Here is a 56,071-nt window from a genome sequence, read left to right on the forward strand (position 1 = left end):
AGATCTTGGTGATGTCGAGTTTGCCGCTCTCGGCGTACGGCTTCAGGTCGAGCGTGACGTTGCGCTCGGCGTACTCGGAGATGTAGTTGTCGTCGATCTGGAAGATGTCCGGGGCGTTGCCGCCCGCGGTGAGCGTGGCCAGCTTGTCGAAGTAGCCCTGGTTGGCCTGCCAGGTCTTCTTGAACGTCACGTTGGGGTGCTTGGACGTGTAGAGGTCGAGCGCCTTCTCGGTCAGTTCGGCGCGCTTCTCGGCGCCCCACCAGAAGAAGGACAGCTCGATCTTGTCATTGCCCGAGCCGCCACTGTCGTCGTCGCCACCGCAGGCCGCCGCTCCGAGGAGCAGAGGCAGGGTGAGAACGGCGGCGAGCAGTCGGCGTCGGGTACGTTGAGCGGGCGTGAGACCCCTCGTGATGGGCTCCATGACGCGTACTCCTTTTTAGGAGGCGACACCTCCGGGGGCGATCACGTCGCCCGGGTCCGCAGGGCTGTGCGGACCCGGGCCCGGCCCCGTCGAGTCGCGGATGACCAGTTCGGTCTGCAGATGGACGTGAGCAGTGGTGCGGCGGTCGTCGCCATGCGCGAGCAGCATGTCGACGGCGCTCCGACCGGCGGCGGCGGTGGGAGTCGCCACCGTGGTCAGCTTCGGGCGGGTCAGCCGGCTGAGCATGATGTCGTCTATCCCGACGACGCTGACGTCGCCGGGCACGTGGGCCCCGGCGGCCAGCAGACCCTCGATGAGACCGATCGCCATGAGGTCGTTGTAGGCCAGCACCGCGGTGGCGCCGGCCCGGAGCACGTCCTCGGCCACGGTCAGGCCGCCGACCTCGGTCGGCGGGTTCGGTCCGATGATGGTGAGCTCGGCGCTCGCGGCACGCGCGGTGGAGGCCGCCGAGCGGCGGATCTCGCGGCTGGTCCACGAACCGCGCGGGCCGCTGACCAGGGCGATGTGCCGGTGACCGAGCCCGGCCAGGTGTTCGACGGCGCGGCGGGCGCCGCCGGCCACGTCCATGGCGACGGCCGGGATGCCGGTGATCTGCCGGTTGACGACGACCAGCGGCACCTCGCGGCTGAGCTGCTCGATGAGCGTGTTGCTCATCCGCGGGCTGCACAGCAGGACGCCGTCGACCTGCTTGGCCAGGGCGCGCACGACCTCTTCCTCGAGCGCCGGGTCCTCGTTGGTGTCGGCGACGAAGATGTGGTGGTCGTGCTTGCGGGCCTGGCTCTCGGCCGCCTTGATCAGCGGCGGGAAGAACGGGTTGGCGATGTCGGCCACGATCAGGCCGATGTTGTAGGTCCGGCCGGTGATCAGCGCCCGGGCCGCCCGGTTGGGGCGGTAGCCGAGCTGCTCGGCGCAGGCCAGCACCCGGCTGCGCGTGTTCGGGTTGACCAGATGCGGCGCCGAGAAGGTGCGCGACACCGTCGAGATGTGCACGCCCGACGCCTTCGCGACGTCGCGGATGGTCACCGCCATGCTCACCCCTCCAATGTGGTCGCCGTCACTGGTTGACGAACATTAATGCAAGCGGTTGCACCGCTGTCAATGCCGTTCTGTTGCAGGCAGGTGACGAACGGATACCGTGAAGGCGCTCTTAACCGGATAAAAGCCATCGGATCGTTGACTCATCCGGATCGATCTGTCTAACTTCCCTGCAAACCTTTGCTGCCGGGAGGACTCCCGAATGAGACGCTTCGCCGTCGTCGGCGCCGGCTCGCGCGCCGAGATGTTCATCAAGGCGATCACCGCGGAACCGGATGCCGAGCTCGTCGCGCTGGCCGACGTCAACCAGTCGCGCATGGACGCGCACAACGGCTGGCTCGACAAACCCGTACCCACCTATCAGGCCGCCGACCTGGCCGCGATGCTCGCCAAGGAACGCGTCGACGAGCTGATCGTGACCAGCGTCGACAGCACCCACGCCGGGCACATCGTCACCGCCCTCGAGGCCGGCTGCGACGTCATCACCGAGAAGCCGATGACCGTCGACGGGGAAAGCTGCCGCGAGATCCTCGGCGCGGTGGAACGAACCGGCCGGAAAGTCCAGGTCGCCTTCAACTACCGCTTCAACCCGGTGCACGAGATGGTCCGCACGCTGCTGGCCCGCGGCGAGATCGGCGAGATCGGCTCGGTGCACTTCGAGTGGCTGCTCGACGTGCGGCACGGCGCCGACTACTTCCGCCGCTGGCACCGCGACAAGGCCAACTCCGGCGGCCTTCTCGTGCACAAGTCGGGCCACCACTTCGACCTGGTCAACTGGTGGCTGGGCGCCTCGCCGCAGGAGGTCTACGCCCAGGGCCGGCTCTTCTTCTACGGCGCGGACGGCCGCCGCCACGGCTACGCCCGCGACTACGAGCGGTCGACCGGTGACCCCGGCGCGGCCGGCGACCCGTTCGCGCTCGATCTGGGCGGCAACGACAAGCTCAAGGCGCTCTACCTGGACGCCGAGGGCGACGACGGCTATCTGCGCGACCGCAACGTCTTCGACCCCGGCATCACGATCGAGGACGACCTGGCCGTGCTGGTCCGCTACGACACCGGCGCCACCATGACCTACCACCTCACGGCGTACGCGCCCTGGGAGGGCTACCGCGTGATGGTCAACGGCAGCAAGGGCCGGCTCGAGCTCGAGGTGGTCGAGAGCGACCACGTCAGCCCGGCCGCGGCCGGCGAGGTCAAGCAGGGCGCGTCCCCCGAGGAGGGCTCGGTGACGCTGACCATCCGGCCGTTCTGGGCGCCGCCGTACGCGGTCGAGCTGCAACCGCACAGCCGCGAGGGGCACGGCGGGGCCGACGCCCGGATGACCGGGGTGCTCCTGGGCGGCCGCACCGACCCCATGGACCGCTCGGCGACCGCCCGGGACGGCGCGCTGGCGCTGCTCACCGGACTGGCCGCCAACCGCAGCCTGACGCAGTCGGCCCCGGTGAAGGTGGCCGGCCTGCTCGGAGAGGGAGTTACCGCGTGACCGACCCCGTTTTCGCCACCGACCCGGCGCAGGCCGGCATCGCCCGCGACCTGTACGCCGTCGCGCGCGACCTGCCGCTGCTCAGCCCGCACGGGCACGTCGATCCGGGCCTGCTCGCCGACGACGAGCCGTTCGGCGACCCGGCCCGGCTGCTGATCGTGCCCGACCACTACGTCACGCGCATGCTGCTCAGCCAGGGCATCCCGCCCGACCGGCTGGGCGTGCCGCGCCGCGACGGCGGTCCGGTCGAGACCGACGGCCGGGTGATCTGGCGCCTGCTCGCCGAGAACTGGCATCTTTTCCGGGGTACGCCGTCACGGCTCTGGCTGGAGCAGACGTTCAGCACCGTCTTCGGCGTGTCGGCCCGGCTGAGCGCCGAGACCGCCGACGACGTGTACGACGAGATCGCCGCGCGCCTGGCCGAGCCGGAGTTCCGGCCGCGGGCCCTGTTCGAGCGCTTCGGCATCGAGGTGCTGGCCACCACCGAGTTCCCCACCGACGACCTGAGCCGGCACGCCAAGCTGGCCGCCGACGGCTGGGGCGGGCCGGGCGGCCGGGTGATCAGCACGTTCCGGCCGGACAACGTGGTCGACCTCGACCGCGACGACTGGGCCGAGGCGGTGGCCCGGATGGGCGAGCTGGCCGGCGAGGACACCGGCACGTACGCCGGTTATCTGGAGGCCCTGCGCCGCCGCCGGGAGGCGTTCATCGAGGTCGGCACGACCTCGTCCGACCACGGGCACCCGACCGCGCGGACGGTGGCGCTCTCCCCGGCCGACGCGGCGGCGATCTACGACCGGGCGCTGCACGGCGAGGCGACCGCGGAGGACGCGGAGGCCTTCCGCGGGCACATGCTGCTGGAGTTCGCGCGGATGTCGCTCGACGACGGCCTGGTCATGCAGCTGCATCCGGGCGCCGTGCGCAACCACAACCGCCGGCTGTTCGCGGCGCACGGTGCCGATGTGGGCGGGGACATCCCGCAAGCGACGTCCTATGTGGAGGCGCTTCGGCCGCTGCTGGACGCGTACGGCATGAATCCGCGTTTGACGTTGGTCCTCTACACCCTGGATGAAACTTCTTTCAGCCGGGAGCTGGCGCCGCTGGCCGGCGGCTACCCGGCGCTGTTTCTGGGCGCGCCCTGGTGGTTCCTGGACACACCGGACGCGATGCGGCGTTTCCGGGAGGCCGTGACCGATTCGGCGGGTTTCTACAACACGGCCGGCTTCGTCGACGACACGCGCGCGTTCTGCTCGATCCCGATCCGGCACGACATCGCCCGGCGGGTCGACGCCGCCTATCTCGCCTCGCTGGTCGTGCAGGACCGGCTCCCCCTCGACGAGGCCGCGGCGACGATGGCCGACCTCGCCTACCACCTCCCCAAGCGCATCTTCAAGATCGGCAGGACCGCATGATCACTGACGTACGGGTCCACGACGTCCGCTTCCCCACGGCGGCCGCCGGTGACGGCTCCGACTCGATCAACAAGGGCGACTACTCCGCCACCTATGTCGAGATTTTTTCCGACGACACGGACATCGTCGGCACCGGCTTCACCTTCACCAACGGCCGGGGCAATGAGATAACCGCGGCTTGCGTACGGGCCCTGGCGCCCGCGGTGATCGGCCGCCCTCTCGATGATCAACTTGCCTTTCTGCGGTCGCTCACGGCCGACGTGCAATTGCGCTGGATCGGGCCCGAGAAGGGCGCCCTGCACATGGCGACCGGCGCGATCGTCAACGCCGTGTGGGACCTGCGGGCCAAGCGCGAGGGCAAGCCGATGTGGCAGTTGCTGGCCGAGATGCCGACCGCCGACCTGGTCGCCTGCATAGACTTCCGGCACATCGACGACGCCCTCACACCGGGCGAGGCGGCCGCGATCCTCGACAAGGGCCGCGACGGCATGGCCGACCGGCTGGCCTTGCTGAGATCGGAGGGCTTCCCGTCGTACACCACCAGCGTCGGCTGGCTCGGCTATCCCGACGACAAGGTCCGGGCCCTGACCCGCGCCGCGTACGCCGAGGGCTGGCGGGCCATGAAGATGAAGGTGGGCGGCCCGATCGAGGACGACGTGCGCCGGGCCCGGATCATCCGCGACGAGATCGGCCCGGACGCGCTGCTCATGATGGACGCCAACCAGATCTGGGGCGTCGACGAGGCGATCACGAACATGGCCCGGCTGGCCGAGTTCGACCCGTACTGGATCGAGGAGCCGACCCACCCGGACGACGTGCTCGGCCACGCCCGGATCCAGCGGGCGGTCGCGCCGGTCCGGGTCGCCACCGGCGAGGTCGCGGCCAACCGGGTCATCTTCAAGCAGCTGCTGCAGGCCGAGGCGATCGGCGTCATGCAGATCGACGCGTGCCGGGTCGCCGGCATCCCCGAGGTGCTGGCCGAGCTGCTGCTGGCCGCGAAGTTCGGGGTGCCGGTCTGCCCGCACGCGGGCGGGGTCGGCCTCTGCGAGCTGGTCCAGCACCTGGCGATCTTCGACTACCTGCGCGTGGGCACGTCGCTGGAGGGCCGCATGGTCGAATACGTGGACCATCTCCACGAGCACTTCACCGACCCCGTCCGCACGCGCGACGGCCGCTATCTGGTGCCGGAGCAGCCCGGGTACAGCTCCGACCTGAAGCCCGCGTCGATCGCCGAGTTCTCCTTCCCGGACGGCCCGGCATGGAACTGACCCGAGCGTCGCTGCCCGCGCCCGGCGTCGTCCACCTCGGACTGGGCGCCTTCTTCCGGGCCCACCAGGCCGTCTACACCGAGGACGCGATGGCCGCGGCGGGCGGTGACTGGGGCATCGTCGGCGTCGCGCCGCGCTCGCGGGCCGTCGTCGACGCCCTGCGCGCCCAGGACTACCTCTACAGCGTCACCACGCTGGGCCCGGAGGGCACCAGCACGCGGGTGATCAGCGCGCTGGCCGGCGCGGTGGCGGCCTCGGCCGACCCGGCCGCGGTGGTGGCGCTGCTGGCCGACCCGGCGATCAAGGTGGTCACGCTGACCGTCACCGAGAAGGGCTACAAGCTCGACCCGGCCACCGGGCGCCTGCTGCTCGACGACGACCTGCGGGCCGACCTCGAGACCGGCCGCGCGCCGCGGACCGTGCCCGGCCTGCTGATCAGCGGCCTGGCCGCCCGGCGCCGGGCCGACGCCGGGCCGATCGCGCTGATGAGCTGCGACAACCTGCCGTCCAACGGCCACCGGCTGCGCGGCCTCGTGCACCATCTGGCGGCGGCGACCGGGATCGCCGAATGGGTCGGCGCCAACGTGACCTTCCCGGGCACCATGGTCGACCGGATCGTCCCGGCCAGCACGGCCGAGACCTATGCGATCGCGGAGCGGGCCCTGGGCGTACGGGACGCGGCCGCGGTCAGCGGCGAGCCGTACCTCCAATGGGTCATCGAGGACGATTTCCCGGCCGGGCGCCCCGCCTGGGAGCAGGCCGGAGCCGTACTCACCGACGACGCCCAGCCCTGGGAACGCCTGAAGATCCGCACGCTCAACGGCGTGCACTCGGCGATCGCCTATCTGGGCGCGCTCGCGGGCCGGGAGACCATCGCGGCCGCGCTCCTGATGCCCGGCATGCTTCCCGCGATGCGGCACCTCATCGCCGACGACATCACGCCGTGTCTGTCGCCGCCGCCCGGGGTCGACACATCGGCGTACGGGGAAGAGGTCTTGACCCGGTTTGCCAATCCGGCCATCGCCTATCGCACCCTCCAGGTGGCCGGGGACGGCTCGCAGAAGCTCCCGCAGCGGGTGCTGCACACCATCCAGGACTGCCGGAAGGCGAGCGCGATGCCGCGCTGGGCCGCCCTGGTGGTCGCGGCGTGGATGCGCTTCGTCCAGGGCGCCGCCGACGACGGCCGCGCACTGCCCCTGGACGACCCGCTGGCCGACCGGATCCGGGCCCGGCTGGCGGCCGCGCCCGCCACCCCCGAGGGTGTGGTGGACGCGCTGCTCGGCCTGGACACCATCTTCGCGGCCGACCTGGCCGAGGACACCGAGCTGCGCGCCGAGATCGTCACCTGGCTGACCGCGATCACGAAGCACGGCGTCGAGGACACCCTGGCCGGTATGCGATGAAGGTCGCGCTGATCGGCGCCAACGGCCACGGTTCGTGGCACCGGCGGAACATTTCTGGCAATTCGCGGGTGGATTTCGTGGGGATGGCCGATCTCCAGCCGGTGGCCGAGCCCGAGGCGCCGGTCTTCACCGACCACCGCACGCTGCTGTCCTCGACCCGCCCGGACGTGGTGGTGATCTGCACGCCACCGCACACGCACCTGCCGATCGCCTTGGACGCCCTGGCGTACGGCTGCGACCTGCTCCTGGAGAAACCGCCGGTGCTGTCGCGGGCCGAGCATGACACGCTCACCGCGGCCCTGACGGCGGCCGGGCGCGTCTGTCAGGTGGGCTTCCAGGCTCTGGGCTCGGCCGCGTGGTCCCGTTTCCGCGACGCTCTGCCCACCCCGCTGACGGGGATCGGCGCGGTGGCGTCGTGGAGACGCGACGACACCTACTACGCCCGCGCCTCGTGGGCGGGCCGCCGGGGCGTCGATGGGGCGCTGGTCAACCCGCTGGCCCACGCCGTCATGCAGGCCCTGGCCACCGGCACCGCGGCCGGCGCCGGCCGCCCCCGCGAGCTGGCCGTCGAGCGCTACCGCACCCGTGACATCGAGGTCGACGACACCGCTTTCGCCCGGATCACCTTCGACAGCGGCCTGCAGCTCCTGGTGGCCGTGACGCTCGCCGGCGAAGACTTCATCGCCGGCGAGATCGAGGCCCGAGGGCGCGGCGGCCGGGCCCTGCTGGAGTACCCGACCGACCGCCTGGCTCTGCCCGGTGCGGTTTCACTGACCGAGACGCCGGGGCGGGTCGATCTGCTCCTCAACCTGCTGGACCACCGGGCCGACGGCACGCCGCTGCTGGTCCCCTTGTCGGCCACCGCCGACTTCACCACCGTGCTGGAGGCCCTGGCCGGTGCCCCTCTCCCCCAGCTGCTCGACGGCGACACGGTGGCCGTCGACGGCCCGCACCGCACGATCCCCGGGATCAACGAGGTGCTGGTGAAGGCCGCCGCGACCCTGTCCCTGCCCTCAGAGCTCGGCCTCGGCTGGGCCGTCCGCCCCTACCGCCGCCGGCTCCTCCTCCTCGATCACCGGTGAGGCGGTGAGGAGCTCGACCTCCCAGTGCTCGACCAGGCCCTCGGTCTCCTCGTCGGCCTCGAGGTAGCTGCGGACGCGGACGCCCAGGCCGAGCTGGTTGGCCGCGCGCAGGTGCTCGGTCACCTCGTCGACGCTGGTCAGGTAGTGCGTGGCGATGAGGTCGGGCTGGATGGCTGTCTCGTCAAGGTCGGTCACGGCACCCAGGTTAATCGCCCAGGGTCTGCCGCAATCTCAGGCCCGGGGTCTTGCGGACGAAGGTGCGCAGGGCGACCAGCTCACCCCGGTCGAAGCCGAGGACGCGGACCTCCCGGCCGCCCGTGGCGCCCGGGATCTCCAGGGGGCCCTCGTCGCCGCCCAGGTCGGTCGTGCAGCGGGGGCGGCCGTCGACGACCACGTCAGCCCGGTCGACGCCGGAGACCGAGAAGGACGCTGTCAGGCGGCCGTCCACCTCGTCCAGCACCACGTCGAAGCGGCGCCGGGGCAGCTCGTCGAGCAGCTTGACCGCCTCGGCGAACAGGTCGGCGTCGTCCTCCAGCAGGTCGCGGCGGGTGGGCCGGTGCAGCTTGCGGGGCACCACCCCGTAGTCCTCGAGCGGGGTGCCGGCGTTCGGGCCGACCCGCAGCACCCGGCGGATCACCAGGGACAGGTTCGCGCCGTGCGGGAGGGGTCGATACGGCGAGTCGGGCGCGTTCGGCAGCCGGGCCAGCAGGTCGCCGAGCTGCCAGATGTTGCCGCCGCCGGCGCCCGTGTTGTTGTCGACGCCCAGGACCAGGCCGATCCCGTTGTCCTGGAAGCCGGCCGCGAAGATGTCGGCCGCCGAGTAGCAGCGGGCGTCGGTGAGCAGAACGATCGGGCCGAAGTACGACTGCGGGACCACCTCCAGCATGTCGCGGCCGGTGAGCGGGATGCCGGCCGAATAGAGGGCGCCCGACTCGATCGCCTGATCGAGTGACTTGCGCCAGTCCTTCAACTGGTCGTTCTGCCGGGCGATCCGCAGGTTGAGCGGGGTGGCCGAGAACTGGGCCGGCTCCGGCTCGACCGGGCGGGCCACCAGCGCCTGCAGGCACATCTCGGAGGCGAGGACGGCGCCGCCGCCGTTGCCCCGGATGTCGAGCACCAGGCCGTCGCGGGGCAGCAGGCCGAGCAGGCGGATGAACTCGCGGACGAAGCCGAGCACGCCGCTGCCGGTCGGCAGGAAGGTGCGGATCCGCAGATGCCCGACGACGCGGTCACCGACCGGCACCCGGCGCGCCTCGAAAAGAGTCGGCGTCTCGGAGACGATCCCCGGACTGGTGGGCTCGCCGGCCAGGGCTTCCGGCGCGAACAGGGCGGCACGCAGCCAGGCCAGCTGGGCCCCTTCGGCGTCGACGCCCAGCGGCGTGTCGAGCGAGGCGGCCGGCCCTTCGGTGGTGGTGGCGATCGGCACCACGGTCCACACCTGACGTGTCTCGCGCACCTGCCCGTCCCGGCCGACGTACCGGATGATGATCCAGTCCTCGTCGGGCGGCGGCCCGAACGCGAGCGAGCGCACGGTGAACATGCTGACCGCGCGGGCATGCCGCGCTTCCGGGTTGGCGCCCGGCAGACACTGGGCGAACCGTTCGACAGCGCGATGGACCGGCACGCCGTTCCAGTGGGTCACCTCGGCCCCGAAGCCGAACGAGTCGTCGCCGAGATCGGCCGTCACCCGCCCGACCAGGTAACGATGCCGGCCGTCCTCCACGAACTCCTTCAACAGGAACGGGAGGTACGCCCCGGCGCCGTTGAACGGCTCGGGCAGCGTGTACCGGGTGTGCAGGTCACGCAGCGAGTTGAAGATCTCGATGAGCTCCTCGTGCAGCCGCCACTCGCGGCCCGGGTCGTCCTCCTGCCGGGCCAGGCGCTGGTCGAGGAGCCGCAGCCGCTGCAACGGGTTGATGCCGTAGCGGGCCACCTTGAACGCGAGCAGGGCATAGTTGTGCTCGAGCAGGAGCAGCGCCTGCCGCACGATGAGCCGCCGCTCGTCGAGCGTGAGCCGCCCGACCTCACTGCTCGCGAGGAAGTCCGGAAGCGAGACGGTCGCCGCCAGCGCGCTGTCCACCTGCGTCATCGCCCCAGCGTAGGGCCGGTGCGGCCGCTAAGATCCTGTCCGATCAACGACCGTGGGGAGCCGGGCGTGCCGCAGCAGTGGGAGTGGGTGCGCGAGCCCTGGCGTGAGTGGCTGCGCCGGTCATCCACGGGCGTCGACGTCTTCCTGCGCCTGAACGACCCGGACTCGTACAGGCTGTTGCTCGGCGACGAGGTCGCCCGGGCGCAACTGGCCGAGCTGATGGGGCGGGCCGAGCGCCGCGACTGCGCCGCCGCCGGCCTGGGCTGCACCCGCCGCCTGGACCGCGACTGCCGCGATCCCGAGGTCTGTTCCCAGGATCCGGCCGGTTCCGGCGGCCGTGAGGGCCCGGTGCCGGGCGGCTGCGACTCCTTCACCTCCGTCAGCCAGGGCCTCTCGGTCCGCTTCAGCGCCGACAATCGTCATCGGGCCGTCTTCTCCGGCGGGCGCCTGCGGATCGACGGCCGGCCGGTGGGCGAGGAACAGACCATGGAGTCGTACGGGCAGTGGCTCGCCAACCGTTTCTACGTCGTGCAGGCTGAGGGCCCCGACGACCACCCGGCCCAGGAATACACGATGGGTTCCCTGGTCACCACGATCAATTCGCTGGTCGTCTACGACGCGGACCACGCGATCGAACACGTCCTCGATCCGGCTCCCGACGAGCGGTGGACCGACCCCCGCGTCGAGCTGGCCGACGGCGCTCTGCACGTACGCCCTCGCCCGGCCGCGCCGCCCGACCGCGTCATCCCGGTTGCGCGCCCCTGAGAGCATTCGTGCGGTGCGGGGCTACTTGATCATCGCGATGTCCGTGCTGCTGGCCGGCCTGCTGGGCCTGCACCGCTGGGTGCCCGGCTTCGGCCTGCGGCTGGGCAGCCTGCTGGAGACCTTCCTGCCGTGGCTGGGCCTGGCCGTCCCCGTCCTGGCCGCCCTGGCGTGGTGGCGCCGCCCCCGGATCGCGCTCCCGGCCGTGCTGCTGCCGCTGATCGCCTGGTTCGCCGTGTTCGGCGGCTACGTGCTGCCCTCCGGCGACAGCCGCGCCGGCCTGATCGCCGTGCAGCACAACGCCAGCGACGAGAACGTCGACCCGGCCGGCACCGCTCGTGCCCTCATGGAGGCGGAGCCGGACATCATCGCCCTGGAGGAGGTGACCTACCCCGCGGTCACCGAGTACGAGACCACGCTGGCCGCCGCCTATCCCCACCACAGCGTCCAGGGCACGGTCGCCCTGTGGTCCCGCTATCCCCTGACCGAGGCGGCCCCGATCGACATCCGCCCGGCCGGTTTCGGCCCCGACTGGAACCGGGGCCTGCGAGCCGTGGCACAGACCCCGCGGGGCCCCATCGCCGTCTACGTGGCCCACCTGCCCTCGGTCCGCATGGGCGTCTCCGGCTTCGACACCGTCCCGCGCGACGAGAGCGCGACCAAGCTGGGCGCCCTGCTGGCCGCCGAGCCCCACACCCGGGTGATCCTCCTGGGCGACCTGAACAGCACGGTCCAGGACCGCGGCCTCTCCCCCGTGCTGGCCCACGTGCAGACGTCCCGCGATTTCGCCTTCAGCTGGCCCGCCCGCCTCCCGGTGGCCCGCATCGACCAGATCCTCACCCGAGGCCTGAGGGTGACCGACGTGCGCACCCTCCCGAAAACCGGCAGCGACCACTTGCCGATCGCCGCCCGGGTGAAGGTGTGAAGCCGTGCCCGTCGCCCGGCTGATCTGCCTGTCCGCCCTGGCACTCAGAGCATCCGTCTCCTTCTTCGCCGGGCCCTGTCCGGTTCAGAGCCGCTCGAACGGTTCGGCGTACTGAAAGGGGCCGGTCTGACCGTCGTACTGGCTGAGGGTCCGGACCTGGAAGTTGTCACCCCATTCGGCGACGGGCGCGGTTATCCCGGCCGGCTGCGCGGGAACGAAGCCGAACCGGCGATAGTAGGAAGGGTCGCCGAGCAGCCCGACCAGAGGCTCGCCGAGCGCGTCGGCCGCGCCGAGCACGGCATGCATGAGAGCGCTGCCCACGCCGGCCCGCTGGCGGCTCGGGAGGACACTCAGCGGCCCCAGGCCCACGACCGGCCGCTCCCCGACATGGGCCCGCGTCGCGAGAACGTGGCCGACGACCTGCTCGTCCTCGATCGCGACCAATGACAGTTCCGGGATCCAGCCGGCATCGTCGCGCAGCCACGCGACGAGCGTCGCCTCGCCGGGATCGCCACCCGGTTCCACCGGCGGCGCGCTGTACGCCGCGCCGCGGAACGCGTCCGCCGTGACCGCGTGGATCGCGCTTGCGTCGCCGGAGCGTTCACGTCGGACAATCATCACAGGACTCCCCACGGTTGACGGATCTGGTATTCCCAGCCCTCGCGCCAATGGAAGTCGGCGGTCGCCAACTCCTCCAAGGGGACGCCGTCGATCAGGTGGTCCAGGGCCCAGCGGGTGGCCACGTGGCCGATGACGAGGATACGGGTGCCGGACCAGCGGGTGGGGATGTCGGTCAGGAAGCGGCCGGCCCGGTGCACCGCCTGGCGCCAGCTCTCGCCTTCGGGGAACGGGACGTCGATGTGGGCCCGCTTGTTCAAGGTGGCGGCCGGGGCGCCGTTCAGCGTGCCGTAGTCGCATTCGCGGAGGCGCCAGTCGTGCAGGATCGGGATCGTGGTGCCGGCGAAGGCGATCTCGGCCGTCTCGGCGGCACGCCGCAGGTCGGAGGTGAAGACCGCGGCGATGCCGTCGTCGTGGCGGCGGGCGCCCAGCTCGGCGGCGAGCTCCCGGCCCTTCGGGGACAGGCGGCCGGGGAACCAGCCGGTGGCGATGCCGCGGTCGTTGTCCTCGCTCCAGGAATGCGTCTCGAAGACGATCTCAGTCGACATCCTCTATCAATACACGGATGTCGCGGCGGAGGGTTTCGCCGGGCGGGATGACCAGCGGGTCGGTGTACGCCAGGGCGGCGCACACGCCGATGTAGTCGTCGGTGCGCAGGAACCAGCGGTCGGCGTCGCGCAGGCCGCTGAAGGTCAGGCGGTACGCGGAATCGACCGTCAGGGTGAGGGACGGGTCGGCGCTGCCGTTCTCGGCCGAGGCCACCGCTTTTCCGGGCGGGCAGCGCCAGAAGAAGCCGCCGTATCCGGCGCCTCCCGTGCGGCCGTTCGTGGCGGGGCTGCCCAACGTCACCTTTTCGGAGGCCGTCAAGGCGTACGAGAAGGAAAGCTCCCAGCCGCTGGAAGCGGGAGTCGCGGCAATCAGCCGGCGCTCGGTCAAGAGCGTGCGGCCCTCGCCGTCCTCCCAGACCAGGTCCTCGGGTGACGTGTGGCGGATGCGGCCGTGGTCCTCGCGCCAGACGTAGCCCTCGCCGCGGACGAAAGTGCGGCCGCCCCACAGGTTCCAGCCGTTGACGTCGGCGACGGTGAGGGAGGCGCCGAGGTGCCACGGATGGTCGAACGGCATGGTGTCGGTGACGACCGTGCCCGCGAGGGTGCGGACCGGATGCAGATAGGGGCGGGGGCCGAGCCGGATGTCGAGGTCCGGCTCGGTCACGTAGTCGTACAACTTCATGAGACGGCCGCCCGATATCCCTCGTACGCCTCGGCCAGCACCTCGGCGCCCGGACGCGCCCACACGTCCTCGTGGAAAACCTCGACCTCGACCCAGCCGTCGTAGCCCGCCTCGGCCACCGCGCGGTGGAAGCGGCGCATGTCGACCGATCCGGTGCCGGGCAGGCCGCGGCCGAGCAGCACGCCCTCGGGCAGCGGGGTGATCCAGTCGGCGAGCTGGAAGGCGGCGATCCGCGGGCCGGCGTCGGCGATCCCCTGCCACACCTTGTCGTCCCACCAGAGGTGGTACGTGTCGATGACGACGCCGACCGCCTCGACCGGGTAGGGCGCGGCCAGTTGCAGCGCCTGGTCCAAGGTGGAGACGACGCAGCGGTCGGAGCAGAACATCGGATGCAGCGCCTCGATGGCCAGCCGCACCCCGGCGCTCCGGGCGTCCGGCACGAGCGCGCCGATCGCGTCGCCGACGTGCCGCCGGGCGCCGTCGAGGTCGCGGCTGCTGCCGGGCAGGCCGCCGCTGACGAGCACGAGCGTGTCGGTGCCGAGCGCGGCCGCCTCGTCGATCGCGCGCCGGTTCTCGTCGTACCAGCCGGCCTCGTGGAAGAAACCGCTGCGGCACAACGACGACACGGTCAGACCCGCGTCCCGCACCAGCTTGGCCGTCTTCTCCAGGCCGTACGCGGTCACGTCCTCCCGCCACAGGCCGACCGCGGCGACATCGGCGGCGACGCAGCCGGCGACCAGATCCTCCAGCGGCCAGTGCTTGGTGGTGGCCTGGTTGAGCGAGAAGCCCTTCATCGGCTCATCCCCACGGTCGTGAGCCACGCCGCGGCGCGATGCGTGGCGAGGTCGGCGTCGGGCAGGATGCCGGCCTCGTCGGCCAGCCGCATCAGGGCGAGCAGGTGCCGGGGCGAGCGGCCGGACTGGGCGCCGCCGACCATCGTGAAGTGATCCTGGTGCCCGGCCAGCCAGTTGAGGAAGACGATCCCGGTCTTGTAGTGATAGGTCGGCGCCGCGAAGAGATGCCGGGCCAAAGGCAGAGTCGGACCCATGATTTGCTCGTACGTCGTCACGTCGCCCCCGTCGAGAGCCCGGAACGCCGCGGCGGCGGGTGGGGCGATCACGGCCAGAACGCCGAGCAGGGCTTCGGAGTGGCCCTGGTCGTCGCCGAGGATCAGGGACGGGTAGTTGAAGTCGTCGCCGGTGTACATGCGGACGCCCTCGGGAAGACGGCGGCGGAGCTCGACCTCGTAATCGGCGTCCAGCAACGAGATTTTGATGCCCTCGACCTTCGGTGCGTGCTCGCGGATGATGTCGAGAACCGTGTCGTTGCCGCCCCAATAGCCGGCGAGCAGAGGATCGAAGGCCTCGCCGAGCCAGTGCAGCAGCACCGGACTGTCCGATTGGGACAAAAGCTCGCCGTAGACGCGCCGGTAGTCGTCGGCGTCCTTCGCGGCCGCCGCGAGATGCCGGGAGCACATGATGACCGGGGTGGCGCCGGCTTCGCGGACGTCGCTGAGCTGTTCCAGGTACGCCTTCGTGATGTCGTCGATCGTGGCCGGGCCGGCCGGGAGCTGATCGGTGCCCACGCCGGCGACGATCGGGCCGGTGGCCTCCCCCGCACTTCGTCTGATCAACTCACGGGTCGCCGGATAGTCGAGGCCGGCGCCGCGCTGCGCCGTGTCCATCGCTTCCGCGACGCCGAACCCGTGATCCCACAGGTGATGCCGGAAGCGGAGCGTGGCGTCCCAGTCGAGCCGGGCGGGGGCACCCGGGATGTTCTCCGCCGTCGGATCGGCGGTGACGGGCGCCGCCGCGTACGCGATCCTGGATCGGAAATTTTTCTTTTGCCGGAACTCTCCACCTCGGCCGCTGAAGATCACTGGGAAAGCTCCGGGATCTCGAGGCGGCGGCCCTCACGGGAGGACTGGAGGCCCAACTCGGCCACCTGCACTCCGCGCGCTCCGGCCCACAGATCTCCGGTGTAGGGAGCGTCCTCGGCGACGTACAGCAGGAACTGCTCCCATTGCGCCCGGAAGCCGTTGGCGAAGACCTCGTTGTCGGGCACCTGCTGCCACTGGTCGCGGAAACGTTGCGCCGTCGGCACATCCGGGTCCCAGACCGGCTTCGGTGTCGCCGCGCGCGGCTGCACGCGGCAGTGGTGCAGCCCCGCCACCGCACTGCCGTGCGTGCCGTCGACCTGGAACTCGACGAGCTCGTCCCGGTTGACCCGCACCGCCCACGAGCTGTTGATCTGGGCCATGATGCCGCCGTCGAGCTCGAACAGGCCGTACACCGCGTCGTCGGCCGTCGCGTCGTACGGCGAACCGCTCTCGTCCCACCGCCGGTCGATGTGCGTCACCGAGCGGGCGGTCACGGCGCGCACCGGCCCGAAGATCTGCTCCAGCACGTAGTGCCAGTGCGGGAACATGTCGAGCGTGATGCCGCCGCCGTCGGCCGCCCGGTAGTTCCAGGACGGGCGCTGCGCCGACTGCCAGTCGCCCTCGAAGACCCAATAGCCGAATTCCCCGCGTACGGAGAGGATGCGCCCGAAGAATCCACCCTCCACCAGCCGAGCGAGTTTGCGCAGGCCGGGCAGGAACAGCTTGTCCTGAACCACGCCGTGCTTGACGCCGGCCGCGTCGGCGAACCGGGCCAGCTCGACCGCCTCGCCGAGGCTTTCGGCCACCGGCTTCTCGGTGTAGATGTGTTTGCCGGCCTCGATGGCCTGGCGCAGCGCCTTGACCCGGGCGCTGGTGACCTGGGCGTCGAAGTAGATGTGGACGTCGGGCCGGGCGAGCGCGCCGGGCACGTCGGTGGTCCACTGAGTGAGACCGTGCCGGTCGGCGAGCGCGCGGAGCTTGGCCTCGCTGCGCCCGGCGAGGATCGGCTCGGGCCAGAGCACGGTGCCGTCACGCAGCGGCAGACCCCCGTCCTCGCGGATCGCGAGGATCGAGCGGATCAGGTGCTGCCGCAGGCCCATCCGGCCGGTGACGCCGTTCATGACGATGCCGATGGTGGTTCGATCCATGCTGGTTGCCTCCGGGGCCTTGAAAAGTCCTGAGGTAAGCGCTTTCCTGAGACCGTACTCGGCGTGCTGCCGAGCGGGCAAGAGCGCGGGCGGTATCCTCCGGGCAACTGTCGGTGTCATCTCGTCGTGCCGTCGTCCTGAGGAGGCTCATGGCAACCCTGGCCGATGTTGCACGCCACGCCGGGGTGTCGACCGCGACCGCGTCCCGCATCATCAACGGCAGCCCGAAACCGGTCACCGAGGAACTGCGGGCCCGCGTCCTGGCCGCGGTGGCCGAGCTGCGCTACGTGCCCAACGCGCACGCCCAGATGCTGGCCCGCTCGAACCGCAACGCGGTCGGCGTGATCGTCCACGACGTCTCCGACCCGTACTTCGCCGAGATCACCCGGGGCCTGCAGCGCGTGGCCACGGCCAACGGCCGCCTGGTCATCATCTGCAACAGCTTCCGCGACCCCGGCCGCGAGATGGAATACATCGACCTGCTCCACGCCCACCAGGTGGCGGCCATCGTGATCGCCGGCTCGGGATATCTGGACAGCACCGCCGCGTCCGAGCTGGACGACCGCATGCGCGCCTTCGAGGCCACGGGCGGCCGGATCGCGGTGATCGGCCGCCACCAGCATCCGGGCGACGCCGTGCTGCCCGACAACGAGGAGGGCGGCTACCTGGCCGGCCGCCATCTCTTCGAGCTGGGCCACACCGCGATCGCGGCCATCGCCGGCCCATCATCGCTGACCACGACGGTGGACCGCCTGGCCGGCCTGCACCGGGCCGCGGCCGAACACGGGGCCACCATCCACGTGACCCACTCCGACTTCACCCGCGACGGCGGCGAGGCCATCACGGCCGGCCTGCTGGCCGGCGACCGGTCGGTGACCGCGATCGCCGCCCTGAACGACTCGATGGCCGTGGGCGCCCTGGCCGCCATGCGAGCGGCCGGCCGCCGCTTGAGCGTCGTCGGCTTCGACGACATGCCCATCGCCCGCGACGTGACCCCGGCCCTGACGTCGGTCCGCCTCCCGTTGACCGAGCTGGGCGAGCGGGCCATGACCCTGGCCCTGAACCCGGCCGCCGACGACGCCCCGCGCGTCGAACACGTCCCGGCCGAGCTGATCCTGCGCGAGAGCACTTGGCCCCTCTAGTTGCAGATCATGGGCCTCATCTGCGGCTTCCTCCGTACCCTTCCCGGATCGTTTGCAGGATCGACGTAATTCATTGACGTCTGCCGATGTAATTGCCTAACGTGCGCCAGGAAAGCCCTTACCTAAGGCACTTCTGGAAGGTGCGGCATGCGCAGACGTACGTTTCTCCGACTCTCGGCCGGCGCGATCACGGCCGGTTCCGCCGGCGCGGTCGCCGCGGTCGCCGCACCGCCTTCGAGCGCCCAGGCGGGGGCGTCACCCGGCGACCAGGCGGCTGCGTTACCCGGCGGCCGGCTCGGGGCGTCGCTGTCCTCACCGGACCTCATCGTGGCGGCCGACGGCTCGGGCGACTTCGCGTCGATCCAGGCGGCGATCGACGCGGCGCCGGCCGGGAACGTGGTCATCGGCGTGCGGCCCGGCGTCTACCACGGCCAGGTGGTGATCTCACGCGACAAGCCGGGCATTTCGCTGTACGGCCTGGGCCGTCGCCCGCGGGACGTGGTGATCGCCGACAATCGGGCGAACGGCACGCCACGCCCGGACGGCGGCACCTGGGGCACGACGGGCAGCGCCTCGGTGACTATCGACGGCGCCGATTTCCGGGCCCGGAACCTGACCTTCGCCAACCTGTTCGACGAGGCGGCCCATCCCGAGATCACCAACCGGCAGGCGGTAGCGGTGCTCACCCGGGCCGACCGGTCCGAGTTCCGAGACGTACGGTTCCTCGGCAACCAGGACACGCTCTACGTGAACAGCGCCGACGCGGCGACGATCGCCCGCGCGTACTTCCGCGACTGCTACGTGGAGGGCGACGTCGACTTCATCTTCGGCCGGGCCACGGCGGTCTTCGACCGGTGCCGGATCCATTCGCTCGACCGGGCCACCACCCCGGCCGGCTACGTGACCGCACCGAGCACCTCGATCACCAACCCGCACGGCTTGCTCTTCACACGATCCCGATTCACGTCCGACGCACCCGCAGGCTCGGTCTTCCTGGGCCGCCCTTGGCACCCGAGCAACGACCCGGCCGCGATAGGCCAGACCATGATCCGCGACTCCTATCTGGGCCCCCACATCGGAACACCCGCATGGAGCGACTTCGGCACATGGCCGTGGCGCGACGCCCGTTTCGCCGAATACCGCAACTACGGCCCAGGCGCCGTCACCCCGGGCACCACCACCGACCCGGACCGCCCGCAGCTGACCCGCGACGAAGCCGCCGCGAACACGCCCACCACCTTCCTGCGTGGCGCCGACGGCTGGGCCCCCGATCTCTGCAAATAACCTGCGTTGCTCCTTCCATTGACGACCATCACCACGGGTGGCAACGTCGCGGGCAAGCGCTTTCCTGCACGTCAACGCGGTTCCACCGACCGCCTCCCAGGAGTTGCCATGCCCAAAATCGCCGCCGTCGCCGGCCTCGCCTTGCTCGTCACTCTCACCGCAGCACCCCCGGCCTCCGCGCACATAAAGACGACCGCTATTGACGGACCGAGCACAAACGCACATGCCGATGTGCGTGGGCGGGCCGTTCCCGGCTCGGTGCTGCGACTGGCCCGGCAGACGCTGGGGGCCGATGACGGCTGGGGTGCTGCCGGTGCGGGGACCACCGGCGGGGCGGCGGCCGACGACGCGCACATCGCGGTTGTTCGCAATCGGGCCGAGCTCATCGCGGCGCTGGGCGGGGACGCCGCCACGAACGGGCAGAACGCCACGCCGAAGATTGTGATCGTCAGTGGCCGGATCGATCTGCGCGAGGGCAAGAGCTGCGACGACTTCGCCGATCCGGCCTACGACCTCGACGCTTTCCTCGCCGCATACGACCCGGCCGTGTGGGGGCGGGCCACGAAGCCTTCCGGGCCGCTTGAGGACGCCCGGGTGCGGTCCGCCCGCGTACAAGGGGAACAGATAAAGATCAACGTTGGCGGCAACACGACCATCGTCGGTGTCAACGGGGCCCGCCTCGACCATGGCAGCCTGGTGCTCACCAACGCCGGCAACGTGATCGTCCGGAACCTCGAGGTCACCGACGCTGCCGACTGCTTCCCCGCCTGGGATCCCACCGATGGGGCGGCCGGCAACTGGAACTCGCTCTACGACCTGGTCTCGCTCAGCGGCGCCACCAACGTGTGGATCGACCACAACACGTTCAGCGACGGCAACAACCACGACGCCGACCAGCCCCTGTACTTCGGGCGGCCCTATCAGGTGCACGACGGCGCCACCGACTTCATCCGGGGCTCCGACCTGATCACCGTCTCGTGGAACGACTACTACGACCACGACAAGACCATGCTGATCGGCTCCACCGACACCCCGGGTGTCGACGTCGGCAAGCTTCGCGTCACCGTGCACCACAACCGGTTCGGCAACGTCATCCAGCGGGCCCCGCGGGTGCGTTTCGGGCAGGTCGACGTCTACGACAACCTTTACGTGGCCACCGACGAGGAGTACATCTACTCGCTCGGGGTGGGCGTCGAGTCGAGCATCTACGCCGAGAACAACTACTTCCGGCTCAGCGCCGACATCACGCCGGCTGATGTCATCGCCTACTGGAAGGGCACCCGCATCACCACGCGGGGAAACCTGGTGCAGATCTCCGGCCGTACGCCCAAGCCGGTCGACCTGGTGGGTGCCTACAACGAGACGTACGACCCGGATCTGAGCCCCGACGCCGGCTGGACCCCCACGCTGCGCCCTCGCCTCGACCCGGCCTGGGCCGTCCCGGCCATCGTGGCCGCGGGAGTGGGCATCCGGCGGCTGTACTGAAAATGCCGGTTCTCCACTCGTCCGAGGTCGCGGCGAGGCACCCTGAGTGCATGCACATCGGCGTCATCGGGGCAGGTCAGCTCGGCGCAACGCTCGCCGAGTGGTGCGCGGAGAGCGGCCACGACGTAGCGGTCACGTCACGGCATCCGGAGCGGCTGGGCGACGTGGTCGACCATCTCGGCGGCCACGGCGCCGCCATGGGAGTCGCGGAGGCGGTGTCGTTCGCCGACGTCGTCCTCTTCGCCCCTCCGTGGGAGACCGCGCATGAGGCGATCGATCTTGCCGGTGACTCGCTCACCGGCAAGATCGTCATCGACGTGACGAACCCGGTCGGGCCCGTCCTGGACGGCGCGCCGAGCGGCTTCGAGCAGCTGATCTCGTGGGCGCCCGAGGCGCACTGGGCCAAGGCCCTCAACACGCTCCCCGCCTCGGTGCTCAGCCACCGCCGGGGTCACGATCCGCTGCTGGCCGAGTTCGTCTGCACCGACCACACGGACGCCCGCAAGGCCACCACCCTGCTCATCCGGGACATGGGCTTCGCGCCGTTCTACGCGGGCGGCGCGGGCACCGCCCGGCTCACCGAGCCGGGCGGCCCGCTCCAGCACAACCAGGTCGACATCTTCGACGCGACCGACGCTCTCGCGGAAGCGATGACCGTCCTGCGCTAACGAGGGCTCAGTCCGGCGAAGACCATGTGCAGCACCTGGTCGATGTAGTCGTGGGTCAGTGGCTGCTGCGTGATCAGCAGCCGGAAGTACAGGGCGCCGGACAGGACGTCGAAGGCGAGGTCCAGGTCGGCCCCGGGCGCCAGTTCTCCCTGTTCCTGGGCGGTCCGAAGGCGAGCGACAGTGTTCGCCGCCTGCGGCTCGATGAACCGCTGGCGGAGTGCCGCGGCGACCTTCGGATCATGCTGGGCCTCGCCGATGAGGTCCTGATAGAGCGGGCCCCAGGGAGCCCGGCCGAGCAGGTCGGCGGCCCGGGTCATGATCTCGCGCAGGTCGGCCTTGATGTCGCCGGTGTCCCGGTGGTCCAGTCCCCCGGTGTCGAGGCTGAGGACCGCGTCCAGGAAGAGCAGGCCGCGCGAAGGCCAGCGGCGGTAGACGGTGTGCTTGCCGACGCCGGCGCGAGCCGCCACCGCCTCGATGCTCAGCTTCGCGTAGCCGGCCTCCCGGGCCAGCTCCAGCGCGGTCCTTCGAATCGTCTCGGTACGAGCGTCGGTCACGAGCGCCAATCCTAGCGGCACGGCACGTGCCGTATTGACACGGCACCTCTCTTCCGCGCATGCTGACGAAACGGCACGGACCGTGCCGTGCCGTGCCGCTAGTGATAGGAGTTCACATGACGACAGTGCTGATCACCGGCGCTAACAAAGGGCTCGGACTGGAAACCGCTCGACGGCTCGGGGAACAGGGCTGGAAGGTCTTTCTCGGTTCACGGGACGCGGGTCGCGGAACGGAGGCCGCCGCTCGGCTGGCCGCAGGTGGTGCCGACGTGGTCCCGATAACGCTGGACGTGACCTCGGACGAGTCGGTGGCGGACGCGGTGCGGCTCGTCGGGAAGCACACCGATCGGATGGACGTGCTCGTCAACAACGCGGGCACGCCGGGAAACGCGGTCGCGCCCGCCGAGGCGACGGTCGAGGAGGTCCACTCTGTCTATGAGACCAATGTGTACGGGCCGATCCGGGTCACGCGGGCGTTCCTGCCCCTGCTGAACGCGGCGGACCATCCCCGGGTGGTGATGGTGGGCAGCGGCGGCGGCAGCTTCGCGGTGGTGACGGACCCGGAGCAGCCCGTCTCCAAGATGCACGAGCTCGCCTACAGCTCGTCGAAAGCGGCGTTGCACATGATCACCGTTCGCTACGCGCAGGCGCTGCCGGCCATCAAGTTCAACGTCGTCACGCCGGGAGAGGTCGCCAACCGCAAGTTCGCGGCCACCGACATGAACCGGCACACCGGCCAGCTGACGGTCACCGAGGGCACCGACGCGATCATTCGGCTGGCGACGATCGGGGCCGAGGGGCCGACAGGTTCCTTCGTCGACCGTCTCGGCCCGGTCTCCTGGTAGCCGGGATTCAGACCGGCACGGTCACGAACTGCTTCCCGGTGGTGTTCACCACCCGTACGGAAGCGACGTCGGCCGGGTCGATCAGGGCGCTCCCGCTCAGTGTCGTCCCGTCGGCCTCGCCGGCGGGCGACACCAGCCAGCTGCCCGCGACCGCGGGCGTGCCGTCCTTGCCGACCACCTCGAGCACGCACTTCTCGCCGGCCGGGATGCCGCCGACCGTGGCGCTCACCCGCACCCAGCCCGCCGCCGGGAGCACCGTCGTCTGCATCGTCGCGCCGGTCGTCGCGTCTGTCGCCGAGCCCGTTCGGGCTCCGGCCGGCGCCGAGGTCGTAGCCTGCGCGATCGGATCGGCTGTGGGCGCGGTCTGCCGGCCCACCACCAGGCCGCCGGCCACCGCGATGGCCACGGCGACGGCCGCGATGGACGTCACCGAGGCCCACCGCCTCTTGCGCCTGCCGGCGCTCTCCGTCCGTACCTGCCGAAGCGTCCTTTGCAGCAGCAGGTCGGCATCGTCGGGCGGGCCGTCGAGCAGCATCGGCTCGGGCACCTCGGCCAACTGGGCCGACCACTCGCGCAGCGACTCGATCTCCTCGCGGCACTCGGCGCACGCGGCCAGGTGCTCGTCGGCCGCCGCCTTCTGATCCGGCGTGAGCATCTCCATCAGATATCCGGCCAGGTCGACGTGGTCGTTGGTCGGGGGGTTCGCGCTCTCCGGCGCCGTCATGATGCCAACCGTTCCGTGCCGGCCTCGCGCAGGGCCCGCAACGCGTAGAAGGAGCGAGATTTGACCGTGCCCGGCGGGATGCCGAGCGCCTCGGCGGCCTCGGCCACCGTGTTGCCGCGGAGATAGACCTGTTCCAGCACTTCACGGTGCTCGTTGGACAGCTTGCTCAGCGCGTCCACCACGACCATCGACGTGACGACCTGGTCGGCGTGGTCACCCTCGACGGCGGCGTCCGGTGGGCTTTCGCCCACCTCGGGGGGACGCCGGTTCCGGGCCCGGATCTGGTCCAGCACGATGTTGCGTACGACCGTGAGCAGCCAGCCGCGCACGGAGCCCTTCCCGTTGTTCAGGCTGTCCGGGTGCCGCCAGGCGCGCACGAGCGCCTCCTGGACCACGTCCTCGGCGGCGGCGCGGTCTCTGGTCAGCTGCGTGGCGTACGCGAGCATGGCCCGGCCGTGTTCCTGGAATAAAGATCTGACCAGTGCTTCATCGGCCACCTCCCGGTGTGGTCTGGTTCTGCTGGACGGCATCCGTCTCTCTCCCCGCGGCACCTTCACGCGCCGCTTCGTACGGGTCTGAAGTCGAAGACGACATCGATGAAAGTACTGTGCCGCGGCTACCGGGAGTACGCGGCGGGTGGCTCCCCGGATCAAGATTTTCCGGAAAGTGGCACAACCCGGTGAACCGCTCCCCATCGGAGTGACGTGTGGAGGGCATTCGTCGGTTCACTACACGGGAGACAGCCATGATGAAGCGGAGCAGGACGATCTACGTCGCCGCCATGATCGCCGGGCTGGCGAGCGTGGCGGCCTGTGGCAACCAGGCCGGCAACTCCGCGGCCCCGGCGGCCGGCACGGTGCCGGTGGCGGTGACGGGTTCCGAGGCGCCGCTCAACCCGCAGGGACCGGATCCGCAGCAGGAGGACCTCGCCGGCGCCGGCCTCGAGCAGGCCGAGGAGCCCGAGGCCACCGAGCCCACGGCGTCCGCCGCAGCCACCGAGGACGCCGCCGCTGACGAGGCGGCCGACCCGGAAGAGACTGAGCAGCCCGCCCCCGCACCCTCCCCCACCGTGGCCAAGACGCAGAAGTGGGTCAAGATCTTCAGCGGACCGTCCCAGCAGGACATCACCCCGCCGAAGTCCCGCACCGCCGGCAGCAAGGTCGTCGAGCTCAACGTGACTGAGGCCGAGGGCATCGGCGAATACGTGACCGACGGCGCCGGCCGCACGCTCTACCGCTTCGACAACGACACCAACAAGCCGCCGAAGTCCAACTGCAACGGCGACTGCGCGACCGCCTGGCCGCCCCTGCTCATCAAGTCGCCCGGCAAGATCTTCCCGGACGGCGTCGACCCGCAGATCGTCGGCTACGTCGAGCGCGCCGACGGCACGTGCCAGGTGACCATCAACGGCTGGCCGGTCTACTACTTCGTCGCCGACGCCAAGGCGGGCGACCTCAACGGGCAGGGCCTGAACGGCAAGTGGTTCGCCATCAAGCCGGACGGCGGCAAGACCTCCAACACGCCGGCCAAGCCGAGCAGCACCACCAAATAGCTTTTCACCCATCGGGGGTACGCCCGGTGATGGCACCCGCCATCACCGGGCGTGTCATGTGCGGACCGAGTACCGCAGGAACACCACGCCGTTTAGGAAGATCAGCTTGCCCATGGCGATTCGCTCCGCCCATGGAACCGCTTGCAAAGTGCAATCAGTTTGCCAGAGAGTCCGCTCGCGTGCGCGCCCGCGCCGTCACCACCGCGGTGCCGACCAGCCAGACGACCGCCTCGGCCAGCAGGAGGCGCTCCAGGATCGCGCCCAGCGTGCCGCGCCCGGCAAGGAGCATGGTCAGCCCGAGGGCGGCCCCGAGCGGCACGGTCAGCGCGACACCGACGGCGGCGAGGCGTTCGAGGGTGGGCTCCGAGGCGTACCACCAGATCGAGGCCATCGCCGCGGCAAGCGTGAGCATGCCGAGAATCGTGGCGCCCGCGTGGACGACGTCAGCCGGCGTGGTCGGATCGTAGGGCGGAAGGGGGCACCGGTTGGTGCAGGGCACGACCCCGGAGACAGCGGCCAGCCCGGCAGCGGCGAAAAGGGCGGGCGAGGCAAACGGAAGCCGGACCGCCGCGCCCAGGAGGGCGACGCCGACGGCAAGGGTGACGAGGCCGAGGCGGTACGGGATGGCGTAGGGCACGCCCGCGGTGCCGGCCTCACTGACATAGCCGACCAGCCACGACCCGGGCGCGGCGACCAGAGCGACCAGCATGGTGACGGCCCCGCCGATCACGGCGAGAGCGGAGGCAGCGGCGAGAAGGCGGGTACGGATCATCCCCACCATCATGATCAGGCCGGGGTTGCCCCGTGGCGGGTGGCCGGTCAGAGTGTGGCCGTGCTGACGCTCGACGAGATCCTCGCGCACGATGACCCGTACCCCCACGTGCTGGAGTTGGCCGCCAGCGGCGACCGTTCGCTGATCGTCCCGGTGCGCGCCGCCCTTCAGCCTCTCGCCGAGGCGGAGGACTGGTACCGCGCCGGCCTGATGGCCCGCATTCTGGTCGGCGTCGAGGGTGCGGCGGCCGTTCCCTGGCTGCTGGGCCTCCTCGGGCCGGCCTTGGAGGGTTTCGAGGATCCGGAGCCGTTTCAGCTGAGCGTGGGCCGCGCCCTCCACGAGGATCCCGAGGGGTGCCGGCCCGCGGTGCTCGCCGCCGTCGCCAGCCCCGGCCCGCACCTGCGCCGGGCCGGCCTGTGGGCGCTCGGCAGCATCGTCGGCCCGGACGACCTCGGCCTGATGCGCGAGGCCATGTCCGACCCCGACCCGTCGATGCGCCGCGAGGCGTTCTCCGGTTTGACCAGCGACGTGGCCCTGCGCGAGATCGTGGTCGAGGCCCTGCATGACCCCGACGAGTGGATCCGCCGCGAGGCCGTCATCCGCCTGGGCTGGTCCGGCTCCCCCGACGCTTTCGATCTCCTGATCCCGCTGGTGGCCGACCCGTCGAGGGTCGTCCGCGGGGTGCTGGGTGAGGCGATCGGCCGCCTCGCCGGTCAAACGATCGACCCGCTGACCCACGAACGGGCGGCCGAGGCGGTTCGGCGCGTCCTGGCCGACACCGTTCCGATCGCCCGTGTCCGGCTCGCGCGGAATCTGGGCCTGCTCCGGCGATCGGGGTCGCTGCTGGCTGCCCTGTCGGAAGATCCCGACCCGGAGATCCGGGACATCGCCCGGCAAGCCCTGGAGGAGCGCTAATCGCTGCGCCACTCGTGGGTCAGCACGGCGTAGAGGTCTGAGTCTCGCCAGCCGTCTCGGAGGAGGAGGGTCTCGCGGAGGCGGCCCTCGTGGGTCATGCCCAGCTTGGTGAGGACTCGGGCTGAGGCCTGGTTTCGGGGGTCGCACGTGGCGTAGACGCGGTGGCGGCCGAATGTGTGGAAGGCCAAATTGAGCAAGCGGGTGGCGGCGGCTGTGGCCAAGCCCTGGCCCTGGTGGGCGGGGTGGATCAGGTACGCGATCTCGGCCTCGTGGGGGCCTCGCAGCTTGAGCTCGGCGGTTCCTACGATGTCGCCGCCGGTCGTCACGGCGTACGGGAAACGGGTTTGTGGGGTCTGGGCCCACGCCCGCGCGGCGGTGAGGGTGAAAGCCTGTGACTCGGCGAGGGTGTTGGGGCCCCACGTCTGGAAGCGGCAGACCTCCGGCAGCTGGGCCCAGCTGTGCACGGCCGGGAAGTCGGAGGCGGTCAGCGGGCGCAGGGCTACCAACGGTTTTTCGCCTCCTCGGCCCAGCCGGTCAGGCCGTCGAGGTCGACGCGGTCGCCGTTGTCGTCCATGGCCCAGCCCGTGAAGCGGCCGAAGCACTGGTGGGTCTCCGAGGCCAGGACGGCCAGGTTGGTGCGGGCCACCCGCTCGTGGAACGGCTCGAAATGGACGTCGGCGCGGGTGCCGTGGACGCGCCACGGGCGCAGCCAGTCGGTGCGGTCGTACTCCCACGTGAGGTCTTCGCTGATTTTGTGGAGGCGGCCGTCGAGGAACAGCGCGTTCTCGGTGGAGCCGGTGCCGTCGGTCCAGCGGCCGCCGAGCTGGATCGCTCGGCCGTCGCCCGCGCCGGCGGCCCAATTCCAGGTGACCGCGTACGGCCAGCGGCCCCGGCCATGGTCCAGCACGGCGAAAGAGCGTTCCGGGGGTACGGGGTATTCGGTGCCCGACAACCGCAATGTGCCGCTGACCGGGCGGCCGACGTCCTTCACCGTGTACTGGAACAGGCGGTCGCTGAACGGGACCACCACGCCCAGGGACTCGCCGCCCGGGCCCACCACCAGGTCTATTTCCATGCCGGGGGCGGACGCCTTGATGTGGTCCTGGTCGATCGTGATGTGCAGGTCGCCGGCCGTCGCCGAGACCTGGCCGCCGCTGCGGTCGGGCAGGACGGTGTTGCGGTCGAACAGGATCGTGGCGTCGGCGCGGGTCTCGCGGCCGCTGACCCGGTCGAGGACGTAGAGGCCGTGGACACCCGCGTAGTCGAGGGATGAGACGACCACACCCACGATGTGGCTGGGGGTGACGATTCCCCAGTATTCCCAGCGTTTTCCGCGGCCCCAGCCCCGAAGGTTGGCGCGGTGCAGCGGCCGGCGGGTCCAGCCGACGGCCTCGGGGTTGAGGCGGCCGTCGGGGCGGCAGAGGTCGACCTCGGCGGTGAGCTCGCGTTCCTCGATCACCGCCGCAGGCTATCCCGGCCGGGCCGCCGACATTAGCCTGTGGCGATGGCGGGTTTCCTGTACGGGGCTTCGACGGCGTCCTACCAGATCGAGGGCGCGGTGCACGAGGACGGGCGCGTCCCGTCGATCTGGGACACGTTCGCGCACACTCCTGGCCGTGTGAGGAACGGCGACACCGGTGATGTGGCGTGCGACCACTACCACCGCTGGGCCGAGGATGTGGCGCTGCTGGCCGGCCTGGGCGTGGGGGCGTACCGGTTCTCGATCGCCTGGCCCCGGGCGCGGGATCTCGGCTTCTACGACCGGCTCGTGGACGCGCTGCTCGAGCGGGGCATCGAGCCGGTACCGACGCTGTTCCACTGGGATCTGCCGCAGGCCCTGGAGGACGAGGGCGGCTGGCTCAACCGGGACACGGCGTTCCGCTTCGCCGAATACGCTGAACTGGTCGCGGCCCGGCTCGGCGACCGCGTGGCCCGGTTCATCACGCTGAACGAGCCGGTCGTGCACATGGCGCAGGGCTACGCGTGGGGCACGCACGCGCCGGGGCGGGCGCTCGGGCTGGGCGCGCTGCCGGTCGCCCACCACCAGCTGCTCGGGCACGGGCTGGCGGTGCGGGCGCTCAAGGCGGCGGGCGCGCGCGAAGTGTGGCTCACCAACAACTGCACGCCGGTGTGGTCGGCCGAACAGGACCGGGAGGCGGCCGCGGTGTACGACGGCTTCCACAACCGGCTGTTCAACGATCCGGTGCTGCTGGGCTCGTACCCGGAATTCCTGCTCCCGGGGTTGGAGCCACACATCAAGGGCGACGACCTCGACATCATCCGTACGCCGATAGACGCGCTCGGCGTGAACTATTACAACCCGACGCTGGTCGGGACGGCGACCGGCGAGGGTGACCTGCCGTTCGAGATCCGGCCCATCGAGGGCTATCCGGCCACGGCCTTCGGGTGGCCCGTGGTGCCGGCCGGGCTCACCGAGCTCCTCACGGGGCTGCGGGAGACGTACGGCGGCGCCCTGCCTCCGATCTACATCACCGAGAACGGCTGTTCGGCGGAGGAGGGCGTCGCCGACGCCTTCCGGGTCGGCTATCTGGAGTCACACCTGGCGGCGGTCCGCGCGGCGATCGAGGCCGGTGTCGACGTGCGCGGCTATTTCGTGTGGTCGCTGCTGGACAACTTCGAGTGGGCCGAGGGCTATTCGCAGCGGTTCGGCCTCGTGCACGTCGACTTCGGCACCCAGGAGCGCACGCCACGCGACTCCTACCGCTGGCTGCGCGATCAGTGCGCGAAGACCTCCAGTTCGTAGAGCGAGATGCCGTACGAGGTCGCCCGGGTCTGCCCCACCACCCGCAGATAGCGGGCGTTCGTGGTGGGGAAGCCGGCCACGTCGGTGCCCCCGTTGCCGCCGGTCACGGTGGCGGCGGTGGTCCAGCTGCTGCCGTCGGCCGAGGTCTCGATCCGATAGGCCGAGGCGTACGCGCTCTCCCAGTGCAGGACGGCCCGGGCCACCGGGCGCGACGAGCCGAGGTCGACGCGCAGCCACTGGTTGTCCGACCACGAACTGGCCCAGCGGCTGCTCCGGTTGCCGTCGACGGCGTTGGCGGCGGGATATCCGGACTGGGTGCTGGACGCGGTGACGGCGCGGCCCGAGGCCAGGTTCGAGACGTCGTCGCCGCGGGCGGCCGGGAACGAGACGACCTGCTGATAGGTGGGCCGGTTCTGCCATGAGACGAGGTCGTGCTCGATGCCGCCGAGCGGGCTGTGCAAAATCGCGTCAGCACACCACTGGGCGCCGGCGGCGCAGTGCTCGTCGCCGGGATAGGTGGTGGCCGCCGGCTCGGCCAGCGCGGCGCTGAGGCTGCTCAGCAGGGCCGTGCGGCAGGCGCCGACGGCGCCGCCGCCGCAGTACTTCGCCGGCCAGTTGGGCACGGCGTCGCCGAGGGTGGCCCGCAGGTCCTTGGAGACCCAGCCCCACCAGCCGTACTGGAAGGCCGAGCCCTTGTGGGCCTGGGACTCGTTCGCCGAGCTCGGCAGGCCGGAGACGGGCCCGGTCTGCCCGCCGGAGGGCGATTCGTTGATCTGCAGGGCGTCGACGAGCGAGTCGAACAGGCCGTCGCCGAGCCCGGTGGAGAACTGCGCGACGACCAGCTTCGGCCACCACGCGTCCATGATGCGGATGGCGTCGGCGTCCTTGTAGACCTCGCTGTCGGCCGCCGTCTCCTCCCGATGTGAGCCGGCGTTGCGCCAGGCGCGGAGCTTGGCGATGGCGGCCGCCTGGGCGGCGTCGGCCACCGGCGCGGTGTCGATGACGCGCAGCACGTCGTCGAGGACCTCGGCGCCGCGCAGATCGGTGGTGGCGGCCGACTCGACCACCTTGAGCAGGCCGGCCCGGTCGTACTTCTGCCCGGCCGCCACGGCCGCCTTGACCGGGCGGTCGAGCAGGTCGGCCCGGTGCACGGCGCTGAAGCTGAAGTTGCCGTCGGCCGCCGAATATCCGGCCGCCTGCTTGTTGTTCCAGCTGACGAAGTAGTCCTGGTTCACGGCCTGCGGACGGACCGCGAGCGGGCGGTAGGTCGCCGTGTTGGCCACGGGATTCCAGCCGGCCCACTCGTAGGCCGGTTCCGCCTTCGTCGGCAGGTTCGGGTCGGCGCCGGCCGGGCGGACCGGTTCGGCGCCCGAGGTGACGTACGCGATGTCCTTGCTGTTGATGTAGAACCAGTTGAAGGCGAACACGATCTGGGACGCGGAGGCGGTGAACGCGGCCGGGGTGCCCATCTGGGCCGGCTCGTTGAACATCTGGAAGCCGACGGCGGAGTCGGCCTCGTGCCGATAGGTCGAGCGCAGGGCGGTGAACGCGGTGGGCACGCCGCCGACGAGGCCGCGCCACTGGACCAGGCCGTAGTTGGTGCGCAGCGAGGTGAGCCGGTAGGAGCCGGCCGGGGTGGCGTCGGCGGTCGTCGGGGTCCACGCGTTCTGCTGGGTGAGAGGCTCCATGGCCAGGCACTGGCCGTGGTAGAGGTAGCCGGTCGACGCGACGGTAGGGGTGCCGCCGCCCACGTTGCACAGGGTCACGGCGTACGTGTCGGTGATGTCCTGGATGCTCGAGGTGGCGCTCCAGGCGTAGTCGGGGCCGCGGCCGATGAGGGTGTAGAGGTTCAGGCCGGCGAAGGCGATGCCGCGGCTGGAGATGCCCGGGCCCTGCAGCTCCTGGAGCATGAGCAGCTGCGGCGCGAAATAGCCGGTCTGCGGGCCGAAAACGGCGATCGGGTGGCCGGTGGCCGAGTTGGCGGCGCCGACGACAGCGGCGTTCGACATCCCGCGCTGGTTCGGCGTCACCGCCAGAGCGACCGAGCTCTTCCCCGACACACCGGTGGCGGCGGAGCCGGTCCGGTCGTACACGATGGGCTCGGGTGTCGCCGTTCCGGCGTCGGGCATGGCGACACCGGACGCGTTCGGATTGCCCGCGCCGTACGGGAATGTTTGTCCGTTGTGGAGGGTGAGAACGGCCTCGGGGTCGTTCTGCGAGCGGAACTGTTGCCACACCTGGTCGCCGGCAGCGGTGCCGTACTTGGCGCGGGCGGCGATGCGGACGAGCGCGGACCGCATCTCGTTGCCGCCGCCACCGCCGAACAAGCCGCCGATGACCCCGGCGACCGCCACCAGATCGGTGAGCACGAACTGCTCCGGGCCGCCGGCGTTGGTGATGGCGTCGAGGTGGCCGGTCAGGACGTACTCGCCCGGGCAGTCGCGGGCGGCCATGCAGTCGGCGATGTACTTGTTGATGCCGGCGATGTACGACTGGACGTCGGTGTAGAGCTGCTGGCCGCGCGCGCCCGAGGTGCGCAGCGTGTCGATCTGGGTCTGCAGATCGGCTTCGGTGTACGGCGAGTTGCGCCAGACGCTCTGCTCCAGCGCACGGTTCCCGGCGGCGCCGCCCGCGAACGGGGTCAGCTTGCCCCGGGCGACATGGCGGAGCAGGTCCATCAGGAAGAGGCGGTCCTGCGCGCCGGCGTAACCGGCGCCGTACATGGTTCCGGCCCGGGTGGTGCCGGTGATGTGCGGGATGCCGAGCTTCTTGTCGCGCACGATGGTGACGTCCGCGCGCGGGGAGATCGTCGTGGCGACGTCGGCGGCCTGGACGCCGTACGAGCTGTCGTTGAAGAAGGTGTTGATCTGCTGGCCGGTGACGCCGGTGTAGCTGTGGACGAGCGCGTCGTAGGGCCCGAGCTGATCGTCGGAGTGCGGCGGCTTGGTGCCGAAGGCCTGCGAGGCGAGGATCTGCAGCAGGTCGGCGTCGCCGTTCTGGCCCGGCGGCAGGATGTCGGAGCATTCGCCGAGGCAGTAGTCGGTGTTCTCGACAGGGGCGGCCTGGGCCGGGCTGTCGGTCTGCACGAGGAGGGTGGCCAGCAGGACGGAGGCCGCGAGGGCGGAAAGACGTCGGCGCATGAGGTGTCCCTTCGGGGAACGCTCGAACGCGAAAAGATTTCATAGATATTAAGACGTCGATGTCTTCCGGGGCTAGAGCAGGAAAAGGGGCGGCAGGTGGGGCTCCACTCCCCACCTGCCGCCCGCGGTTCCCCCTCGGTGAAGTCCTTGCTCAGCCCTGCCGGCGGCGGCGGGACAGGGTCACGGCGGCGATGCCCAGGATCAGCAGGACGGCGCCGCCGGTCACCACGGCGAAGACGTTGTTGCCGGTGCGGGCCAGGGCGCCGGCCCCGGCCGCCTCCGCGGTCACCTCCGCCGCGACCGTCTCCGCGGGCTGGGGCGTCTCGGTGGCCTTCGAGGGCTTCGCCGCGGCCTGGGGCTCTTTCTCCGGCGCCTCGGTGGCCTCGGCGGGCTCGGCGGGCTCGGTGGGCTTGGCGGGCTTTGTTGGCTTTGTGACGGCCGGTGCGGCGCCGGCCACCTTCGCCGGGGCAGTGGACGCCTGTGCGTAGAGATAACCGAGGGCGACGTCGAGAAGATGCGCCTTGCCGAGGAGGACCTCCACGCGGAGGGCGGCGGCCTCGGCGCGGACCTCGCGATCGCCGATCATCTGGCGCGGGCCGCCGAGCGAGATGCGTGTCGAGAGCAGGGACGGCGCGGCCTCGGTGGCCAGGCCGCCGAAGAGGTCGACGCCCACGCTGGTGTCCGCGGTGTCGAGATGGGCGATCGGCTTGCCGGCGGCGGTGACCTTGAGAACAGCCGGGCGATAGGTGACGGATGAACGATTGCGGTCACCGGCCGCGACCACGGTCAGGGTCGGCTGGGTCACCACCTTGATCGACACCTCCTGCGGGGTACCGCCGAAGAGGGTCAGATCGGAGAGGGCGACACCGGCGGCGGCGCTGACGCCGCGGCGGCCGTCGCCGAGGCGTACGACATCGGTGGCGCTCTGGGTCGATCCCGTCGGGCCGAGCCGGAGAAGGCTGGTCCTGCGGGCGGTGTCGTCCGGGTGGCGCAGCGCCTGGAGGGCCGGGGTGCGGCCGCCGCCGCTGAGCAGTTCCACGCCGGCGAGCATGGTCGCGGTGCGGGTGAGCGGTCCGGTCGCGCCGCAGTTGTACGTCTCGAGCCAGCGGGCCTCGGCCGTCGAGCGCCCGAGTTTGACCGTGGCGAGGCCGGCCGCCTGAAGCCCGGCGAGCTCGGCCGTGGCCGCCTGCCGGTTGGGCGGGGCTTGCCGCTCGGCCGCGCTGCCGGGCGGCGGAAGACCGGGAAGCTGCATGCCGAGCAGCTTGGCGTCGGCGTAGCGCCCGGTCGCGGTCGTCTTGGCCCGGCGCGCGGCGCTGTCGGCGCTGCCGTGCGCGGCGGCCAGCCGCACGTCGACCAGCGAGGGAAGGTCGGGCCGGAGCACGCCGGCGTCGAGCACCGAGATCCTCACAAGATCAGCCTGAGCGGCAGCGGTGAAGCGGGGGTAATCTTTTTCGGTCACGCTGCGGTCGTCGGCGCGTTCGGCCGAGCGGGAGTCGCTTCGTTCGGCCGAGCGGGAGTCGCTCTGTTCAGCCGAGACGGGCTTCAAGGCGGCGCACTTCCCGGTGGCGCCCCGGCTCTCCCGCGCGGCGGCCGGCGTCAAGGGTGCGGCGACCACGGCGAGCGCGGCCACCGCGGCGGCGGCGCTGGAGAATGCAGGATGCGTCCGCGGTGAGCGGGAAGGGCGCATGATCGGCATGAAGGTCCTCGCAAAAACCGGTCGACGACGGTGTCGGGTTGACCATCGAGAAGACGTTCTTGAAGGTACGGACTCAGGAGCCGAAATCCGCCATCAGCATGTTCCGGCAAATCCGGCATGTCTGACACAGGCCCGTAGCTTTAACGACGGATCACGCATCACGACACCGTGACGGGAGAAGGGCGGGGGCGAAAGATCCACTTTGTCATTGCGGGCCGTACCTGGGCGGTAGCGGCGCGATAGATTGCGGGTGAGACGCGCACCACTACCTGGAGGGACGGATCATGGCTCGACGTGGTGGACGCCGGTGATGACACCGACGCAACTGCGCGCCTACTCCGCTGTGGTCCGGCTCGGGTCGGTCAAACTGGCGGCCGCCCAGCTGTCCGTGTCCGAGTCCGCCGTGTCCCTGCACATCGGGCAGTTGCGCCGTGAGCTCGGTGATCAGCTCTTCTCCCGTACGTCATCGGGCCTGGCCTTCACGCCCGGCGGCCTCCGGCTGGCCAGCCGGGCCCAGGAGATGCTGGGCCTTCAGGACATCACCGTGCTCGAGGTGAGCGCGGCCGGGCGTGGACGCCGGCTGTTGCGGGTCGGTGCCTCCAGCCTGTTCGCCGAGCACGCCGCACCGGGGCTGATCGAGCTGTTCGCCGGGCGGGCGGCCGATCTCGACGTGGAGCTGAGCGTGCGCGATCCGGCGTCGTTCGCGGCCACCCTGATCAGCCGCACGGTCGACATCGTGATCGGTCCACCGCCGGCGGTCCTCGCCCCGCAACTGACCACGCGCCCGGTCATGAACTACCGCATCGAGGTGGTCGTCGGCCCCGAACACCCGCTCGCGGTCGTCCGCCCCTCCCCCGGCCAGCTCCGCGACCAGACGTGGCTGCTCGGCCCGTCGGCCGCCACGGGAATCGGCGCGGTGCCCGACCTGCTGCGCCGGCTCGGCATCCCCGAGGAGAAGCAGCAGATCTACCAGAGCAACGCGGCCGCCGTCGAGGAGGCCAAACGCGGCAAGGGCCTGGCCCCGGCGCTGTCGTTCGCCGTGGCCCCGGACGTTCGCAAGGGCCATCTCGTACGGGTGGCCGGCCCGCACGCCGTGCTGGAAGCCGGCTGGCACGCCCTCATGCTCGACGAGCGCAACGCTCCGCAGGCGGCGCGGGAACTGGCCCGCTTCGCCTCGACGCCCCGCGCCATCCAGGCCATGATGCGCGGCACCGGCGTCAACGTCGGCCATTTCCGCCCCTCGGTCCACGTAACTTTGTGGAGCTGAGAAAGATCCGCACGGCCGCTGACAGGTCGGCGAAGGTGGCCGCCGACAGCAGGTGATCGCAGAACGGGAGGGCGGCGGCCATTCCGGCCACCTTCGGAGCGAAGCCGGGAACGCCCGCGCGCGGATTCAGCCACAGGATCTGGTGGGCGCGGCGGCGCAGCCGGGCCATGGCGGCGGTCATGCGGTCGGGCGGGTCGCTGTCCCAGCCGTCGGAGGCGACGATGACCAGGGCGCCGCGCAGCGTGTTGCCGTGGTGGGAGTCGAGCAGGGCGGTCAGGTTGGTGGCTATGCGGGTACCGCCGAAACGGTCGCCCACCGCGTCGGTGGCGTGGGCCATGGCCTCCGCCGCCGAAGCGCGGCGCAGGGCCGGGGTCAGCCGGGTCAGGGTCGTGGCGAAGGCGAACACCTCGGCCTCGGCGACCATGGTGAAGGCGCGCATCATGTGCAGATAGGCGGCCGCCTGCGCGCGCATCGACTCGCTGACGTCGCAGATCAGCACGGCCCGGCGGGGGCGGCGGACCGGGCGCTGCCGGACCACCGTGACCGGCTCCCAGGCCGTGCGGCGGGCGCGGGCGATGGTGGGGCGCAACGCGATCCGGCGCCCGGCCGGGTCGACGGCGTGGCGGCGGGTCCGGCGGGTCGGCCAGCGGGACAGGCTCGCCCGCAACGCATCACCCAGCAGCGACAGCGAAAGCGGGTCCAGCTCCTCGAACGGAAGCTCGGCCAGGGCGGCGAGGGCACTGGGCCGGCGCTCGGGCGTGTGCAGCGGCGACTCACTGGGCTCGGCCGCGGCCACGACCGGCGGCAGCGTCGCCCACGGCAGCCCGCCCCCGGACGCCGGCTCGTCAACCCCGTGGGGCACGGCCAGGTGCACATCGTCACGCTTGCTCGGTGGTACGGCGGCACGGGTCAACGGCAGCGGCGGCGCCTCGTCGAAGACGGCCCGGAAGACCCGGTCAAAGGCTTCCAGATCCCCATGACGCCGTACGATGGCAACCCGCACCGTCCAATAGAGAGCCTCCACGGACACGGGCGGGCTGACCTCCAGCGCGTGCACGAGGTCACCCGTCTCGGTGAGCCCGGCCCCGATTCCCGCACGGCGCAGCCGCTCCACGAACGCCACGGCGAAGGCGGCCCGGTCGATCCCCCGCAGGATCACGGGGCGCGCGCCGGGCGCCGGGCGGGGATCAGCGGCGGGCAATGACCCAGGCGATGACGGCGCCGACGACCACCGCGCCGACCGCCACCGGGATGAGCCGCTTGTAGATGGACCCACCGGCCAGCTCGAGCAGATCGAGCGGCTCGGCCTCGGCAGCGGCGGCCGAGGCAGGGGCGGACGAGGCAGGCGCGGACGAGGCAGGCGCGGGCGAAGCGGGCGTGGGCGAAGCGGGCGTGGGCGAAGCGGCGACGGCGGCCGGCGTGGCCACGGCCGCCGCGGCCGAGGTCGGGGCCCGGCCGTTCAGGGCGTGACCGGCCGGGTCCTCGATGGCCGACGGGTTCGGGGGGAGGTCGACGGCGGCCGGCGAGATGCTGGTCTCGGGGGCGGTCTCGACCGCCGCCGCCGAGGCGATGGTGGTGGCCGGCTCGGCCGGCGATGCGGCGGTCTCGGCGGTGGCGGCGGTGGTTTCAGTGGAGGCGGCGGTGGTTTCAGCGGAGGCGGCGGTGGTTTCAGCGGAGGCGGCGGTGGTTTCAGCGGATGAGGCGGTGCCGGCGGATGAGGCTGCCGTGTCGGCGGCCAGCTTGGCTTCCAGGTTGGTGACGAACTGGGTCAGGAGTTTGCTCGACACCTCCTTGATCATGCCGCTGCCGAACTGGGCCAGCTTTCCGCTGATCTTCAGGTCGGTGTCGACGCTGACCAGTGTGCTGTCGTCGCCGGACGGGGAGAGGACCGCGGTGACCAGGGCGGCCGCGTTGCCGGCGGAGCGGGCGTCGCGGCCCTTGGCGTCGATGACGGCGCGGTAGGCCGTGTCGTCCTTCTCGGTGAACTGGGCCGTGCCGGCGAACTCGGAGATGACCGGGCCGACCTTCACCTTCACCTTGCCCTTGTAGACGTCGCCCTCGACGCCGGTCAGCTGGGCGCCGGGCATGCAGGGGGCGATGCCCTCGAGGTCCGTCAGCGCCTGCCAGGCGCGGTCGATCGGGGTGTGGACCGTGAACTCGTTGGTGATCTTCATGAGGGCTCCTCAGTGGCAAGGCGGGCGACGGCGATCCGGTCGTCGGGCGTCTTGGCGATCGTGCCGATCGTGCCGACGACGTCGGAGGGGACCAGGTCGGTGACGCCCATGGCGGTCAGGGCCGACACCCAGTCGATGGTCTCGGCCAGGCCGGGCGCCTTGTCGAGCTCGAGGCGGCGGGCCCGGCCGATGAACTCGGTGGCGCTGCGGATCAGCGGCGCCGACGCGCCGGGCACCGTGCGGCGGACGATCTCGGCCGCGAACGACGGCGGTGGGAACTCGATCCAGTGGTAGAGGCAGCGGCGGCGCAGGGCGTCGTGCAGCTCGCGGCTGCGGTTGGAGGTGAGCACGACGATCGGAGGCCGTACGGCGGTGAAGGTCCCCAGCTCGGGGACGGTGATCGCGGCCTCGCCCAGGAACTCGAAGAGCAGCGCCTCGAACTCGTCGTCGGCCCGGTCGATCTCGTCGATCAACAGGACCGGCGGGACGCGGCCGTCATGACGTACGGCGCGAAGGATCGGTCTTTCCTGGAGGAACTCGGCGGTGAACAGGTCGGCGTCGCCGATCTTCTCCTGCCGGGCCTCGGCCAGGCGGATGGCCAGGAGCTGACGCTGATAGTTCCACTCGTAGAGGGCCTCGCCGGCGGTGAGCCCCTCGTAGCACTGCAAGCGGATGAAGTCGGTGGCCAGCGCGGCGGCCAGGGCCTTGGCCGCGGCCGTCTTGCCCACACCCGGCTCGCCTTCGAGCAGGAGCGGCTTTCCCAGGCGCAGGGCCAGAAACACGGCCATGGCCAGGCCGTCGTCGACGAGGTAGTCCACCGCGTCGAGCCGCTGCCGCACGTCCTCGGGCGAGTTCACGGTGACTCCAGAAGGCGTTGATAGTCGGCCGCCGTGTCGACGTCGATCGGCACCGGCCCGGCCACCGGCACCTCGGTGACCGGGTGACGGCCCGAGTGCAGCAGCTTCCACACCGCTTTGTCGCCGTGCAGGTCGAGCAGCTCCGGGAAAACGGCGCGGCGGAAGAGGAACGGGTGCCCGAGCCCGTCGTCGTACCGGCAGACGGCGAGCGGCGTCGGCGCGGCGAGCAAGCCGTCCACTGAGGATGGCTGGACGCCCGGCTGGTCGCCCAGCAGCAGGACGAGGGCGTCGGTCGTCACGGCTGCGGCTCCGGAGCGGATTGAGGAGCCGCAGCCGGACGAGAACGCGGCGTTGTCGATCACCGTGCATCCGGTGAGGTCAACGCGGGAGCGCACCTCGGCGGCGGATCCGCCGAGGGTCACCAGCAGCTCGTCGAAGCCGCAGGCGCGCGCCATGTCGAGGGTGGCGTCGAGCAGGGTCCGCCCGCGGTACGGCAGCAGCTGCTTGGCTTCACCGAGCCGCAGCGAACCACCGGCCGCGAGGACCAGGCCCGTGACGCTCAAGCCGTGTACCTGTCCCGGCATCCCGGGCAGCAGAACCAGTGGTCCTGCCCGTCGACGACCGCGTGCGGGGTGTTCTCACCGATCAGGACCGACATCCCACAGACCGGATCGACGGCCTGGCGCGGGGCTTCGGCCTGCAGGATCGGCAGGGATACCCCGCTGAGCGGCGCGGCGACGATGCCGCCTTTGCGGACGCCCCGCACGACCTCGGCCAGGATCGACAGGGCGATCTCCTTGGGCGTACGGGCGCCGATGTCGATCCCGGCGTGGGCGTGGACCCGCTCCCGCTCGGCCGGGGTCAGCCGCATCGCGTCGAGGACGGCCGCGCCGCGCTTGTGGCTCGAGACCAGGCCGATGTACGGAACCTGGGCGTCGAGGGCCGCGTGGATCTGCTGCTCCTCGTCGCGCCCGAGGCCCGCGACCACGACCGCCGAGGCGCCCGCGTACGAGCCCGCGGGAGCGACCTCGAAGTCGAGGAAGGCGGCCAGCTCGCGGATGGCCGTCCCGATGGGCGTGTTGCCGGAGATCCCGACCAGCGGCTTGGGCAGCATCGGCCGCAGGAAGATCTCGAGCGCCCCGCCCGAGTGGCACGGGTTGACCACCACGAGCGCCCCCGGCGTCTCCGGGAACGGCGCCGACTCCTCCGGCAGCACCCGCAGCAGGACCGTGTTGCCGTCGCGCAGCGAGTCGAGGGCGGCCGCCCGCACCGAGCCCTCCGCGCACACCCCGCCGACGAACCCCTCGATGGAGCCGTCGGCGAGGATGACCGCGTCGTCACCGGGCCGCGCCGAGGTGGGTTCCTGGGCGCGGACGACGGTGGCGTGCACGAACGGGCGGCGCTCGTTCGTCAGTTCTCTCGCGCGTTCCGCGATCAGCACAGCGTGTTCCTTAAATCGGGGGTGTTGCTTGTCCCCGCATGGCGTCCCAGACGCGCGACGGAGTCAGCGGCATGTCGGCGTGGCGTACACCGAAGGGTTTGAGAGCGTCGACCACCGCGTTCACGATGGCCGGCGGCGAGCCGACCGTGGCCGACTCCCCCACGCCCTTGGCGCCGATCGGGTGGTGCGGCGACGGCGTGACCGTATATCCGGTCTCCCAGTCGGGCACCTCGAGCGACGTCGGGATCAGATAGTCCATGAGCGAGGCGCCGAGGCAGTTGCCGTCCTCGTCGAACGCGATCATCTCCATCAGCGCCATGCCGACGCCGTCGGTGAGGCCGCCGTGCACCTGACCCTCGATGATCATCGGGTTGATGCGGGTGCCGCAGTCGTCCACCGCGATGAAGCGCCGCACCTTGACCTGCGCGGTTCCCGGGTCGATGTCGACGACGCAGATGTACGCCCCGTGCGGGTACGTGAGGTTCGACGGGTTGTAGCAGATCTGCGCCTCGAGACCGCCCTCGATGCCGTCGGGCAGGTCACCGGCCCCGTGGGCGCGCATGGCGATCTGCTGGATGGTGACCGACTTGCCGGGGTCGCCCTTGACCTGGAACGAGCCCTTCTCCCATTCGAGGTCGGCCACCGTCACCTCGAGCATCGCCGAGGCGATGATCTGGGCCTTGTCGCGGACCTTGCGGGCCACCAGGGCGGCCGCGGCGCCGGAGACCGGCGTCGAGCGGCTGCCGTACGTGCCCAGGCCGAACGGGGTCTGGTCGGTGTCGCCGTGCACGACCTCGATGTCGGCCGGCGGGATGCCGATCTCCTCGGCCACGATCTGCGCGAACGTGGTCTCGTGGCCCTGGCCCTGCGTCTTCACCGACAGGCGTACGACCGCCTTGCCGGTCGGATGCACGCGCAGCTCGCAGCCGTCGGCCATGCCGAGGCCGAGGATGTCCATGTTCTTGCGCGGGCCGGCGCCGACCGCCTCGGTGAAGAAGCCGATGCCGATGCCCATGAGCTCGCCCCGGGCCCGCTTCTCCTCCTGCTCCTTGCGCAGCTCGGCGTACCCGGCGATGTCCATGGCCAGGCGCATCGTCGGCTCGTAGTTCCCCGAGTCGTACACCCAGCCGGTCTTGGTCTCGTACGGGAACTGCTCGGGCTGGATGAAGTTCTTCAGCCGCAGCTCGGCCGGGTCCATGCCGAGCTCGTAGGCGAGCGTGTCCACGATGCGCTCGACCAGGTAGACGGCTTCGGTGATGCGGAAACTACAGGCGTACGCCACGCCGCCCGGCGCCTTGTTCGTGTAGACCGCGGTCATCTTGCAGTACGCGGCCTCGATGTCGTAGCTGCCGGTGAAGACGCCGAAGAAGCCGGCCGGATATTTCACCGGCGCCGCGGTGCCGTTGAAGGCGCCGTGGTCGGCCAGCACGTTCGTCCGGATGGCCAGGATCTTGCCGTCGCGGGTGGCCGCGATCTCGCCGCGCATGATGTAGTCGCGCGCGAACCCCGTGCTGATCAGGTTTTCCGAGCGATCCTCCATCCACTTCACCGGCTTGCCGGTGACGATGGAGGCGACGATCGCGCAGACGTAACCGGGGTAGATCGGCACCTTGTTACCGAAGCCGCCACCGATGTCGGGGGCGATCACCTGGATCTTGTGCTCGGGTAGGCCGGCCACGATCGCGTAGAGCGTGCGGTGGGCGTGCGGGGCCTGGGTGGTCGACCACAGGCGCAGCTTGCCCTCGATCGGGTCGAAGTCGGCGACCGCGCCGCAGGTCTCCATGGGCGCCGGGTGCACGCGCGGGTAGACCACATCGGTCTCGACGACGACGTCGGCCTTGGCGAAGACGGCCGCGGTGGCGTCCTCGTCGCCGGTCTCCCAGTCGAAGCAGTGGTTGTCGGCCTTGCCCTCGAGGTCGTCGCGGATCAGCGGGGCGCCCGGGGCGAGCGCCTTGCGGACGTCGATGACCGGGTCGAGCACGTCGTACTCGACGTCGATGAGCTCGAGCGCGTCGCGGGCCTGGTAGCGGTCGTCGGCCACGACGAACGCGACCTCCTGGCCCTGGAAGCGCACCTTGTCGGTGGCGAGCACGGCCTGCACGTCGTTGGAGAGCGTCGGCATCCAGGCCAGGCCCTGCTCGGCCAGGGCGGCGCCGGTGACGACGGCCCGCACGCCCGGCGCGGCCTCGGCGGCGCTGGTGTCGATGCTGACGATCTTCGCGTGGGCGAACGGCGAGCGCAGGATGGCCAGGTGCAGCATGCCCGGCAGCTGCACGTCGTCGGTGAAGCGGCCCCGGCCGCGCAGCAGCCGCGGGTCCTCCTTGCGCAGCATCCGGCCGTAGCCGACCGGCTTCTGGTCGTTGTCGTCGAAGGTGGTGAGCTTCGGTTCCTGTACGGCGGTCACGCTGAGCCCTCCTTGGCATGCCCTCCTGGCCCTACGACCGCTTCGCTCACTCCGGTGCAGTCGGTCATGCCGACGCCACCTCCTCCTGCTTCTCCGCGGCGGCGGCCTCGTGAACGGACGCCCAGCGGACCGAGCGGATGATGGTCGAGTAGCCCGTACACCGGCAGATCTGGCCGGAGATGGCCTCGCGGATCTCGGCGTCGGTCGGGTCGGGATTTTTGTCGAGCAGGGCCCGGCAGGTCATCATCATGCCCGGCGTGCAGAAACCGCACTGCAGGCCGTGACACTGCCGGAAGCCCTCCTGGATGGGGTCGAGCTCGGCGCCGTTGGCCAGGCCTTCGACGGTACGCACCTCGTGGCCCCCGGCCATCGCGGCGAGCACGGTGCACGACTTGACGGGCTCGCCGTCGAGCCAGACCACGCAGGTGCCGCAGTTGCTGGTGTCGCAGCCCCAGTGGGTGCCGGTCAGGCCGAGGGTGTCGCGCAGGAAGTGCACGAGCAGCAGGCGCCCCTCGATCTCCCGGGTGACCTCGACGTCGTTGACGGTCATCGTGACCTGCATGTCAGCTCCTCGCCCGCTCGACGGCCCTGCGCAGCGTCCGCCTGGTCAGCTCGTTGGCGAGGTGCCGCTTGTATTCGGCGCTGCCCCGCTGGTCGGTGGCCGGATCGCAGCTGCGCGCCGCGATCGCGCCGGCCCGCTCGTACAGCTCCTCGGCGGGCGCGTGCCCGGTGAGCGCGGCCGAGATCTCCGGGATGCCGGTCGTGTTCGGGCCGACCGCGGCCAGGCCCACCCGGGCGTCGGCGATGGTGCCGTCCGGGGCCAGCCACACGGCGGCACCGGCGCTCACCACGGCCCAGTCGCCGGCGCGGCGCTCGACCTTCTCGTACGCGCTGCCGCCACCCGGGCGCAGCGGGATCCGGATCTCGGTGAGCATCTCGTCGTCGCCGACGGCCGTCTCGTACGGCCCGACGTGGAAGTCCTCCATGCCCACGACCCGCTCGGCGCCGCCGGGGCCGCGGATGACGCAGCTGGCGTCGAGCGTGGTGCACACGGCGGAGAGATCCTCGGACGGGTCGGCCTGGCAGAGCGAGCCGCCGAGCGTGCCCCGGTTGCGCACGACCGGGTCGGCGATCACCCGCTCGGCGTCCCGGAAGATCGGGAACGCGGCGGCCAGCTCATCGGACTCGAGCAGCTCACGATGCCGGGTGAGGGCGCCGATGCGTACGTCGTCGGGCGTTGTCCTTATATAACCCAGCTCCTCGTGGAGCGGATTGATGTCGATCAGATACTCGAAGTTGGCCAACCGCAGCTTCATCATCGGCAGGAGGCTGTGCCCACCCGCCACGAGCCGCGCTGAGCTGCCCAAACGTTCCAACAGCCCGATGGCATGGTCCACAGTGGTGGCACGTTCGTATTCGAACGGAGCCGGCACCTGCACGATGCACCTCCCGCAATCGCGGGTGAGACTTCCTCGCGTCCGTTCCAATGTCAACAGCTACCTAAGGGATCTCTTAACTCTCACAGCGTGACCACAGCGGCCCCGTTCGCGCAGGATTCACGTCCCGACCTGCGGAAGTTCGCCCCGAGGCCGGGCCCGCCCCCAGCGATCTTGGCGGACTGTGCCTGTTTCCCCTCGTCGCTGGAGGCTCGCTGACGTACGGCCTGCTGCGCGGCCGTGCCACGACCCCGCTGGCCGTGCCGCCGGGGGCCGAGGTGCTGCCCGAGACGCGGCTGCCCTATCTGAGCGCGGCCCAGCGCCGTGAGGTGCTGCGGACGACCGGCCTCGGCGCGGGACACCCGTTGCTCGACGGGCCGGAGCACTGGGGCCGGCTCGACCTGTGGGCGGCGGCCGACGGCCACGGCTCGTTCGCCCGGGACGTCGCGGTGTCGCTCGACGGCGCCGGCACGTGGCGCAACGACATCGACGGCTGGGGCGGCCTGGTCAAGTCGGGCGCCGGCGCGCTGACCCTGACCGGCGCGAGCAGCTACCGGGGCGGCACCCGGCTGACCGCGGGCACGCGGCGTCGCCGTGCGCCCTGAAGAAACGGCGACCTGACGGTCACGGCGGCACGCTGCGGGCGACGTCGGCGCTGCGCCCGCGCGGAGCGTGGAGGCAGAGCGCCGGCACCCTGGCCGTGTCGACCGGCGCCCCGGTGGAGATTTCCGGCGACCTGACGATCGGCCGCGACACGACCCTGTCGGTGTCGGCCGCCCGCGGGCGGACCGCGATCATCGCGGCCCGCCGGGTGAACGGCCGCTTCGCCCGCGTCGTGGCGGCGCCCGGGCACCGCGCCGAGGTGACCTACTCCCGGACCACCGTGGCGGTGACCATCCGCCCCGCCTGACGGTGGTCGCCGCGGTGACCGTCGCGACCATCGGCGGTCACCGCGGCCCAGCGCTTCCGCCCGGCCCAGCGCTTCCGCCCGGCCCAGCGCTTCCGTCCGGCCCAGCGCTTCCGCCCGCGGCCCTCGTTGCGCCCAGCTCGGCCAGGCGTGCGTCGTCCGGCTCGACGTGTCCGCCGAGGACCAGCTCTATCGCGTAGGCGACCAGCGCGGGCTGGTCGTCCGGGATCTTGTGGCCGGAACGCTCGGCCACGATCAGCGGGGCGTGCCACTGCTCGGCGAGCAGGCGCTGGCTGATGTGCCAGAGGTCGTCGATGGCCGGATGGGGCGGCCGGCCGGTCGACCACCAGCCGCGGCGGCGGACGAGGACCACGGCGGGAACCTCGGGCACCACGGCCGTGAGCATCTCGACCTGGCCGGTGATCAGGTCGAGCTCGGTGCCGCCGTCGAGGACCGGCTCCCCGTCGGGTTGCAACTGCAACTGTGGCAGCGAGCCGTCCACGCAGACGAAACCGGCGACCCGCTCGGGACGGCGACTCGCGAACGCCCGCGCGATGAGCGCGCCGAACGAATGCCCGACGAGGACGACCTCCCCGTCGGGGACCCGCGCGGCCAGCTCGTCGGCGAAAGCGCCGTACGACAGCGGCGGGTTCGGGGCCGGACGGGGCGGGGCGCCACCGAGGCCCGGGCGGTCGTAGGTGAAGGTGTGGACGCTCTCCGGGAGCAGGTCGAGGACGGGCTGCCAGACGGCGCCGGCGCCGCCCAGGTAGGCGATGAGGACGACGGTCCTAGCCACGCTTCAGCGCCGCCTTCTGCACCTTTCCCATCGCGTTGCGGGGCAGCTCGCCGACCAGATGCACGACGCGGGGCCGTTTGTGGGCGGCCAGGCGCTCGGCGACGAAGGCCGTCAGCTCCTCGCCCCGGACGGAGTCCGCGACGACGTACGCGGTGATCTGCTCCCCCAGATCGGGATGGGGGGTGCCGACGACGGCGGCCTCGCGGACCGCCGGATGCAGCAGGAGGGCGTCCTCGACCTCGCCCGCGCCGACCCGGTAGCCGCCGGTCTTGATGAGGTCGGTGGAGGCCCGCCCGACGATGCGGTGCCAGCCGTCCGGCCCGATCGTGGCGACGTCGCCGGTGGTGTACCAGCCGTCGGCGCGCGGCGGCTGGTTGAGGTAGCCGTCGAAGAGGGTCGCCCCGCGCACCTGAAGATGGCCGATGCCGCCGGCCTCGTCGATCAGGCGGGTCTCGACGCCCGGCACGGGCAGCCCGACATGGCCGGGGCGGCGTTCGCCGTCGGCGCGGGTGCTGACAGTGATGAGGGTTTCCGTCATGCCGTAGCGCTCGACCGGCGCCTGCCCGGTGAGGGCTTTCAGGTCTTCGAAGACGGGGACCGGAAGCGGGGCGCTGCCGGAGACGAGCAGGCGGGCCGTACGCAGCTCGCGCGCCTCGGCCGGGGCGGCGCAGACCCGCGACCAGACGGTGGGAACGCCGAAGTACATCGTGCCGGGCGTGGCGGCGTACGCCTGCGGTGTGGGTCTGCCGGTGTGTGCGAGGCGGGAGCCGAGCCGGAGCGGGCCGAGTACGCCGAGAACCAGCCCGTGAACGTGGAAGAGGGGAAGACCGTGCACGAGAGTGTCGTCGGCCGTCCATTGCCAGACCTCGGCGAGCGCGTCCAGATCGGCGGCGAGCGCGGCGCGGGAGAGAACGACGCCTTTGGGCGGGCCGGTGGTGCCGCTGGTGTAGAGGACGAGGGCGGCGGTCTCGGGAGAGGGCTCCCCCGGAACATCGCCGGGCGGCCGGTTCCGCGTGATAGGAACGACGTCGCCGCCGGCGCCGGGATCGTCGGAGAGCATGAGTTCGGCGCCGGAGTCACGGAGGATGTGCGCCCGCTCGAGCTCACCCGCGTCGGGCGGCACCGGAACGGCTTTCACCCCGGCGAGCAGGGCCGCCGTGATCGCGACGACGGTCTCGGCACCCGGGGTGGCATGCACGGCAACCGTCTGAGCGCCGCCCAGCTCCCGCGCGAGCGCGGCGGCCCGCCCGAGAAGCTCGTGCCGAGAAAGGCTCTGCCGGGGATCGCGAACGGCGCCGGCAAGGTCGGCGTCATCGTGCAGAGCGCTCAGCAGTCTCATGCGTCCAGCCTGGCGACGATGGGCCCGAGCAGGTCGTTGATCTCACGGGCCAGGACGGTGACGGCCCGCTCGGCGAGATCGGCCATGGCCGGCCCGGGCCCGTCGGGCACAGGCGGCAGGGGGCCGAGCGGAACGGGAGCATCGACCTGAAGGGTGGACCGCACATGCGGAACCCGGCTCAGCTCCTGCTGCGACGGTTGCAGGAACTGCCCGAACGTCTCGGGCCATCCACGCCACCCGCGGTCCTGCTGCCACACCTGATCCCCGGCGAGCCCTTCGGGCCACGGCGCGACAAGTCGCACCTGGACGGTCATCGACCCGTCCCACTCGTTGCGCACACACTCGGCCGACAGGACCCGCCGATGCAGCCGCACATACCCCGGATCAAGCTGCGGCGCCGTGGCCAGCCGCCAGGCCACACAGGCAAACCCGACCGGCGAGATGTCACCCCAGCAGTCGGCGAACTCCTTGGCACTGGCCAGCACATGCTCGGCATACCGCCCACCGTTCTCCCGGTCGTACTGGCGGTCGATCCAAGCAACGGAGACTGGGCGCACCTGATCAGCTTAACTTCTGCGACCACTCCACTGGTATAGCATGCGCTATACTTCGGCGATGGCGCAGGAAGAGTGGGAGATCTACGTCGTTGACGAAGTCTTCGATTGGATCCACAGCCTCGATCCAGCCACCCGAAATCGCGTCGCGGAGGCCATCGATGTGCTTGCGCAGGACGGTCCCGGACTCGGCCGACCATTGGTCGACACCATTCACGGCTCAACGATCGCCAACCTCAAAGAGCTGAGACCTGGTTCCGTACGGATCCTCTTCGTCTTCGATCCCTGGCGCGCAACGATCCTGCTCGTCGGCGGAGACAAGACAGGCCGCTGGAACAAGTGGTACACCGAAGCCATCCCCCTGGCCGAGAAACGCTACGAGACGTACCTGCAAGAACGTGCCGAGGAGGAAGGGCGTCAGTCATGAGCGGTTACAAGAAGTGGAGCGACATCCGCGCTGACTTCGTCGAGAAGGCCGGAGGAGAGGAAGCCTTCGAGCAGGGCAAGCAGGAGTTGCTGGCGACCGTGGTCGGGCATCGTCTCGCGGAGGTCCGCCGGGCCCGCGGGTTGACGCAGCAGCAGGTCGCTCAGGGCATGGGAGTGACTAAAGGCCGCGTCTCCCAGATCGAACGCGGAAAGATCTCCGGCCAGGAGGTGCTGGCGCGCTACGCGGCCGCCCTCGGTGGCCGGCTGCATCAGGCGATCTACTTCGACGACGGCGACATTTCCGCTATTGCTTGAGATCGACGAAGGTCCGGACGTCCGCCGCGCCGCGTTTGGCTTCCTAGGAGGCTAGGTTCTCGGTCTCGCTAAGGTGAGCGGATGGAGCTGGAAGATCTGCGGCGGCTGCGGCGGGCCCGGGATGTGATGGATCGGGACTACGCGCAGCCCCTTGATGTGCCGGCTCTGGCCCGGGTGGCATTCATGTCGCCTGGGCATTTCTCGCGCGGGTTTCGCAGTGCGTTCGGTGAGACGCCGTACAGCTATCTCATGACCCGGCGGATCGAGCGGGCCAAGGCCCTTCTCCGGCGCGGCGATCTGTCGGTGACCGAGGTCTGCTTCGCGGTCGGCTGTACGTCGCTGGGGTCGTTCAGCTCGCGGTTCACCGAGCTTGTCGGGGAGAGCCCCAGCGCCTACCGCGCCCGCGACCATCAGGACCAGGGTATTCCGGCGTGCATCGCGAAGATCTACACCAGGCCGGTCAGGAACGGAGAAGCCCGGGCGGGGCGGCGCGGCCTAGCGTGACGGGCATGGATATCACGCTTTCGACCTGCTTCATCGCGGTCGACGACCATGACAAGGCGCTGACTTTCTATCGGGACGCGCTGGGGCTCGAGGTGCGCAGCGACGCCGGGTTCGAAGGGATGCGGTGGGTCAGCCTCGGGTCGCCTTCGCAACCCGGGGTGAGCATCGTGCTCGAACCGCTCATCGCCGACCCCAACGCCTCGGACGAGGATCGGCGGGCCATGGCCGAGCTGCTGGCCAAAGGGTTGCTCAAAGGGGTCGTGCTGAGCACGGACGACGTCGACGCGGCCTTCGAGCGGGTCCGGGCCGCGGGCGGCGACGTTCTGCAGGAGCCGATCGATCAGCCGTACGGGGTCCGGGACTGCGCCTTCCGCGATCCGGCCGGCAACATGCTGCGGATCAACCAGGCCACCTGACCCCGTACGGCCGAAAAAGTAGCTACTTGAGGACGCGCTTGTCCGCGTTCAGCGGCTTCGGCAGGGCGATGGTGATCCACTCGTTGTCGTCGGCGACACCGGCCGTACGGCCCGAGGAGAACGGGAAGTTGTTGTCGTTCAGGACGGCGATGGTCCTGTCGTCGAGGATGACGACGTCCTCGATGGTCTGGAACGGGAAGGTGAACGTGGTGCCGAAACCGGCGAGCTTGCGGGGGTTCGAGACGTTCATCAGGTCGGCCAGGAGGGTCTTGTCGAGCAGGCCGTCACGGTTGCGGTCGCGCTTGTCGGCCACGTAAATACGCTTGAAGACGGCCGTGGCGCCCTGGCCGTTGTCGCGCTCGATGACCAGGAAACGGTCCTTGTCGACGGCGATGGCGTCGCCGATGGCGTTGTCCGGGTTCTCGAGCTGATAGACGTAGCGCTTGCCGGTGTACTTGGCGGCGCGGCGGTCGAACTCGTTGAGGCGCAGCTGGCCGGCCGGGTCGCCGGTGACGGTGCCCTCCAGCAGCGGGTAGAGGTAGCGGCCGTCGGGAGAGGCGGCCATGCCCTCGAAGCCCTTGCTGCTGCGGGCGGTCGCGGTGACGCCGGTGCGGGCCGCGGTCTCGGGGGCGACGACGCCGTCGAGGGCGATCGGTGCGCGCAGCAGGCGGCCGGCACGGTCGAAGTTCAGCAGGTACGGGCCGAACTCGTCGCCGATCCAGTACGAGCCGTCGTCGCCCTTCACGATGGACTCGACGTCGAAGTCGGCGCCCGTGAGGACCCGGTCGGAACGGGTGAGCTTCCAGGGGACGTACCCACTGGGGTCTGTCAGGTTGATACCGCCGAGCACGTCGACCTTGTTGGTCTTGAAGACGGGCGCCAGCCGCTGGACGCGGAGCAGGAAGTCGGCCGAGCTGGCCTGCGTGCCGTAGCCGTTGTCGGAGAGCACGTCGAAGGTGCCGTCGCCGTTGTCGGCGATGCCGGAGAAGCCCTGGATGGGCTGGTCGGCGAAGGGCAGCGTGAAGCCGTTGGTGTTGCCGGAGGCCTGCGCGCCCGACGGCTCGCTGCCGGGCACGAAGGTGGCCGCCGGCAGCGAGGCGAAACCGGTGAGGGTGGGCTTCGAGACGGAGTGGCCACCGGCGTTGGCCGTACCGGTGAGGGTGAGAGTCAGAGCAAGCGCGCCCGAGGCGGCGAGAATATTAGCGACCGTCTTTCTCATGAGGCTGGACGCTAAGGAGCCGGGGTTACGCGTGATCAACCTCTCGGTGGAGTCTGCGCCAATGTCTCCACTCCCCCGCCGAAACCGGCCGCGACAACCGCCGCGACGACCGTGGCGGCGCGCAGCGCGTGAAAGCCGCCGCGGCCCATTGTGGCGGCGGCCAGATTGCGGGCGACGGCCCGCGGCAGAGTCCGGCGAAGATAGTTCTGTTCCGTTCCGAGTTTCTGGTCGCGCGGCAGCAGAGCCGACATCTGCACCTTTCCGCGCCCTTCGGCATAGCAACGGCGCAGAAAGAAACGGAACGTGCTGCGGTCGACCGGCACATCGTGCTCGATGACCGATTCCGGCACGTACATCCAACGGCCGCCGGTCTCGGCGCTGATCCGCAGGCACAATTCGGTGTCCTCGGGCCGGTTCTGCTCACCCAGCTTGCCGAATCCGACCCGGAAACCACCGACCGCCACAAAGGCCTCCCGCCGCACCATCATGCTCGCCGACCACACATTGCGGATCTCGGCCACCGAGGTGGGCATTCCCTCGTACGAGACACCGACGGTCCAGAGCAGTTCGTCCGGCATCCAGGTCGGCCGGTCCCGTTCCCAGGCGGGCCGGATGCTGCCGCCGGCGCCGACCACGCCCCGGTCACCGAACTGCGAGGCCAGGTGGCCGAGCCAGCCCGGATGGGCCACGGTGTCGTCGTCGAGGAAGGCGATGAGCTCCGAACGAGCGTGGAATGCGCCGGTATTGCGATTTCCGGAGGCGCCGCGGGCAAAAGTGTTTTCCAGCACAGTGACGCCGGGGAACGCGGCCGAGGCCCGTTCGAAAAGGGCGGCATTATGGTCGACCACCACGATGACCTCGGTGGCCCGCATTTCCTGGGCCAGGGCCGAGGCGACCGTACGCCGGAGCGACTCCCAGCGCCGTTCGGTGTGGGTGGGAATGACGATGCTGGCGGTCATAACGGCACTCCGGAGGGTGGCGCTGAGGGGAATTCGAACCCTAGAACGCCACCCTATGAATTACATGAGAACTCAGCGCCAGAAGACCGCGACGGCGGCGTTGGCCAGCGTCAGCGTGATGATGCCGATGAAGTGACCCTTGTTCACGGCCTCACGCTTACGCGGGATGAAGACCATGATGAAGATGAGGATCGCGATGACCAGCTTCACACCCAGCTTGACCGGGCTCGGCTCGTCGTCGCCACCCCCGCGAAGCGGCGCGGCCAGCCCGATCCCGCTGACCAGCTGGATGATCGACCCCCACAGGATCGCCGGGTTGATCCGGAACTTCCCGGACACGAATTGCGCGACCGCCCCACCGAGCAGCAGCGCGAACCCGATCAGATGGATGAACAGCAGGATGAGCCGAAGTGCTTCCACGGGCTAAGAGCTTGCCAAACCCGTTCCCACCAGCCACACGCGGGTCAGCGACGGCGGCGGCGCGAGTGCGCCGCCGCCGTCGGATTTCAGGCGTTCACCAGGTCCTTGTCGTTCAGGGTGGCGGTCAATTTCTCGCCCTCGACGTCGACGTTGGGCAGGAAACGGTCCAGCCAGCGGGGCAGCCACCAGGCCGAGCGGCCCAGCAGGGAGAGGACCGCCGGGACGATGGTCATGCGTACCAGGAAAGCGTCCACCGCCACGCCGAAGGCCAGGGCGAAGCCCAAGGACTTGATGATGGTGTCGTCGGCCAGGATGAAGCCCGCGAAGACGCTCATCATGATGAGGGCGGCCGCCGTCACCACCCGGGCGCCGTGCCTCATGCCTGTGGCCACCGCCTCGTCGGGGGCCGCTCCGTGGACGTACTCCTCCCTGGTCCTCGTCACCAGGAAGACCTCGTAGTCCATGGCCAGGCCGAACAGGATGCCGATCAGGAAGATGGGCATGATGCTGACGATCGGGCCGGTGCTCTCGACGCCCAGCAGGCCGCCCAGGTGGCCCTGCTGGAAGACGAAGACCAGCGCGCCGAACGCCGCCGCCACGCTCAGCAGGAAGCCGGCCGTGGCCTTCAGCGGCACCAGGATGCTCCGGAAGACCAGCATGAGAAGGACAAAGGCCAGACCGACCACGATGGCCAGGTACGGGATGAGGGCCGCGGTCAGCTTGTCCGACACATCGATGTTGATGGCCGTCGTGCCGGTCACCGCCAGGCCGGCGATGCCCAGGCCACGGATGGCGTGCACCAGGTCCTTGGTCTCCTCGCTGGACGGGCCCGAGCCGGGGATCACCGTCAGCATGGCCGTGTCGTTCGCCTTGTCGGCCGTGGCCGCCGAGACCAGCACCACGTCGTCCAGCTTGCCGATCACCTGGGCCGCGTCGGCCGCCGCGGCCGCGGCGCCGGTGGCCTCGACCACCACGATCAGCGGGCCGTTGAAGCCGGCGCCGAAGCCCGCGGCCAGCTGGTCGTAGGCCTTGCGCTGAGTCGAGTCGGCCGCGGCCGTGCTGTCGTCCGGCAGGGCCAGCTTGATGTCCAGCGCCGGCACGGCGACCACGGCGATCACGCCGAGCGAGAGGACCAGCGCGACGACGCGGTGCCGCAGGACGCCGCGGGCCCAGCGCTCGCCGAACGGCGTCCTGACCGGCGCCACCGCCCCGGTGCGCTGCTTCTTGGGCAGGACCTTACGACCGGCGAAACCGAGGATTGCCGGTACGAGGCTCAGGGTGACCACGACCGCGACGGCGACCGTGCCCGCCGCGGCCAGGCCCATCGCGGTCAGGAACGGGATGCCGGTGACGCTGAGCGCGGCCAGCGCGATCACCACCGTCAGGCCGGCGAAGACCACGGCCGAACCGGCGGTGCCGACCGCGCGGCCGGCGGCCTCCTCGCCGTCGCGGCCGGCCGCCAGCTCGTGCCGGTAGCGGGAGACGACGAACAGCGCGTAGTCGATGCCGACGGCCAGGCCCAGCATCGTGGCCAGCGCGGACGTCGACGACGACAGGTCGAAGAAGCCGGTGGCGATGGTGATGCCGAGCATGCCGGCGCCCACGCCGACCAGGGCGGTGAGCAACGGCAGGCCGGCCGCGACGATCGAGCCGAACGTGAGGATCAGCACGAACGCGGCGATGATGATGCCGATCGCCTCGCTGGAGTGGCCGCCCTCGGACGACTGGGTGGCGTCGCCGGAGTACTCGACGCCCAGACCGGCCGGCTCGGCCGTGTCGCCGGCCGCGACCAGGCCCTGACGGGCCTCATCGGTCACATCGGCCGCGGCCACCTCGTACGTCACCGTGGCGTACCCGGTCCGAAGGTCCTGGGAAATGGTTTTGGCGGTGAAGGGGTCGGCGACGGATACCACCTGAGGCGCCCGGGACAGCGCGGCGACGGCCGTCTCCACGGCCGCCTTCTGTGTGGCGCCGGTGAGCTTCCCGTCGCCCTCGACCGTGAAGACGACCTTGACCGAGGCGGCGTCGGCGCCGGCCCCGAACTTCTCCTCCAGCACCTCCATGGCCCGGAACGACTCGGTGCCCGGGATGGAGAAGGCGCCGCTGGTCGGCCCGGACAGGGTTCCCGCGCCCACCCCGAGCAGAACGAGCAGCAGCGCCCACAGGCCGAGGGTGAGCCGGCGTCGCCGGAACGAGAACCGGCCGAGCCGGTACAGCAGGGTCGCCAAGACGTCTCCTCCACGAACGGTCAGGTGTTCGAGAAAGCTGTTCGGCAGGATGACCGGCGGATTTAATCCGTGGCGGAGGAGGTCCGGGAACGCCGGAGGGCGTGCACTGAGGTCCACATCTCCTCACCCCTGGCGAAGGGCACCCCGATGTTCGACGACAACGGTTCCTTCCTCCTGGCGACGTTCGAGTTCTTCCTGTTCATCGCCTGGTTCATGTGCCTGTTCTGGATCTTCGGCGACCTGTTCCGCAGCAAGGACCTGGGCGGATGGGGCAAGACGGTCTGGACGCTGTTCATCATCATCCTTCCGCTGGTCGGGACGCTGGTCTACCTGATCGCCCGCGGTGGCGGCATGGCCGAGCGGACCGCCGCCAGCCAGACGGCGATGCGGCAGCAGCAGGACGCGTACATCCGGTCGGTCGCCGGCTCCAACGGCGGGGCGCGCAGCGTGACCGACGAGATCTCGTCGGCCAAGGGCCTGCTCGACTCGGGCGCGATCACGGCCGAGGAGTACGACCGTCTGAAGGCGTCCGCCCTGGCCAAGAGCGCCGCCTGAGTTTTTGTCGGACCCCACCGCTAGCCTTCCCGGCACCAAGTTCGTGATGGGCCGGAACCAGAGGTTGGCGCATGCAGACTCCCGAGGACACCTTCGATTTCCCCGCCGGTTGGCTCAGGCACCGCTTCGCCCGCCGGGGCAGCTCCGGAGCGACGGCGTTCACGCCCGACAAAAAGGCGCGCGCGTTCGTCGACGAGGAGCTCGCCCGGCGGGCCGAGGTGGTGCTGCCGATCCTCGAGGCGCCCGCCACCACCGGCGATCTGCGTGACCCCGGGCTCGCCTGGCTGCACGGCAAGCCCGGGGTGACCCCGGCCGGCGCCGCCGCGGTGGCCCTGGCCGCCGGGGTCGGCAACTGGCAGGCCGGCGACAAGCTGGCCGCGTTCGCCGACGTCTGGCTGATCGAGCGGGGCCCGGTCTTCGCGGCGCAGGCGGCGGTCGAGCTCATGACGCTCGAGACCATGCACAGCCACGGCCCGGTCCTGCCCGGCGTCGCCCAGCGTTACGGGGTGCGGCACATGCGCGCCGGCGGCAAGCGGCACAGCTGGCAGGCCGACGCCCAGATGCAGACCCTCTTGCGGGTACGCCTGGCGCTCGCGGCCGCCACCGGCGAGGTGTACCGGGAGGCGGTCGCCGCCCTGGCCGATCACCGGCGTGGCCATCTCTACGCCCGGGCCGCCGTCTCGGCGCTCGTGCCCACCGAGACCGCGTGGGTCGAGCAGGACATCGCCGACACCGTCGCCGCCCAGGACGCCTATCTGGCCGCCCTGCTGACCACGGCCGCGAGTCAGGGCCCGCAGCTCGACGTGCTCGCTCCCCTGGCCACCGGCTGGACGGTCTGGGGCTCCATCGCGATGCTGGCCACCCTGGCCGACGGGGTGGGCGCGGCCGCGGCCCCGGCGCTGTTCGGCTGGTTCGACGAGGAGGCCGGCGACGCCGCGGCCCAGCGCCGCCTGCTCAGCGTCATCGCGGTGCTCCCCGGCGACGACGTGATGGGCGGCCTGATCGAGCGCGCCGGGCAGAAGAACGTCACTCCCTACCTGCTCGAGGCGGCCGAGCGCTACCCGCGGCGCGGCCTGCGCCTGCTGGCCGAGTCGGGCCGGCACGACGACCTGCTGCGCGCCCATCTGCTCCGCCACCCCGATCTGGCCGAGGAGCTGAGGCCCGAGCTGAGCGCGCCGGCCGTCGCGCGGATCGAGGCCATCACCGCCGAGGCGGCGTCGCTCGTGACGGCGCCCCTGTCGGCGGTCCCGACGGTCCTGGCCGACCCGCCGTGGAACCGGCGTGTCAAGGCGGCCAAGCCGGTCGTCATCGCCGGCCTCGCCTGCGACGACCAGCCCGCGACCGAGTGGCTTCCCGGCGAGCGTGAGGCGTGGCGGGACACCCCGATCCGTCACTACGACGGGCCGAAGGAGGGCTGGGAGGAGCTCGCCCACCGGATGGCCTCGGGCCGGGCGCAGTGGAACGACCCGGTCCGGCTCTTCACCGACGGCCCGGCCGACGTCGCCCGCCGGGTGCTGCACCACTGGCGGCCCACGTA

The 56,071-nt window shown here is 70.9% G+C and carries 57 protein-coding genes (2 of these 57 running past the window's edge); 24 read left to right on the forward strand and 33 right to left on the reverse strand.

What is annotated here, in order from left to right; translation table 11 throughout:
- Positions 1–421: the 5' portion of an ABC transporter substrate-binding protein gene (locus ACFY36_RS08945; protein WP_499745354.1), read on the reverse strand. 902 nt of this gene lie to the left of the window's left edge; 421 of the gene's 1,323 nt are visible here — the first part of the coding sequence; it begins with the start codon at positions 419–421; the stop codon falls past the left edge of the window.
- 15 nt (positions 422–436) lie between these two features.
- Positions 437–1,471, reverse strand: coding sequence for a LacI family DNA-binding transcriptional regulator (locus tag ACFY36_RS08950; RefSeq protein WP_499745843.1), 1,035 nt, complete (start codon positions 1,469–1,471; stop codon positions 437–439).
- A 208-nt stretch (positions 1,472–1,679) separates the two neighbouring features.
- On the opposite strand from ACFY36_RS08950, the gene ACFY36_RS08955 reads away from it, so the two are divergent.
- From ACFY36_RS08955 to ACFY36_RS08975, 5 genes are read left to right on the forward strand one after another with little or no spacing between them, the layout of a single operon-like run.
- Entirely contained in the window at positions 1,680–2,960 is a 1,281-nt protein-coding gene (locus tag ACFY36_RS08955; protein ID WP_499745355.1) for a Gfo/Idh/MocA family protein, read from the forward strand.
- Entirely contained in the window at positions 2,957–4,372 is a 1,416-nt protein-coding gene (gene uxaC / locus ACFY36_RS08960) for a glucuronate isomerase (RefSeq protein ID WP_499745356.1), read from the forward strand. Before ACFY36_RS08955 ends, uxaC begins: the two co-directional genes overlap by 4 nt.
- Entirely contained in the window at positions 4,369–5,640 is a 1,272-nt protein-coding gene (locus tag ACFY36_RS08965; protein ID WP_499745357.1) for an enolase C-terminal domain-like protein, read from the forward strand. Before uxaC ends, ACFY36_RS08965 begins: the two co-directional genes overlap by 4 nt.
- Positions 5,631–7,043, forward strand: a complete 1,413-nt coding sequence (locus ACFY36_RS08970) for a mannitol dehydrogenase family protein (protein WP_499745358.1) — start codon at positions 5,631–5,633, stop codon at positions 7,041–7,043. Before ACFY36_RS08965 ends, ACFY36_RS08970 begins: the two co-directional genes overlap by 10 nt.
- The gene (locus tag ACFY36_RS08975; RefSeq protein WP_499745359.1) at positions 7,040–8,125 is read left to right on the forward strand and encodes a Gfo/Idh/MocA family protein; all 1,086 of its coding nucleotides are present in this window, start codon (positions 7,040–7,042) and stop codon (positions 8,123–8,125) included. The genes ACFY36_RS08970 and ACFY36_RS08975 overlap by 4 nt, the downstream gene beginning before the upstream one ends.
- Here ACFY36_RS08975 and ACFY36_RS08980 read toward each other — a convergent pair.
- Together ACFY36_RS08980 and ACFY36_RS08985 are read right to left on the reverse strand one after the other, a co-directional pair.
- On the reverse strand, positions 8,057–8,320 hold the full coding sequence (locus tag ACFY36_RS08980; RefSeq protein WP_499745360.1) for a hypothetical protein: 264 nt from the start codon (positions 8,318–8,320) through the stop codon (positions 8,057–8,059). The two genes, ACFY36_RS08975 and ACFY36_RS08980, sit on opposite strands and share 69 nt — an antisense overlap.
- A 10-nt stretch (positions 8,321–8,330) precedes the next feature.
- Positions 8,331–10,214 carry a S41 family peptidase gene (locus tag ACFY36_RS08985; RefSeq protein WP_499745361.1) on the reverse strand — a complete coding sequence of 628 codons (1,884 nt, stop codon included), beginning with the start codon at positions 10,212–10,214 and terminating at the stop codon, positions 8,331–8,333.
- A 66-nt stretch (positions 10,215–10,280) separates the two neighbouring features.
- Between ACFY36_RS08985 and ACFY36_RS08990 the strand changes: the two genes are divergently transcribed.
- Together ACFY36_RS08990 and ACFY36_RS08995 are read left to right on the forward strand one after the other, a co-directional pair.
- Positions 10,281–10,979 (forward strand): hypothetical protein, encoded by a 699-nt coding sequence (locus tag ACFY36_RS08990; protein WP_499745362.1) that lies wholly within the window; start codon positions 10,281–10,283, stop codon positions 10,977–10,979.
- 13 nt (positions 10,980–10,992) lie between these two features.
- Positions 10,993–11,901 (forward strand): endonuclease/exonuclease/phosphatase family protein, encoded by a 909-nt coding sequence (locus ACFY36_RS08995; protein ID WP_499745363.1) that lies wholly within the window; start codon positions 10,993–10,995, stop codon positions 11,899–11,901.
- 84 nt (positions 11,902–11,985) lie between these two features.
- On the opposite strand, the gene ACFY36_RS09000 is transcribed toward ACFY36_RS08995, so the two are convergent.
- Genes ACFY36_RS09000 through ACFY36_RS09025 form a run of 6 tightly spaced genes read right to left on the reverse strand, consistent with a single transcriptional unit; the run spans position 11,986 to position 16,776 of the window.
- Positions 11,986–12,519, reverse strand: coding sequence for a GNAT family N-acetyltransferase (locus ACFY36_RS09000; protein ID WP_499745364.1), 534 nt, complete (start codon positions 12,517–12,519; stop codon positions 11,986–11,988).
- Positions 12,519–13,067: a histidine phosphatase family protein gene (locus ACFY36_RS09005; RefSeq protein WP_499745365.1), complete on the reverse strand. Its 549-nt coding sequence runs from the start codon at positions 13,065–13,067 to the stop codon at positions 12,519–12,521. Before ACFY36_RS09005 ends, ACFY36_RS09000 begins: the two co-directional genes overlap by 1 nt.
- Positions 13,057–13,749, reverse strand: coding sequence for a DUF6807 family protein (locus ACFY36_RS09010; RefSeq protein ID WP_499745366.1), 693 nt, complete (start codon positions 13,747–13,749; stop codon positions 13,057–13,059). The genes ACFY36_RS09005 and ACFY36_RS09010 overlap by 11 nt, the downstream gene beginning before the upstream one ends.
- On the reverse strand, positions 13,746–14,543 hold the full coding sequence (locus ACFY36_RS09015; protein WP_499745367.1) for a sugar phosphate isomerase/epimerase family protein: 798 nt from the start codon (positions 14,541–14,543) through the stop codon (positions 13,746–13,748). Before ACFY36_RS09015 ends, ACFY36_RS09010 begins: the two co-directional genes overlap by 4 nt.
- Positions 14,540–15,628, reverse strand: a complete 1,089-nt coding sequence (locus ACFY36_RS09020) for a dihydrodipicolinate synthase family protein (protein WP_499745368.1) — start codon at positions 15,626–15,628, stop codon at positions 14,540–14,542. Before ACFY36_RS09020 ends, ACFY36_RS09015 begins: the two co-directional genes overlap by 4 nt.
- On the reverse strand, positions 15,625–16,776 hold the full coding sequence (locus ACFY36_RS09025; protein WP_499745369.1) for a Gfo/Idh/MocA family protein: 1,152 nt from the start codon (positions 16,774–16,776) through the stop codon (positions 15,625–15,627). Before ACFY36_RS09025 ends, ACFY36_RS09020 begins: the two co-directional genes overlap by 4 nt.
- Before the next feature lie 149 nt (positions 16,777–16,925).
- On the opposite strand from ACFY36_RS09025, the gene ACFY36_RS09030 reads away from it, so the two are divergent.
- The 4 genes from ACFY36_RS09030 (at position 16,926) to ACFY36_RS09045 (ending at position 21,355) form a co-directional block, all read left to right on the forward strand.
- Positions 16,926–17,918, forward strand: coding sequence for a LacI family DNA-binding transcriptional regulator (locus ACFY36_RS09030; RefSeq protein WP_499745370.1), 993 nt, complete (start codon positions 16,926–16,928; stop codon positions 17,916–17,918).
- Between the two features lie 147 nt (positions 17,919–18,065).
- Positions 18,066–19,202: a pectinesterase family protein gene (locus ACFY36_RS09035; protein ID WP_499745371.1), complete on the forward strand. Its 1,137-nt coding sequence runs from the start codon at positions 18,066–18,068 to the stop codon at positions 19,200–19,202.
- Positions 19,203–19,310: 108 nt separating this feature from the next.
- Positions 19,311–20,687 (forward strand): pectate lyase family protein, encoded by a 1,377-nt coding sequence (locus ACFY36_RS09040; protein ID WP_499745372.1) that lies wholly within the window; start codon positions 19,311–19,313, stop codon positions 20,685–20,687.
- Between the two features lie 50 nt (positions 20,688–20,737).
- Positions 20,738–21,355: an NADPH-dependent F420 reductase gene (locus ACFY36_RS09045; protein WP_499745373.1), complete on the forward strand. Its 618-nt coding sequence runs from the start codon at positions 20,738–20,740 to the stop codon at positions 21,353–21,355.
- On the opposite strand, the gene ACFY36_RS09050 is transcribed toward ACFY36_RS09045, so the two are convergent.
- A complete protein-coding gene (locus ACFY36_RS09050) occupies positions 21,352–21,909 on the reverse strand; it encodes a TetR/AcrR family transcriptional regulator (RefSeq protein ID WP_499745374.1) in 558 nt (185 codons plus the stop codon). The two genes, ACFY36_RS09045 and ACFY36_RS09050, sit on opposite strands and share 4 nt — an antisense overlap.
- Before the next feature lie 116 nt (positions 21,910–22,025).
- On the opposite strand from ACFY36_RS09050, the gene ACFY36_RS09055 reads away from it, so the two are divergent.
- Entirely contained in the window at positions 22,026–22,754 is a 729-nt protein-coding gene (locus tag ACFY36_RS09055) for an SDR family NAD(P)-dependent oxidoreductase (RefSeq protein WP_499745375.1), read from the forward strand.
- A 7-nt stretch (positions 22,755–22,761) separates the two neighbouring features.
- On the opposite strand, the gene ACFY36_RS09060 is transcribed toward ACFY36_RS09055, so the two are convergent.
- Positions 22,762–23,478 (reverse strand): anti-sigma factor family protein, encoded by a 717-nt coding sequence (locus ACFY36_RS09060; protein WP_499745376.1) that lies wholly within the window; start codon positions 23,476–23,478, stop codon positions 22,762–22,764.
- Complete coding sequence (locus ACFY36_RS09065; protein WP_097323397.1) at positions 23,475–24,008, reverse strand: sigma-70 family RNA polymerase sigma factor; 534 nt, start codon at positions 24,006–24,008, stop codon at positions 23,475–23,477. The genes ACFY36_RS09060 and ACFY36_RS09065 overlap by 4 nt, the downstream gene beginning before the upstream one ends.
- Positions 24,009–24,223: 215 nt before the next feature.
- Between ACFY36_RS09065 and ACFY36_RS09070 the strand changes: the two genes are divergently transcribed.
- The gene (locus ACFY36_RS09070; RefSeq protein WP_499745377.1) at positions 24,224–25,030 is read left to right on the forward strand and encodes a COG4315 family predicted lipoprotein; all 807 of its coding nucleotides are present in this window, start codon (positions 24,224–24,226) and stop codon (positions 25,028–25,030) included.
- Between the two features lie 154 nt (positions 25,031–25,184).
- Here the strand turns inward: ACFY36_RS09070 and ACFY36_RS09075 are convergent, their stop codons facing one another.
- Positions 25,185–25,802, reverse strand: coding sequence for a DUF998 domain-containing protein (locus ACFY36_RS09075; RefSeq protein WP_499745378.1), 618 nt, complete (start codon positions 25,800–25,802; stop codon positions 25,185–25,187).
- Between the two features lie 60 nt (positions 25,803–25,862).
- Here ACFY36_RS09075 and ACFY36_RS09080 point away from each other — a divergent pair, with 60 nt between their 5' ends.
- The gene (locus ACFY36_RS09080) at positions 25,863–26,717 is read left to right on the forward strand and encodes a HEAT repeat domain-containing protein (RefSeq protein ID WP_499745379.1); all 855 of its coding nucleotides are present in this window, start codon (positions 25,863–25,865) and stop codon (positions 26,715–26,717) included.
- Here ACFY36_RS09080 and ACFY36_RS09085 read toward each other — a convergent pair.
- A complete protein-coding gene (locus ACFY36_RS09085; protein ID WP_499745380.1) occupies positions 26,714–27,223 on the reverse strand; it encodes a GNAT family N-acetyltransferase in 510 nt (169 codons plus the stop codon). The two genes, ACFY36_RS09080 and ACFY36_RS09085, sit on opposite strands and share 4 nt — an antisense overlap.
- Complete coding sequence (locus tag ACFY36_RS09090; protein ID WP_499745381.1) at positions 27,217–28,176, reverse strand: DUF2804 domain-containing protein; 960 nt, start codon at positions 28,174–28,176, stop codon at positions 27,217–27,219. Before ACFY36_RS09090 ends, ACFY36_RS09085 begins: the two co-directional genes overlap by 7 nt.
- Positions 28,177–28,221: 45 nt before the next feature.
- On the opposite strand from ACFY36_RS09090, the gene ACFY36_RS09095 reads away from it, so the two are divergent.
- Positions 28,222–29,481, forward strand: a complete 1,260-nt coding sequence (locus tag ACFY36_RS09095; protein ID WP_499745382.1) for a GH1 family beta-glucosidase — start codon at positions 28,222–28,224, stop codon at positions 29,479–29,481.
- Here the strand turns inward: ACFY36_RS09095 and ACFY36_RS09100 are convergent.
- Both ACFY36_RS09100 and ACFY36_RS09105 read right to left on the reverse strand, forming a co-directional pair.
- Positions 29,454–32,621, reverse strand: coding sequence for a penicillin acylase family protein (locus ACFY36_RS09100; RefSeq protein ID WP_499745383.1), 3,168 nt, complete (start codon positions 32,619–32,621; stop codon positions 29,454–29,456). The two genes, ACFY36_RS09095 and ACFY36_RS09100, sit on opposite strands and share 28 nt — an antisense overlap.
- 151 nt (positions 32,622–32,772) lie before the next feature.
- Positions 32,773–34,317, reverse strand: coding sequence for a hypothetical protein (locus ACFY36_RS09105; protein ID WP_499745384.1), 1,545 nt, complete (start codon positions 34,315–34,317; stop codon positions 32,773–32,775).
- 310 nt (positions 34,318–34,627) lie between these two features.
- Here ACFY36_RS09105 and ACFY36_RS09110 point away from each other — a divergent pair, with 310 nt between their 5' ends.
- Positions 34,628–35,584, forward strand: coding sequence for a LysR family transcriptional regulator (locus ACFY36_RS09110; protein WP_499745385.1), 957 nt, complete (start codon positions 34,628–34,630; stop codon positions 35,582–35,584).
- Here ACFY36_RS09110 and ACFY36_RS09115 read toward each other — a convergent pair.
- From ACFY36_RS09115 to ACFY36_RS09150, 8 genes are all read right to left on the reverse strand, one after another.
- Positions 35,535–36,785 carry a vWA domain-containing protein gene (locus ACFY36_RS09115; protein ID WP_499745386.1) on the reverse strand — a complete coding sequence of 417 codons (1,251 nt, stop codon included), beginning with the start codon at positions 36,783–36,785 and terminating at the stop codon, positions 35,535–35,537. The two genes, ACFY36_RS09110 and ACFY36_RS09115, sit on opposite strands and share 50 nt — an antisense overlap.
- Positions 36,772–37,758, reverse strand: a complete 987-nt coding sequence (locus ACFY36_RS09120) for an SRPBCC family protein (protein WP_499745387.1) — start codon at positions 37,756–37,758, stop codon at positions 36,772–36,774. The genes ACFY36_RS09115 and ACFY36_RS09120 overlap by 14 nt, the downstream gene beginning before the upstream one ends.
- Complete coding sequence (locus ACFY36_RS09125) at positions 37,755–38,615, reverse strand: AAA family ATPase (protein WP_499745388.1); 861 nt, start codon at positions 38,613–38,615, stop codon at positions 37,755–37,757. Before ACFY36_RS09125 ends, ACFY36_RS09120 begins: the two co-directional genes overlap by 4 nt.
- Positions 38,612–39,178: a nucleotidyltransferase family protein gene (locus tag ACFY36_RS09130; protein WP_499745389.1), complete on the reverse strand. Its 567-nt coding sequence runs from the start codon at positions 39,176–39,178 to the stop codon at positions 38,612–38,614. Before ACFY36_RS09130 ends, ACFY36_RS09125 begins: the two co-directional genes overlap by 4 nt.
- Positions 39,175–40,056 carry an XdhC family protein gene (locus ACFY36_RS09135; RefSeq protein WP_499745390.1) on the reverse strand — a complete coding sequence of 294 codons (882 nt, stop codon included), beginning with the start codon at positions 40,054–40,056 and terminating at the stop codon, positions 39,175–39,177. Before ACFY36_RS09135 ends, ACFY36_RS09130 begins: the two co-directional genes overlap by 4 nt.
- Before the next feature lie 10 nt (positions 40,057–40,066).
- The gene (locus ACFY36_RS09140; protein WP_499745391.1) at positions 40,067–42,460 is read right to left on the reverse strand and encodes an aerobic carbon-monoxide dehydrogenase large subunit; all 2,394 of its coding nucleotides are present in this window, start codon (positions 42,458–42,460) and stop codon (positions 40,067–40,069) included.
- Positions 42,461–42,524: 64 nt separating this feature from the next.
- Positions 42,525–43,022, reverse strand: a complete 498-nt coding sequence (locus ACFY36_RS09145; RefSeq protein WP_499745392.1) for a (2Fe-2S)-binding protein — start codon at positions 43,020–43,022, stop codon at positions 42,525–42,527.
- A gap of 1 nt (position 43,023) precedes the next feature.
- Positions 43,024–43,899, reverse strand: a complete 876-nt coding sequence (locus tag ACFY36_RS09150; protein WP_499745393.1) for an FAD binding domain-containing protein — start codon at positions 43,897–43,899, stop codon at positions 43,024–43,026.
- 257 nt (positions 43,900–44,156) lie between these two features.
- On the opposite strand from ACFY36_RS09150, the gene ACFY36_RS09155 reads away from it, so the two are divergent.
- The gene (locus tag ACFY36_RS09155) at positions 44,157–44,501 is read left to right on the forward strand and encodes an autotransporter-associated beta strand repeat-containing protein (RefSeq protein ID WP_499745394.1); all 345 of its coding nucleotides are present in this window, start codon (positions 44,157–44,159) and stop codon (positions 44,499–44,501) included.
- 95 nt (positions 44,502–44,596) lie between these two features.
- A complete protein-coding gene (locus tag ACFY36_RS09160; RefSeq protein ID WP_499745395.1) occupies positions 44,597–44,806 on the forward strand; it encodes a hypothetical protein in 210 nt (69 codons plus the stop codon).
- Positions 44,807–44,843: 37 nt separating this feature from the next.
- Here ACFY36_RS09160 and ACFY36_RS09165 read toward each other — a convergent pair whose 3' ends face one another.
- The 3 genes from ACFY36_RS09165 to ACFY36_RS09175 are packed head-to-tail and all read right to left on the reverse strand — an operon-like array spanning position 44,844 to position 47,495.
- Positions 44,844–45,599 carry an alpha/beta fold hydrolase gene (locus tag ACFY36_RS09165; protein ID WP_499745396.1) on the reverse strand — a complete coding sequence of 252 codons (756 nt, stop codon included), beginning with the start codon at positions 45,597–45,599 and terminating at the stop codon, positions 44,844–44,846.
- Complete coding sequence (locus ACFY36_RS09170; RefSeq protein ID WP_499745397.1) at positions 45,592–46,938, reverse strand: acyl-CoA synthetase; 1,347 nt, start codon at positions 46,936–46,938, stop codon at positions 45,592–45,594. The genes ACFY36_RS09165 and ACFY36_RS09170 overlap by 8 nt, the downstream gene beginning before the upstream one ends.
- Complete coding sequence (locus ACFY36_RS09175) at positions 46,935–47,495, reverse strand: hypothetical protein (protein ID WP_499745398.1); 561 nt, start codon at positions 47,493–47,495, stop codon at positions 46,935–46,937. The genes ACFY36_RS09170 and ACFY36_RS09175 overlap by 4 nt, the downstream gene beginning before the upstream one ends.
- 58 nt (positions 47,496–47,553) lie before the next feature.
- Here ACFY36_RS09175 and ACFY36_RS09180 point away from each other — a divergent pair, with 58 nt between their 5' ends.
- From ACFY36_RS09180 to ACFY36_RS09195, 4 genes are all read left to right on the forward strand, one after another.
- Complete coding sequence (locus ACFY36_RS09180; RefSeq protein ID WP_499745399.1) at positions 47,554–47,919, forward strand: type II toxin-antitoxin system RelE/ParE family toxin; 366 nt, start codon at positions 47,554–47,556, stop codon at positions 47,917–47,919.
- Positions 47,916–48,233 (forward strand): helix-turn-helix domain-containing protein, encoded by a 318-nt coding sequence (locus ACFY36_RS09185; RefSeq protein WP_499745400.1) that lies wholly within the window; start codon positions 47,916–47,918, stop codon positions 48,231–48,233. The genes ACFY36_RS09180 and ACFY36_RS09185 overlap by 4 nt, the downstream gene beginning before the upstream one ends.
- A gap of 81 nt (positions 48,234–48,314) precedes the next feature.
- Positions 48,315–48,737, forward strand: coding sequence for a helix-turn-helix transcriptional regulator (locus tag ACFY36_RS09190; RefSeq protein ID WP_499745401.1), 423 nt, complete (start codon positions 48,315–48,317; stop codon positions 48,735–48,737).
- A 5-nt stretch (positions 48,738–48,742) separates the two neighbouring features.
- Positions 48,743–49,153 carry a VOC family protein gene (locus ACFY36_RS09195; RefSeq protein ID WP_499745402.1) on the forward strand — a complete coding sequence of 137 codons (411 nt, stop codon included), beginning with the start codon at positions 48,743–48,745 and terminating at the stop codon, positions 49,151–49,153.
- 22 nt (positions 49,154–49,175) lie between these two features.
- Here the strand turns inward: ACFY36_RS09195 and ACFY36_RS09200 are convergent, their stop codons facing one another.
- From ACFY36_RS09200 to ACFY36_RS09215, 4 genes are all read right to left on the reverse strand, one after another.
- Positions 49,176–50,372: an esterase-like activity of phytase family protein gene (locus ACFY36_RS09200; protein ID WP_499745403.1), complete on the reverse strand. Its 1,197-nt coding sequence runs from the start codon at positions 50,370–50,372 to the stop codon at positions 49,176–49,178.
- 35 nt (positions 50,373–50,407) lie between these two features.
- On the reverse strand, positions 50,408–51,331 hold the full coding sequence (locus ACFY36_RS09205; protein ID WP_499745404.1) for a glycosyltransferase family 2 protein: 924 nt from the start codon (positions 51,329–51,331) through the stop codon (positions 50,408–50,410).
- Positions 51,332–51,403: 72 nt separating this feature from the next.
- Positions 51,404–51,751 (reverse strand): hypothetical protein, encoded by a 348-nt coding sequence (locus ACFY36_RS09210; protein ID WP_499745405.1) that lies wholly within the window; start codon positions 51,749–51,751, stop codon positions 51,404–51,406.
- Positions 51,752–51,837: 86 nt separating this feature from the next.
- On the reverse strand, positions 51,838–53,979 hold the full coding sequence (locus tag ACFY36_RS09215; RefSeq protein WP_499745406.1) for an MMPL family transporter: 2,142 nt from the start codon (positions 53,977–53,979) through the stop codon (positions 51,838–51,840).
- A 69-nt stretch (positions 53,980–54,048) separates the two neighbouring features.
- Between ACFY36_RS09215 and ACFY36_RS09220 the strand changes: the two genes are divergently transcribed.
- Together ACFY36_RS09220 and ACFY36_RS09225 are read left to right on the forward strand one after the other, a co-directional pair.
- A complete protein-coding gene (locus ACFY36_RS09220) occupies positions 54,049–54,534 on the forward strand; it encodes a PLD nuclease N-terminal domain-containing protein (RefSeq protein WP_499745407.1) in 486 nt (161 codons plus the stop codon).
- A 71-nt stretch (positions 54,535–54,605) separates the two neighbouring features.
- Positions 54,606–56,071: the start of a DUF4132 domain-containing protein gene (locus ACFY36_RS09225; RefSeq protein ID WP_499745408.1), read on the forward strand. 1,870 nt of this gene lie beyond the right edge of the window; the window shows 1,466 of its 3,336 coding nt (coding positions 1–1,466); it begins with the start codon at positions 54,606–54,608; its stop codon lies beyond the right edge, outside the window.

This window comes from Actinoplanes sp. NPDC000266 (assembly GCF_042899005.1).
Classification (GTDB): Bacteria; Actinomycetota; Actinomycetes; order Mycobacteriales; family Micromonosporaceae; genus Actinoplanes.

Coding starts and splice junctions, on each gene's coding strand:
- ACFY36_RS09145 (WP_499745392.1), bottom strand. CDS start 43,022: ATGCAGGTCACGATGACCGTCAACGACGTCGAGGTCACCCGGGAGATC.
- ACFY36_RS09110 (WP_499745385.1), top strand. CDS start 34,628: ATGACACCGACGCAACTGCGCGCCTACTCCGCTGTGGTCCGGCTCGGG.
- ACFY36_RS09025 (WP_499745369.1), bottom strand. CDS start 16,776: ATGGATCGAACCACCATCGGCATCGTCATGAACGGCGTCACCGGCCGG.
- ACFY36_RS09000 (WP_499745364.1), bottom strand. CDS start 12,519: ATGATTGTCCGACGTGAACGCTCCGGCGACGCAAGCGCGATCCACGCG.
- ACFY36_RS08950 (WP_499745843.1), bottom strand. CDS start 1,471: ATGGCGGTGACCATCCGCGACGTCGCGAAGGCGTCGGGCGTGCACATC.
- ACFY36_RS09015 (WP_499745367.1), bottom strand. CDS start 14,543: ATGAAGGGCTTCTCGCTCAACCAGGCCACCACCAAGCACTGGCCGCTG.
- ACFY36_RS08985 (WP_499745361.1), bottom strand. CDS start 10,214: ATGACGCAGGTGGACAGCGCGCTGGCGGCGACCGTCTCGCTTCCGGAC.
- ACFY36_RS09030 (WP_499745370.1), top strand. CDS start 16,926: ATGGCAACCCTGGCCGATGTTGCACGCCACGCCGGGGTGTCGACCGCG.
- ACFY36_RS09055 (WP_499745375.1), top strand. CDS start 22,026: ATGACGACAGTGCTGATCACCGGCGCTAACAAAGGGCTCGGACTGGAA.
- ACFY36_RS09170 (WP_499745397.1), bottom strand. CDS start 46,938: ATGAGACTGCTGAGCGCTCTGCACGATGACGCCGACCTTGCCGGCGCC.
- ACFY36_RS09040 (WP_499745372.1), top strand. CDS start 19,311: ATGCCCAAAATCGCCGCCGTCGCCGGCCTCGCCTTGCTCGTCACTCTC.
- ACFY36_RS08955 (WP_499745355.1), top strand. CDS start 1,680: ATGAGACGCTTCGCCGTCGTCGGCGCCGGCTCGCGCGCCGAGATGTTC.
- ACFY36_RS09100 (WP_499745383.1), bottom strand. CDS start 32,621: ATGCGCCGACGTCTTTCCGCCCTCGCGGCCTCCGTCCTGCTGGCCACC.
- ACFY36_RS09010 (WP_499745366.1), bottom strand. CDS start 13,749: ATGAAGTTGTACGACTACGTGACCGAGCCGGACCTCGACATCCGGCTC.
- ACFY36_RS09035 (WP_499745371.1), top strand. CDS start 18,066: ATGCGCAGACGTACGTTTCTCCGACTCTCGGCCGGCGCGATCACGGCC.
- ACFY36_RS09095 (WP_499745382.1), top strand. CDS start 28,222: ATGGCGGGTTTCCTGTACGGGGCTTCGACGGCGTCCTACCAGATCGAG.
- ACFY36_RS09120 (WP_499745387.1), bottom strand. CDS start 37,758: ATGAAGATCACCAACGAGTTCACGGTCCACACCCCGATCGACCGCGCC.
- ACFY36_RS09205 (WP_499745404.1), bottom strand. CDS start 51,331: ATGACCGCCAGCATCGTCATTCCCACCCACACCGAACGGCGCTGGGAG.
- ACFY36_RS09190 (WP_499745401.1), top strand. CDS start 48,315: ATGGAGCTGGAAGATCTGCGGCGGCTGCGGCGGGCCCGGGATGTGATG.
- ACFY36_RS08975 (WP_499745359.1), top strand. CDS start 7,040: ATGAAGGTCGCGCTGATCGGCGCCAACGGCCACGGTTCGTGGCACCGG.
- ACFY36_RS08970 (WP_499745358.1), top strand. CDS start 5,631: ATGGAACTGACCCGAGCGTCGCTGCCCGCGCCCGGCGTCGTCCACCTC.
- ACFY36_RS09060 (WP_499745376.1), bottom strand. CDS start 23,478: ATGACGGCGCCGGAGAGCGCGAACCCCCCGACCAACGACCACGTCGAC.
- ACFY36_RS09195 (WP_499745402.1), top strand. CDS start 48,743: ATGGATATCACGCTTTCGACCTGCTTCATCGCGGTCGACGACCATGAC.
- ACFY36_RS09075 (WP_499745378.1), bottom strand. CDS start 25,802: ATGATCCGTACCCGCCTTCTCGCCGCTGCCTCCGCTCTCGCCGTGATC.
- ACFY36_RS08965 (WP_499745357.1), top strand. CDS start 4,369: ATGATCACTGACGTACGGGTCCACGACGTCCGCTTCCCCACGGCGGCC.
- ACFY36_RS09005 (WP_499745365.1), bottom strand. CDS start 13,067: ATGTCGACTGAGATCGTCTTCGAGACGCATTCCTGGAGCGAGGACAAC.
- ACFY36_RS09185 (WP_499745400.1), top strand. CDS start 47,916: ATGAGCGGTTACAAGAAGTGGAGCGACATCCGCGCTGACTTCGTCGAG.
- ACFY36_RS09180 (WP_499745399.1), top strand. CDS start 47,554: ATGGCGCAGGAAGAGTGGGAGATCTACGTCGTTGACGAAGTCTTCGAT.
- ACFY36_RS09200 (WP_499745403.1), bottom strand. CDS start 50,372: ATGAGAAAGACGGTCGCTAATATTCTCGCCGCCTCGGGCGCGCTTGCT.
- ACFY36_RS09045 (WP_499745373.1), top strand. CDS start 20,738: ATGCACATCGGCGTCATCGGGGCAGGTCAGCTCGGCGCAACGCTCGCC.
- ACFY36_RS09105 (WP_499745384.1), bottom strand. CDS start 34,317: ATGCCGATCATGCGCCCTTCCCGCTCACCGCGGACGCATCCTGCATTC.
- ACFY36_RS09070 (WP_499745377.1), top strand. CDS start 24,224: ATGATGAAGCGGAGCAGGACGATCTACGTCGCCGCCATGATCGCCGGG.
- ACFY36_RS09065 (WP_097323397.1), bottom strand. CDS start 24,008: ATGCCGTCCAGCAGAACCAGACCACACCGGGAGGTGGCCGATGAAGCA.